Raw genomic sequence first — 40665 nt, 5'->3', positions numbered from 1 at the left:
CCGCCTGCGCCGCATTGATCAGATCCGCCTGATTGCCCAGCACCTGTTGCAAATCCGGCGTCTTGCCGACCGTGCCATTCAGGTTCGACGTATCACGCTCCAGCGTCGCCACATCCTGCTTCTGATTCGCGGGATCCGTAATCGCGATGCTGCCCGCACTAACCGCGCTCTTCGTCGTTGCGCTACTGCTGTCGCTCTCGCTCACATACAGCGGCAACGCACCACCCGTGTTCTTCCCGCTCGTCGGCCCGTGCGTCGCATAGTTGTTACCGCCATTACCGACACCACCGCCCGCACTAACCCCGAAGCTGCTCGCGTCGTATGCCGAGTGATTCTGGATATCCGAGAACGTCAGCGTCCCGGTCGTCAGCTGGTTCTTGTCCCGCGTCGCGGTACTCGCGATATACGCCCCCTTCAGGTCCGTATTGCCCTTGACCGTGATGTCAAAGCCACCGTCTCCCGCCTGAATGCCCGTCTGCTCGTGCACGCCCGCATAGTTACCGCTCGCGCGACCGTTCTGCATGCTGACGCTGGCGCTCGCGCCGCCCATGCTCGCGTTGAACCCGCCGCCCGAACTGCTCTGACGCGCGGCGCTCTGGCTCGTATCCTGCACCGACGCAAGATTCAGGTTCCCGCCGACGTCCGCGATGACCTTGTGCGCATTGACGTTCGCCCCGACGATATTGGTATCGCCGCCGCTGACGATCGTCACGGTATTGGCCGCATTGATATGCGTGTTGTTCTGCGTCGCGGCATCCGAGTTCGCATCGCCATGCGCACGCGACATCGACGCCGACACCCCGAACCCACCCGTTCCATACGAAACACCCACGCCCGCGCTCTTCGACTCGTTCGTGCTGCGCGTGATGTCCGTGTCCGTGCTGTTGATCAGATTGACCTTGTTGGTCGCCTCCAGCAGCACGTTTTTCGCCGTAACGTCCGAACCCTGGATCGTCACATTGCCCTGCCCGGCGTTCTTGTCACCGGTCGCCACGAACGCGGCCGTCCCGCCCGCCTTCACGGTGCTGCCGTTGCTCCGCGTACTGTCCGCGGTGAACGTCGACTTGCTATGCGATGAACCGAAGCTCAGTTCCACCTTCGCGTCGACCTTGCCCTTCGGATCGTTCAGCGCGTTCGTCAGGTTGCCGGTCGCGCCGACCAGATCGGCCATGCCGCCCGCCGCCGCAATCGCGTGGAGCGCCGCTGCGCGTCCGTCCTGGCTGCCGCCCGCGCCCTGCGCCTGCTGGTTCACGTTCTGGACCGCATCGATCACCGGCGACTTCACCGCCAGCGTGAAACCCGAGGTCTTCACTTCGTGGGTTTCTTCGTGATGACGATCCGTCCGCGACGCATCGATCACCACCTCCTTCGCGATGCCGATCACGTCGTTGCGCGCGACGATATCCGAGCCCGTGACATGCAGCTTGTTGCCGGCCTGCATGAAGACACTGCCGTCCGTGCTGCCGATCAGGCTGCCCTGCGAACCCTTCACCGTGTCGCGGCTGCTATCGATCGTCTGGTTCGTGCCATACGAGATCCCGGCGCCCGCACTACCGAGACCGGACTTCTTCACGTCCTTGTAGTGATATTCGCTCGAGGCCGTGTCCGCGGTCGTGACGGTAAGGTCGTGTCCTGCGACGAGGTTCACGTCGTGAGTGGCAGCAATCGTCGCGGCCTTCGCCGTGAGGTCGTTTCCGGCCTGCACGACGACGGCATTGCCCGACAAGGTCGTACCGACCGCCTGGGTATAACTGCTCGAATCGATCGTGTGCGTCGACTTCGACGACAGGAAGCCGTTTTCCTTGCGATAGTGCTCGTCTTTCGCGCTCGCGCTCCGTTCACCGGCGTTCAGGTTGACGTCGTGCCCGGCGCTGATACCGATCGCACCCTGCGCGTTCGCGTACGCAGCCGTCGTGTTCACGTCATGGCCGGCGACGATCGCCAGGTTGCCGCCCGTCGCGATCTGCGTACCCGTGTCGCTCGACGCCGAGTGTTCCGCGTGATTGCGAGCGTCCCACTTCACCGCGTCCTGGCTGCTCTGGCGAATCGCATTCAGATTGACGTCGTTTTCTGCTGCCAGCACCGCATCGCCGGTCGTCGCGATGACGGCCGCGTAGGCGTTCAGGTTCCGACCGGCGACGGCCTGCAACGTGCCCGCATTGACCGTCGATACGCGATCGATACCGGTCGCGCTGCCATTCGCCGCCGTCGCCGAACTGGTCGTGCTCGTCAGGTTGAGGTCGCGGCCGGCCGACAGCGCCACGGTGTTGCCCTGAATCAACCCGCCAAGATTGTTGAGATCCTGGTTCGCACTCGCGAGCACGGTTCCGCCCGACACCGTACCGCTGTTGTCGATCGAATCGGCGTGAATGATCGTGACGTTGCGGCTGGCGACCGTGCCGGTGTTCTTGTACGCGCCGTCCGATTCAATGGTGACGTTCTTGCCGGCGACGATCGTGCCTTCGCCGGTCACGTCGGCCGCGTTCGCGCGCAGATAGACCTGCGGCACCAACACCGTCTGCTGGCTGCCGTCCGTCATGGTCACCGTCTGATTCACGAGCCAGACAATGTCGCTCGTCAGCGCGGCCATTTGCGCATCGGTCAGTGCCGTGCCGACGTTCAGCCCGAACTGCTGCGACACGTTCACACCATTCGCCATCAGCGCTTCGTATTCGCGCTGGTTGTCCGTGTAGTCGCCGATGAAACGCTGGCCCGTCGCATGGATGATCTGTTGCTGAATCAGTTGCTGCTCATAGAAGCCATCCCCGATGCGCTTGAGCACCGCGTTCGGATCGACCTTGAGCGCAGCCAGCATCGTGTCGCTCGACAACCACTTCCGGTAATCGGTAAAGCGCGGGTCCGATTCGATCAGGAAGTGGCTGCCCGGATCGCTCGTCACCCGATACAGCGCATTGTTCGGCAAGCGCGTGTTCGGCGTCACCGTGCGCACGACTACATCGCCGACCTGGGCCTTCACGGCCGATACGGCGCCGACATCCACGCTCGACACGCCGGTATCGACCCGTACTTGGCCGCCCACCTCCTTGCCCGCTACCGGCGTCACGCCGGACCCGCTCGCGCCCTGCGCGGCGGACGTCGCCACCGCCACGCTCTTGACCGGCGTGGACGGCCTGCCCGGATCGGTCAGCACCACCGGCAGATCGATCGTTTGCGACGGGATGGCCGGCGAGTATTTGGTTGCCGAGGTCGCGCGTTCGTCACCACGGAACGCGCCGGCCGACTGGACCCACGTATAAATCGCGTCGCCCGAGCCCGTGAATGTCTCGGTGCCCGTCGCGCCGATGTTCTGCACGTTCTTCGGGTGGTTGCCGTCGCCGGCCACGATCCGGCTCTTGTCGTTGACACCGGACGCGGTATTGATCGTGATATGCCGGCCGGACGTGATCGTGCCGGGTTGTGACGCCGTGACGACGTCCTTGGTCGATTTCACGTCGACCGTATAGACGGTATAGGTCTGCACGAGGCGGCCCGCCACGTCCGCGTTGTACCCGGCAAGCGCCTGGTTCAGGTTCCGGTACGCGGCAACGGTGGCGTTGTACCACTGCTGGAACGGAGCACAGGCAGTATGTGTCGAGGTCAGGCACGATGGGCTCGGCTGACCGAACGGAGGAGGTTTCACACCGGTCACGTCGGCTTCCGTCGGCGGCTTGACGGTGAACCAGTCGTTGCCGACGCCGCGCCTGCCGGACAATATCCCGCCGATCATCGACATGAGGAACGGCCCCTGCGTGGTCCACGCCGGATTCTCGTCCGGCGGCGGTGCGACACCAAACTGCGCCCAGATGTCAGCCGGCACCGTCCGATACGCGCCGGTCTGAGCCGCCTTGTCGCCATTGACGAAGTTCGCCGCGGGATACGCCGTGTCGTCGATCCTGCCCGCGACACCGTTCATCGTGTACTTCGCATACTCGGCGAACGGATACTGCGTCGACGGCAGCAGAATGAACTTCTGGTCGTCGTCCAGTGCCCATCGGTAGTCGATGCCCGGACGAATTTCCTGGCTGTTCTTCTGGTACAGGTAAACCGTCGAAGGATCGATCCTTTCCGTCGAACCCGGCACCTGGAACCACAACACGTTGCCGCTGTCGGTCGTGACCGTCGAGGTCCGGAAGTTCGAATTCAGGTTCTCGAACCGGTTTGCGTCGATCGTGACGTCTCGACCGGCATCGATCTGCGCGCCGTCGTTCGTCACGGTTTGCGCGCTGCCGGTTGCCTGATGGTTCGCATCCAGCGTGCCGCCGACGCGAATGTCGTTGCTCGCGTAAATCAGTGCATCGTTCTGGTTCTTGAGCGTCTGCGCACCGATGTCGACGTCGCCGCGCGATGCGATCACGCCACCTACGCCGTGGTCATTCCGGTCGTTGACGACCGTATTCGCGCGCACCGCGACGGTATCGCCGTAGATTCGACCACCCGCGTTCGTCACGGTGTCGCCCGCGGTCACTGTCGTTGCACCACCATCGATCAGGCCTTCGTTCGTGATCGACTGGTTCGCGTGAACGTTGGTAGCGTTGCCACCGATGATCTCGCCGGTCGCACGGTTCCGGATGGAATGGGCGGCCACGTTGGCGGCATTGCCCGCCGACAGTACGCCGCTGTTGTCGAGCCTGCCGCCGGCCGTGGTCGTCAGATCGTGACCCGCTACGATCTGGCCGGTGTTGGTCAGATCGCCTTGCGTCGTCACGGTGACGTCGCCCATCGACTGGAGCTTGCCGTCGTTGTCGAGCGTGCCTGTCGAGATCGTCAGCCGCTGACTGCCATTGATGTCGCCCTGACTGTTGATCAGCGCATTCGCCGCCGACAGCGTTGCTGTGCCCTTCGACTGGATGCTACCCGACGTATTGTCGATGGTGGGTGCGGCCAGCTGCGCATCCTTGTCGGCACGAATCGCGCCGGCAGTATTGTCGATTGCGTGGTTCGCGCTGAGAGCAACGCTGGCGCCTTCCATCCCTGCGGCCAAACCCGGCACGCCTGCCGTCGCCGGAAGCGTCGAATTGGCGGTCTGCGCGTTGCGAATCGTATCGCCCGTCACCGACAACGTGCTGCTGGCGTGCATCGCGCCGCGCGTGTTGTCGACCGTCGTACCGGACACCGTCACATCGCTGTTGCCGCCGATCTGGCCCGCCACATTCGACACCGTGCCGGCGCTCCGTACGGTCAATGCGCCGTCCGCGACGAGCGAACCCGCATCATTGGTCACGGATGCTGCGTTGACGGTCACCGCACCGCTCGACGAGATTGCACCACCCGCGTTGCTCAGCGCTCCCGTTGTCAACGTTACGCCATTGCCGAGAACCTGACCACCCGTGGATTGCCCTGCGAGTACGCCGTTGTCGAACGCCTGGCCGCGCGTATCGACATCGAGCGCTCCCGTCGCCTGCGCCAGCCCGGACCGGTTGTCGAACGCACCCGAACGGCTCAACAACGACTGACCTGCCGCCACGTTGCCGAGCGTGTTGTCGATGGCATGTTGCCCCGACGCGAGCGTGACGTTCGCGCCCGTGATCGTGCCGCCCGCGTTCAGCAGCCCCGCGTTGGTCAGGCTCGTATCGCCCGACGCCAGCAGCTTGCCGCCTGCGTTATCCGTCGTGCCCGATGTCGTCACCGACAATGCACCCGAGACGGAACCGATGGTGCCACCGTGGTTCGTAACGGTCTGCGCCGCCACGGTCGTTTCATTGGTCGCCGCGATTGTGCCGCCTTCGTTCGCCAATGCGCCCGCTAGGTCGAGCTTCGCCGCATCCGCCGAAACCGTGCCTTGCGAATTGTCGAACGTACCGGCATGCGTATTCAGCATGCCAGCAGCGGCAATCTTGCCCTGGGTATTGTCGAGTGCCTGTGAGACGGTCAGCGTCATGTCGCCGGTGGACGTGCCGATCTGGCCAGCACGGTTGCCTAGCGCGGCGGCCGTTGCCGATAGCCCGGTTGCCCCTATCAACTTGCCGCTGTCGTTCGATACCGTACGCGTGGCGTTCAGCGACAACGCATCCGACGAGGACCCGATCTGGCCGCCCGCATTGACGAGATCCCCCGTCCGGATTTGCGCGCCGCGCTCGGCGGCCAAACTCCCGTTCGAGTTGTCGATCGTGTCGCTTGCAACGACGAGCGCCTGGGCCGAACTCACCGTGCCGCCGGTGTTCGTCAGGGACTGCGTCGCGCGCAACGTCGTATCGCCGGCGGCCGATCCGATCGTGCCCGACGCATTGCCAATGCTGCTTGCCGTCACCGACAGACCATTGCCGCCGACCATCTCACCGGACCGATTCGAGACGGTGTTCGTCGCCGTCACGGTCAACGCGCCCGTGGTGCCGATCCGGCCGCCCGTGTTCACGACATCGTTCGCGGTGATCCGTGCAGCGTCTGCGGCGATCGAGCCGGCCGCGTTGTCGAGATGGGCTGTGTGAATCGACAGGTCGTTACCGGACGCAATCTTCCCGTTCGCGTTGTTCAGCGATAACGTGACGTCGAGCGAGGTATCACCCGCCACGGAGCCGATCTGGCCTTGTGCGTTGGAAACCGTATTCGCCGTCAGCGCGAGACCATTGCCAGCTGCGATCTTCCCGTCGTCGTTCGATACGCTGCCGGTCGCCGTCAGTGCCAACGCACCCGTCGACGTGCCGATCTCGCCTGCGGCATTCGTGAAGTCGGTTGCAGCGACCTGCGCCGTGCGCGCAATCAATTTCCCATGGGAATTGTCAATCACGCCCGCCGATTTCAGCGAAAGCGCATCCGCCACCAACGTACCGGCCCGATTCGAAACCGCTTGCGCCGTCACGTTCGCAAGGTGCTGCGAACCGATGGCGCCCGAGTCGTTGACCAGTTGCCCCGCATCGAGCGTCAGATTCTGGCCGGTCATTGTTCCGCCAACGTTCGACAGCGTGCCGTTCGTGGTCACGTTGATCGCACTGGCCGCGTTGACGGTTCCATGGTCGAGCGTCACATCGTTCGCGAACAGATTGACGTTGTCGCCTGCGGCCAGCGTGCCGCTGCTTGTCATATTCGCCGCGCGCGCCGTGATCGAGCCGCCGCCGACGAGATCGCCTGCGGAATCCGCACCCGCATACGCCTGCCCGCTATTCGTGAACGAGGTTGCCGCCACCAGGTTCGCATTGCCGCCCGACGCAATCGTACCGGCATTCGACAGCGCCTCGGACGCATTCAGATCCGTCGCCTGCGCGCTGACGATCGAGCCTTGCTGCGCGACGTTCGCCCCCTCGATCCGGGTGTTCGCGGCCGACTGAAGACGCGCGGTCGGCGCAATCGTCACATCGCCGTTGTTCGAGACGTGGATATCGCCGGTCAGCGACGTGACGGAACCGGCATCTCGCACGCCCACGCCGGCCTCGGTCCCGATCATCCGGACGCTGTTGGCAAACATGCTGCCCAGCGCCTGCACGTCGATCGCGACGCCCGGCGCCGCACCTGTACCGGACTGTGCGTGCGCGGTGTTGCTCGCATAATCGACGCGGTTCGCGCCTGCCACCGCGTTGATCGAATCCGCCCAGACCTGACCGTTGATCGTCATCGCGCGTGCGATCAGGTCGATCGCACTGCCGTGGGCATCGAGCCCTGCACCGTCGACGCCGATGTGCCCCTGCTTGACGTCGAACCCGGCCAATGTGCCATCGGGATTGAAGGTCGGCATGCCGGTGGTCAGCGTGACACGCGGAGCATTCAGGAAGCCGCAACCCGCACAGGTGATGCCAGCCGGATTCGCGATCACGAGATTCGCACGATTGCCGGCGATCTCGGTCGGGCCGAGCAATCGGCTGGGGTTACCCGATGTGACCTGGTTGACGATCACGCGCGCCGTGTTGTTGCCGAGAAACGGATTCCCCTGAACCCAGCCCGCGAGCTGCGTCTGTGAGTTCCGGCCGCTGTTGACCAGCACCGCGCCCTTCGTCCCGACGTTGTACTGCGTGAAGCTGTTCAGCGAGACGCCGTTCTTCGGTGCGGTAATGTTGACGAGCGGCACGCCTGATGCCGACACGCCGACGACCGGATGCGTCGGCCCGCTGCGATCCGGCGTGATCGGCAGCGTTGCCTGCGCTTCGGCGACCAGCGGTTGCATGCCGAACGTGCACAGCGACGCAAACGCGATCGAACGCGCGGCAAACCAGATCGAGATTCCGGATTCCACAGAATCAGTGCGTACCGTTCGCCGCACACGACCGCGTTCGCCGCCCCCGCGCGCCGATGCATGTTCGTCGACGGCTACTAGCATGCCGCGCACGGCATTGAACACCAAGCGAAAGAGTCCGGAATTCATGATCGATTTCTTCCTGAAAATACGTCGGGCCAGCGACATCGCTCACGCCTTGATGCCGCTGGCCGCGTTCACACGTTACTTGCAGCTCAGCACCGCCAGACCGTTCACACCGCCCACCGTCGGTGCATGAACGCCGTACGACACGACGAGATACGGCGTCGCTTCATTCGGTCCCATGAAGCGGGAAAACAGCGACGATCGTGTCGTAACCGATGTCGACATCGAACCGACCTGCGTGCTGCCGCTGAACGTCTGATTCGTGTCTGCTCCGATCGAGTACTGCAGCGTCAAGGCCGCGTTCGCGTTGAGATCGCCGAAAGCGTCTTTCTTGCTGGTCACGACCGCGGTCGCACCGACAAGCGACCCCGGTGCGGTATTGCCGTCGATCGAGGTAGGACGCGTTGCGGCAGCAAGCTCGCAGCTCAACTGCGTCTGATCGGTCACGCTGACCGTCACCGGGGCGCCAACTGCCCAGGTCTGGCCTTGGTTCCCGGTATACGAGTGGCCGGCGGAGTCGCTACCCGCTGTCCAGCGGCCGATCGCGTAGTCGCCATTGCCGGCGATGTCGGTCACGGTGCCGGTCGACAGACTGAGCACGTCGCTGGTTCGCGGCAGCGTGGTGTACGCGCCCGGTGCTTGCGACTTGAGTTGCGATGCGTCAACGCCATTGCTCGACAGCGTGAACGACCCACCCGGGAACGACCCGTCCGCTTTCCACGATACGGGCGGGGTCATCACACTCACGGTCGCGAGGCTGCTCGACAGCGCCTGCGACTGACCCTCCACGCGAATCGACGACGCAGCACCGCCCGGCACATGACCGCCGGCGGATGCGTCGGTCGATGCCGCGGCGCTTCCGCTGCCACCGTCGTCGCCGCCACCACACCCGCTCAGCCCGAGCGCGGCCACCACCGCAAACGTTGCCGTCGCGGCTTGCAAGATATGACGCTTCTGATACACGAATTGCATGGTTACTCCTTAGTTGTACTTGACGATCAACGAAATGCCGACTCAAGATCCATGACCTCGATCGGCCCACCCCAACTACGCTCAGAACAATGCGCTGACCTGAAACAACAACGTCGGCGAATCGGAGTTGAAGCCTGGCGGTTTCGACAACGGCCAGCCGAGCGAGACGTCGTAGTTCAACGCTGCACCGAGCACGTTTTTCGGTGCGAGATGGCCGCGCACGCCGACGACGGCACCCACGAGCGTCTCGCCGATCAGGTACTGCGCGGCCGGTCCGCGCACGCGTCCGGCATCGACGCCGACATACAGCGCTTGCGTGCCGACCGGCGTCGGCACATACCAGTCGAGTTCGTTGGAAACCGCCCAGCCGCTCTCCGCGGCAAGCGTCAGTTGTTGATCGAAGCCGCGTACGGCATAACGCGTGCCGATCGTGAAATAGTCGGAAGGGGTCAGCGGCGTGCGTGCGTTCTGCATGTTCCACGCGAACTGGTACGAGAACGCCTGACCGCCGAGCTGGAAAGGCACCTGGGCACTGAAGCTCGCCAGCTCGACCTGCGTCTTGCCGTCGAAGTCCGGCGCACCCACCACCGTGCCTGCGTTGCCGGACAAGCCCGGCAATGACGCGCGCCACGCAAGCGAACCGTCGAGCACGACGTTGCCGATGGTTTGCCGATGCGCCAGACCCAGTTCATAGCCGATGACGTCGCGATGCTGCACCGGAACGTCCACGCCATCGATCGCGTTGCGGCTGATCTTGCGGAACAGGTTGCCGCGCAGCTCCGTCCGCGCGTGGGCGTTCCGATGGATCACGCCGGACAGTCCGGCCTGAAGCTGGGACTGAACACCGCTGTATTCGATCGGTTCGCCAAACCCCGCGACGGTCTGCTGGTAGCGGGAGCGACTGGCGTTCAACGTCAGCATCGCGTAACCGATCGGCACGCTGTAGTTGGCTGACACCGACTGGTTGCCGTGGTCGGATGCCCCGAAGTTCGCGTTGGTCGTTCCGGCGATTTGCAGCTGGTCGTAGAGGTGGAACGGCGAATCGAACGTGATCGAGCCCGACAGTTCGTACTTGCCCGTCGAGTCGAGACCCGCGTTGTCCGACCCGATGACGGCGTGCCAGCGCTTGCCGGATCCGGGATGCAGGACGACCTCCGAGTCGCCGGGATTCACACCCGGCGCAATGTCGACGGTGGCATCGGACTGCGATTGAAGGCGGCGCAGGTTCTCCAGCCCTTGATCGATGTCGCGCTGGTTCAACAGCGCGCCGGTCGACGCAGGCAGCGCCGCACGCAACCAGCCGATGGTGGGTTGGTCTGCTCGGACGTCGCTGATGCGCCCCGGGACGACACGCAGCGTCAACGTCCCCGATTGCATCGATTGCGTCGGCACGAGAACGCGGGCCGTGACATAACCTCGCCCGATCAGTGCGTTATTGGCGGCGTCCTGAATCTGCTTGAGCGCGGTCTTGCCGACGCATTGCCCGACGACCGGCTGCAAAAAGCGTGCGAGCCATCCGAACGTGTTGCCTTCCAGCGCGATGGTCGTGACCGGAAAACACGGCGTGTCGAGCGGCAAGCTCGCGACACCGGCCTTCGACGACGTCTCTCCGGTCGGCGTCAGCACATTGGCGCGCGGATTCAGTTCCTTGGCGGCTTCCAGTTGTTGCTGCTGCAAACGCTGAATTTGCGGGCCAGGCGTAATTTCAGACGGCGGAACGGCTTGCGCTAACGTGGAAACACTCGTCAACACCGAAATCAACACGGCCGAAGTTTCTCGATACTTCATGGGTTGGCGGCGTAATGATTGGTCTCGCACGCATCGTAATTCAATGAAACATATTCAGGCAGATTGCCTGAAATACGAATAATCGTTGTCCGATTGTTATTCCGCCTCGCCTTTCAAACTCGTCCTATATTTTTACGGAAACCGCTTGCGCAGCCATCGTCACTCGCACAATGAAGTTGACGATTGGAAAGCTTCTTCGGTGCTGGCATGTTTATATTTTTCGACACCTTGACTACCCGGAACGCCACCTCCCCGGCCTCCTTCGGCTATCTAGCCATGGCAATTCCAATCTTTATTTCCATGGAATCCGCAACAGATATCCTCGCGAACACATCTCCACCAAAGCTCAATTTCTTTTACCGATACTCAATCCATCACAAATCATGATTACGCGAATTATTTATCCCAATAAACCAACCTGAATTTCATTGACTCCAGCTTTATTTATTTACAGTCATCACAATAGGTCGAATACGATCGGTACGAATTTCGTCGTGTCGCACATTCACAACAGATGGCCGACTACGTCGAACCGCGCGTTCCTCACGGCCCGGCATTCCGCCGCCCCTGGCTCGGCGGCGCTCTCATCTCGCCGAATTCTTGGTGCGCCATGCGCGCGCGAGTATGCTTGTAGCTCGAACGACTTCCCACACCGGCAGCGCAGCGAATGCGACCTCGCGCTGGCGTAGCCAACCGCCATCTACCATTCATGGACTTCGACGTAATCGTTCTGGGCGCCGGCATCGTCGGCGTCTCCGCCGCGCTGCACCTGCAGGATCGCGGCCGCAAGGTCGCCCTCGTCGATCGCGGCGCGCCCGGCGAAGGCACGAGCTTCGGCAACGCGGGGCTGATCGAGCGCTCGTCGGTCGAGCCGTATCCGTTCCCGCGCAGCCCGTTCACGCTGATGCGTTATGCGCTGAACCGCTCGACCGATCTTTACTGGCACAGCGCATCGCTGCCCGCGTTCGCGCCGTGGCTCGCGCGTTTCTGGTGGGAATCGGCGCCGCCGCGTCACGCGGCGGCGTCGCGCGACATGCTGCCGCTGATCGAGCGCTGCCTCGTCGAGCACGACGCGCTGATCGCGCGGGCCGGCGCCGGGGAGCTGATCCGTGCGAACGGCTGGCTGGAAGCGTTCCGCACGCCGGCCGCGTTCGAACGCGGCGTGGCCGAAGCCGGCCTCACCGCGCGCCGCCACGGGCTCGGCATCACGCCGCTCGATGCCGCAGCGCTGCTCGCGCACGAACCGAGCCTCGCGCCCGGCTTCTGCGGCGCGCTGCACTGGCTCGATCCGAAAAGCGTCGTCGATCCGTCCGCGCTCGTCAAAGCGTACGCGCAGCTCTTCGTGCAAAACGGCGGCACGCTGCTGACCGGCGACGCCGCGAGCCTCGACGCGTTGTCGCCCGGCTGGCAGGTCCACACGCAAGACGGCACGGCCGCGGCACCGGACGTCGTCGTCGCGCTCGGCCCGTGGTCCGACACGGTGTTCGGCAAGTTCGGCTACAAGATTCCGCTGCGCGAGAAACGCGGTTATCACATGCACTACGCACCGTCCGCGCAGGGCGTGCCGTCGGCGCCGATCGTCGATCGCGAATACGGTTACGTGATCGCGCCGATGCGGCGCGGGCTACGGCTCACGACCGGCGTCGAGATCGCGCGGCGCGGGTTGCCGCCGACCGGCGTGCAGCTCGAACGCGCGGAACGCATCGCGCGCCCCGTGTTCGGTTTCGGCGAACGGCTCGACCCGCAACCGTGGCTCGGCTTCCGGCCGTGCACACCCGACATGCGCCCGGTGATCGGCCCCGCGCCCGCGCATCGCGGGCTGTGGTTCTCGTTCGGGCACAACCATCACGGGCTAACGCTCGGCCCCGTCAGCGGCCGGCTGCTAGCCGAGATGATGACGGGCGAAACACCGTTCACCGATCCGGCGCCGTATCGCGCCGACCGCTTCTGAACGTGTGAGGCGAGAACGCGCGCTCAGTCGAGCGCGCGGCCGAAGATGCGGATCACTTCGTCGAGATGCTCGGCCATCGCGCGGCGCGCGGCTTCCGGGTCGCGCGCGCGGATCGCGTCGAGGATCGCGCGGTGTTCCAGTTCCGACCGGTGCGGCATGTCGTTCGGCATGTAGAGCGATTGCAGCCGCTGGAACATCAGGTCGTACTTGTGCGCGAGCAGCTGCTTGATCATCAGCGCATACGCGGGGTTGTCGCTCGCTTCCGCGATGCGGATATGGAACAGCCGGTCGCCCGGGTGCGTGAGCGAGCCGCTGCGGTTGTCTTCCTGATTGCGCAGGAACGCTTCGTGGATGCCTTCGATCTGCTCGTCCGAGCCGTGCTTCGCGGCGAGCGACGCGGCTTCCGGCTCGATCAGCCGGCGCGCCTGCAACAGCGCGAACGGCGGGATTTCGGTATCGAGGTCGAGCGCGATGCCGAGTTCGGGATCGATCTCGACGATCGTGAACGGCGCGGCCTTCGCGTCGGGTTCGGGCTCGGGTGCGGCGGCCGTTTCGGGATGGCGCACCTTCACGCCGTCGCCGACGCGCACGCTGACGAGCCCGCTCACTTCGAGCGCGATCAGTGCTTCGCGCACCGACGTGCGCGACACGCCGAACTGTTCGGCCAGTTCGCGCTCGGGCGGCAGATAACTGCCCGGCGGAAAATCGCCGGACTCGATCATCGCACTGAGCTTGTCGGCGATCTGCTGGTAGAGGCGGCGGTTCTGAATCGGCTGGATGGACATACGTTGATGCTGGTGATCGGTTTCGTTGCGTACGGTCTGACGAATCGCACAGACCGTTCGCGCCTATTTTATATGCCGCGCTTCACATCGCCCGGCACCGCATAGCATCGCGCGGCCGTTCCGCCCCACAGCGCGTTGCGTTCAGCGGCCGACAGTCGCGATTCGGCCCAGCGTTCGACCAGCGACGCCACTTCGTCATACGACGCGGCGAGCAGGCATACGGGCCAGTCCGACCCGAACATCAGCCGCTGCGGCCCGAACGCGTCGAGTGCCGCATCGAGGCATTGCTCGATGTGCCGGATATCCTGCCCGCGCAACCCGCGCCGCCAGTCGGTCTCGGTCACGAGCCCCGACAACTTGCACGCGACATGCGGCAACGCACCCAGCTCGCGCAACGCGGCACGCCAGCGCGCGAGCGCCGTTTCGTCGCGCTCGAACTCGGCGAGCGCGGGCTTGCCGACATGGTCGAGCACGAGCCAGTGTGCGTCGTGCCGTGCGCAGAACGCATGCACGTCCGGCAACTGGTGCTCGAACACGAGCACGTCGTACACGTAGCCGTGCGCCTGCAGCCACGCAACGCCGCGATTGAAACCGGGATCCGCGACGAACGCACCGACGTCGGCTTCGTCCTGTATCTGGTGACGAAAGCCGCGCAGCTTCGGGCTGGCCCATTCGGCAATACGGTCCGCGAGTTGCGGCGCACCGAGATCCTCCCAGCCGACCACGGCCGCGATACGCGCGTCGTCGCGGGCGAGATCGAGCAGGAACGCCGTCTCGTCGCGCCCCGCGCGTGCCTGCACCGCGATCGATGCGCCGAGCGCCTGCGTATGCATCAGCGGCCACAACGCGTCGGGCAGGTAGTCGTGCGCGAGCACGTCCATTCCAGGCCCGATCCATGGATAGTCGGCCGCGCGATAACGCCAGAAGTGCTGATGGGAATCGATGCGCACTGCGCCCATGGTGTCCTCGTGTTCGGTCGTCGCGGCAGCGGCATGCGCCGCCGCGACGCAACGTTCAGTCGTACAGCACCGCCGCGATCTTCGGATCGTCGATATTGGTCTTGTCATACCAGTAGAAACCGGTATCGATGACCTTCGGCAGCTTCTCGCCCTTGATCGCCTTCACGGCCGCCTCGACCGTCTTGTAGCCGATCCCGATCGGGTTCTGCGTGATCGCGCCGGCCATCAGCCCGCTGCGGATCGCATCCTTCTGCTGCTTGCCCGAATCGTAGCCGACGATCACGACCTTGCGCTTCATTTCGCGCACGCCGTTGACCACGCCGATCGCCGAGCCTTCGTTGGTGCCGAACAGCCCCTTGAGCTTCGGATACGCCTGCAGGATCGACTTCGTCACCTCGGTCGACTTCAGCTGGTCGCCTTCGCCGTACTGCACGGTCACGACCTGCACTTTCGGGTGCGCCGACTTCATCCGTTCGAGAAAACCGTCGCGGCGGTCGATGCCGGTGCGGCTCGTCTGGTCGTGCGCGACCACGGCCACCTCGCCTTCGTCGCCGATCAGCGCGGCGAGCTTGTCGGCGGCGAGCGATGCGGCGGCCTTGTTGTTGGTCGCGGCGGTCGTCACCGGGATGTCGCTGTCGACGCCCGAGTCGAATGCGATCACCGGGATCTTCTCGGCCTGCGCCTTCTTCAGCAGCGGCAGCGCGGCCTTGCTGTCGAGCGCCGCGAAGCCGAGCGCGGCCGGCTTCTTCGCGATCGCGGCCGACAGCATGTCGATCTGCTTGTCGACCATCGCCTCGGTTTCGGGCCCTTCGAACGTCACCTTCACCTTGTAGTCCTTCGCGGCCTGCATCGCGCCCGATTTCACGGCCTGCCAGAACTGATGCTGGAAGCCCTTCGAGATCAGCGGGATATAGGTTTCCTGCGCGTGCGCACCGGCCGTGACGCCCACTGCGAACGTCAGCCCGACGATCGCGTTCAACACCTTGCTCCTGATCACTTCGCGTCTCCTTTTTTCGTATCGAATGGAACGCCGGCCGAAACCGGCGGTGAAGCGCATTCCTGCATCGGTCGCGTCGTTCAGCGGCGGCGCCGGCGCAGGATGTCGACGTAGACGGCCAGGATGATGATCACGCCCGTCACGACCGTCTGCCATTCCTGCGCGACCGACATGATGCGCAGGCCGTTGGTCAGCACGCTCATGATGAACGCGCCGATGATGGTGCCGACGATGCTGCCCGCGCCGCCCGACAGCGACGTGCCGCCGATCACGACGGCCGCGATCGCATCGAGCTCGTAACCCTGCCCGAGCGCGGGCTGCGCGGAATTCAGCCGCGACGCGATCAACAGCCCGGCAATCCCGCACACCGCGCCGCTGAACGTGTAGACGGCGATCTTCCACGCGTCGACGTTCACGCCCGACAGCCGCAACGCTTCCTCGTTGCTGCCGAGCGCGAACGTGTAGCGGCCGAAGATCGTCCGGTTCAGCACGATCGACGCGCCGATCGCGACGAGGAACAGGATCAGCACCGCGTTCGGAATCGGCAGCGCGGGAATCAGGTTGCCGATCAGCGAATCCTGCGCGATCGACGTGAAGCCCGGCGTGTCGTTGAAGTAGATCGGCCGCGTGCCCGAGATCACGAGCGACAGCCCCTTGAGCAGCATCATCATGCCGAGCGTCGCGATGAACGGCGGCACCTTCATCTTCGCGATCACGAAGCCCGACACGCTGCCCGACAGCGCGCCGAACAACAACGCGGCCAGGATCCCGAGCGGCAGCGGCATCCCCCATTTCGTGAGCACGACGCCGGCCATCACCGCGCAGAACGTCATCAGCGTGCCGACCGACAGGTCGATGCCCGACGTGATGATCACGTAGGTACAGGCGACGGCCAGCACGCCGTTCACGGCGGTGGCCTGCAGGATCGTGACGAGGTTGTCGACTTCGAGGAAGTTCGGCGATGCGATGCTGAAGAACACGATCAGCAGCACGAGGCTCGCGAACGCGAGCAGCTTCTGGCGTGCGGCCGGGTTGAAGAAACGGGCGCGGAAGCCGGGTGCGCCGGCCTGCGAATCGCCGGAAGTCATGGGCGGGACGGGATGCGTATCGTTGGGCATGATCGGGTAAGCGTCTGAATCAGGACAATACGGTCGACTCGCGCTGCGTCGCGAGCTGCATGATCTTTTCCTGCGTGGCGTCGGCCGCGCGCAATTCGCCGGTGACGCGGCCTTCGCACATCACGAGAATCCGGTGGCTCATGCGCAGCACCTCGGGCAGTTCCGACGAAATCATCACGATCGCCTTGCCGTCGGCGGCGAGTGCGTCGAGCAGCTTGTAGATCTCGCTTTTCGCGCCGACGTCGATGCCGCGCGTCGGCTCGTCGAAGAACAAGATGTCGCAGTCGCGCAGCAGCCACTTCGCGATCACGATCTTCTGCTGGTTGCCGCCCGACAGCAGCCGCGCGGGCTGCGCGACCGACGGCGTGCGGATCGCGAGCTGCCGCACGTAGGCCTGCGCGGTGTCGCGCATCGCGCGCGCATCGAGGAACACGCCGCGGCGCACGAAGCGGTGCATGCTCGACAGCGCGATGTTGTTCTGCACGTCCATCCCGATCGCGAGCCCGAAGTGCTTGCGATCCTCGGACAGGTAGCCGATCCCGTGCGCGACCGCGTCGGCCGGCGTGCGGATCGTCACGGTCTTGCCGTGCACGCGGATCTCGCCCGCGTCGACCGGATCCGCGCCGAACACCGCGCGCGCGACTTCGGTGCGGCCCGCGCCCATCAGCCCGGCGAAACCGAGAATCTCGCCGCGCCGCAGCGTGAAGCCGACATCGCGGATCGCACGGCCGCGCGACAGCCCGCGCACTTCAAGCGCGACGTCGTTCGCGGATGTATCGGGCGGCGTACGGTATTCGGTATCGAGCTGGCGGCCGACCATCATCGCGATGATCGCGTCCATCGATGTGTCGACCATCGGCACGGTTGCGACGTACTTGCCGTCGCGCATCACGGTCACGCGATCGGCGATCTGGCGCAGCTCGTCCATCTTGTGCGAGATGTAGACGATGCCGACGCCGTGCGCGCGTAAGTCGCCGATGATGCGGAACAGCTCGGCGATCTCCGCGTTGTTGAGCGCGGCGGTCGGCTCGTCCATGATCAGCACGCGCGAGTCGAACGACAGCGCCTTCGCGATCTCGACCATCTGCTGCTTCGCGACCGTCAGCCGGCCGACCGGCGTGCGCGGGTCGAGATCGAGCCGCATTCGCGCGAAGATCGCGGCCGCGTCGCGGTTCAGCTTGTCTTCGTCGACGAACACGCCGAAACGACCGCGCGGCTCGCGGCCGATGAAGATGTTCTGCGCGACGCTCAGGTGGTTCATCAGGTTCAGTTCCTGATGGATGATGCCGATCCCGAGCGCCTGCGCGGCGCGCGGATCCGCGATCTCCACCGCGCGGCCGTCCATCCGGATCTCGCCGTCGTCGCGCTGGTACACGCCCGCGAGGATCTTCATCAGCGTCGACTTGCCGGCGCCGTTCTCGCCCATCAGCGCATGCACTTCGCCGGCACGCAGGTCGAAACGGCAATCGTCGAGCGCCTGCACGCCCGGAAAGCGCTTGCCGATGCCGCTCAACGCAATCAGCGGCGGCGCGGCGTTCGGGTTGAGGTCGGATTGCATGAGTCGCTGCCCTCAGCCGATCGCGCGATCGAGATGCGTATAACCGCCATCGACGAACAGCCACTGGCCCGTCGTGTGCGATGCGCGTTCCGACAGCAGGAACACGGCCGTGTCGGCAATTTCGTCGGCCGTCGTGAAGCGCCTGCCGAGCGGTACCTTGTCGGCGATTCCGGCGAGCTTCGTTTCCGGATCGTCGAAACTATCGAGCCATTTCCGATATAAAGGCGTCATCACCTCGGCCGGGATCACAGCGTTCACGCGCACGCCGTCGTCGCGCAACGCGACGGCCCATTCGCGCGTCAGCGCGAGTTGCGCGCCCTTCGATGCGCAATAGCCGCTCGTGTTGCCCTGCCCGGTGACGGCCGTCTTCGACGAGATGTTGACGATCGCGCCGCGCGTCGCCTTCAGGTGCGGCACGCAGTAGTGCGCCATCACGTAGTAGTGGATCAGGTTGCGTTCGAGCGACGCGACGAACGCATCGCGCCCGGCGTCGAGCCCGATGCTGTCGTTGATGCCCGCGTTGTTGACGAGGCCGTCGATATGGCCGAACTGCGCGATGGTTTGCGCGACCGCGTCGCGGCACTGCGCGTCGTCCTGCAGCTCGACGGACACGCACGCGGCACGCGGCTGCTTCCGCGCAAGCTCGCGCCAGAACGCGTCGTCGGGCGCGTGGCGCGCGAACACCACCGGAATCGCGCCTTCACCGGCGAGCCGCATCGAGATGGCGGCGCCGATGCCCGACGCGCCGCCGGTCACGATCACGACCTTGTCTTGCAGATTCAAATCCACTTCGCGTCTCCGTCGTTCATGTTGTCGCCGCGCACGTCGTGCGGTGTGCCGCGTGCATCGCCGTGCTTCAGCCGCGGAACCGGTATTGCTCCAGCGATTCGGGCTTCATCTCGATCGAGAAACCGGGCGCCGTCGGCGGCATGTAGGCCGCGCCGCGCACGACGCACGGTTCGACGAAATGCTCGTGCAGGTGATCGACGTATTCGGTCACGCGCCCTTCCTTCGTGCCGGAAATGCACACGTAGTCGATCATCGACAGGTGCTGCACGTACTCGCACAGCCCGACACCGCCCGCATGCGGGCACACCGGTAGCCCGTATTTCGCGGCCATCAGCATCACCGCGAGAATCTCGTTCACGCCGCCGAGGCGGCACGCGTCGATCTGCACGACGTCGATCGCGCCGCGCGCGATGAACTGCTTGAACAGCACGCGGTTCTGGCACATCTCGCCGGTCGCGACCTGCACCGGCGCGATCGCCTTGCGGATCTTGCGATGCCCTTCGACGTCGTCGGGGCTCGTCGGCTCCTCGATGAACCAGGGCCGCGCGAATGCCAGCTCGCGCACCCAGTCGATCGCCTCGTCGACTTCCCACACCTGGTTCGCATCGATCATCAGCTTGCGGTCCGGGCCGATCACCTCGCGCGCGATCGTCACGCGGCGGATGTCGTCCTCGAGGTTCGCACCGACCTTCAGTTTCACGTAATCGAACCCGGCGTCCACCGCCTCGCGGCATAGCCGGCGCAGCTTGTCGTCGCTGTAACCGAGCCAGCCCGCCGACGTCGTGTAACACGGGTAGCCGTCGCGTTCGAGAATCGCGATCCGTTCGGCCTTGCCGGGCGCCTGCCGGCGCAGCAGGTCGAGCGCTTCGTCCGGCGTCAGGCAGTCGGTCAGGTAGCGGAAGTCGATCGCACGCACCAGTTCCTCCGGGCTCATGTCGGCAACGAGCCGCCACAGCGGCTTGCCCACCGCCTTCGCCCACAGATCCCACACCGCGTTGACCACCGCGCCGGTCGCCAGGTGGATCGCGCCCTTGTCAGGGCCGATCCAGCGCAACTGGCTGTCCGACGTCACGTGCCGCCAGAAGCGGCCCATGTCCTCGCGGATCCAGTCGAGGTCGAGGCCGACGACGAGGTGACGCATCGCGTCGATCGCCGCGCAGCAGATTTCGTTGCCGCGCCCGATGGTGAACGTGAGCCCGTGACCTTCGAGCCCGTCGCGGTCGGTTTCGAGCACGACGTAGGCGGCCGAATAATCGGGGTCCGGATTCATCGCATCGGAGCCGTCGAGCTGCTGCGAAGTCGGGAAGCGCACGTCGAGGACGCGCATCGATCGAATGATAGGCATGGCGAACCGTCCGTTAAAGGAAATCAGGCCTGCACTGTGCGCTGGCGCTGCTCGCCGAGCCCGTCGATGCCGAGCGTAATCACCTGCCCGGCGCGCAGATACACGGGCGGCTTCTGCCCGAGGCCGACGCCCGGCGGCGTGCCGGTCGAGATCACGTCGCCCGGCTGCAGGCTCATGAAGCGGCTCAGGTAGCTGATCAGGTGTGGCACGCGAAACACCATCGTTGCGGTCGTGCCGTTCTGGTAGCGATGGCCGTCGACGTCGAGCCACAGCCGCAGCGCGTGCGGATCGGGCACTTCGTCGGCCGTCACGAGCCACGGGCCGAGCGGCCCGAACGTGTCGTTGCCCTTGCCCTTGTCCCAGGTACCGCCGCGTTCGAGCTGGTATTCGCGTTCCGACACGTCGTTCACGACGCAATAGCCCGCGACGTGCGACAGCGCGTCGGCTTCCGCGATGTAGCGGCCGCCCTGGCCGATCACCACGCCGAGCTCGACTTCCCAGTCGGTCTTCTCCGAGCCGCGCGGAATCTCGACGTCGTCGTTCGGCCCCGAGATCGCGCTCGTCCACTTGCCGAACACGACGGGCTCCTTCGGCACCTCCATCCCCGATTCGGCCGCGTGATCCGAATAGTTGAGCCCGATGCAGATGAACTTGCCGACCCGGCCGACGCACGGGCCGAGCCGCGGCGTGCCTTCGACGAGCGGCAGCGACGATGGCGGAATGTCGCGCAGCCGCGCGAGTGATGCCGGCGTCAGCACCTCGCCCGCGATGTCGTCGACCACGCCGGACAGGTCGCGGAGGTGGCCCTGCGCATCGAGCAGGCCCGGTTTTTCATGGTGTTTGTCGCCAAATCTCAGCAGTTTCATAGCGTCTGAACGGAATCGGAAAGTGAAGGGGAACGCGCGGTCAGGTCAGTACGGTCAATTCGACCAGCCGCCGTCGATCAGGTGAATCGCGCCGGTCGTGAACGACGCTTCGTCGGAGGCCAGGTACAGCGCCAGCGCGGCCACTTCGTCCGCGCTGCCGATACGTCCGATCGGCTGGCGCTCGACGAACGCCTGGCGCACCTCGTCGGTCGACACGTGGCGCGTGCGCGCCTGGTCGGCAATGCGCTGCTCCAGCGACGGCGACTCGATCGTGCCCGGGCAGATCGCGTTGCAGCGGATGTGCTGCGCGACGAAATCGGCTGCAACCGCCTTGGTCAGCCCGATCACGGCCGCCTTGGTCGTGCCGTACACGAAGCGGTTCGGCACGCCCTTCACGCTCGACGCGGCCGACGCCATGTTGATGATCGACGCGCCGCCGGCTTCGAGCATCGCCGGCAGCAGCGCGCGGATCAGCCGGTACATCGACGTGACGTTCAGGTTCAGCGAGAACGCCCATGCGTCGTCGTCGCAATCGAGGATCGAGCCGTGGTGCACATAACCGGCGCAGTTGAACAGCACGTCGAACGCGCGTTCGTGCGCGGCGAGCGCCGCGATGTCGTTCGCATCGGTGACGTCGAGCCGCCGCGTGGTCAGCCGGCCGCCCGCGCGTTCGGCGTCCGCCTCGAGCCGCACGAGCGCGGCTTCGTTGATGTCGGTCGCCAGCACGTCGGCGCCCTCGCTCGCGAACCGCAGCGCGGTCGCGCGGCCAATGCCCTGCCCGGCCGCCGTGACCAGCGCGCGCTTGCCCTGCAATCTCATGAGGTCTTCTCCCGAAAAAACAGGCCGTCAGCCGGCCGATTGGCACAAAGGACTAAAGGTCCAACCAATCATAGGGAGTGATCGCGCGTTTGTCACGAATTCGCGATTCAGTATTTACCCGGGCAGCTCAATCCGTCAGGCAGGCAATCGTCCGGCGCTCGGCAGGCCCCGGCAGTGCGCCCGCGGATTCGCGCAAACCCAATGCCGGCGGGCCTCTCAGCGGGTTTCCGCACACGCCCGGCGCGGCTGCCGCGCCAAACTGACAAAAACGTCATGTGCGCGTCAGGGTCTCAACGGGAAGCGCGCGCCATCATGGCGTTACCGGACCGCGCTTCCGGTGCATCGCCACCCCGCCCGCGTTCGATCCCTGCGGGCACCTCCGTCCCCCGGCGATGTACTTCCGTGACTGGGCGAGCAGACACGGCGCGCGGGCCGATTTCGCGCCCCGGGCTTTCGGTCCGGGGCGTTTTTGTCTGTGGATTCCAAGAAAGTAAGCATGGATTGTTTCTAAATCGGCAAAAGGTAATTTGAGCCAGACAGGATGTTTTTTCCGGTCACAGACGCTTACATTTAGCGCACCACTCATGGAAACCGCTACGGATTCGCCATCGGGTAGTGACATCCACTGCCAAGGACGATCCGCACGAGCTTTAGGAAACGGCAAATGAAGGCCTCCCAATCCCTGCCTGCGCTCGATCCCGCCGACGTCCACGTCGAAATTCTCGAACGTTCCGATACGCTGCTCGTCGTCCGGTGGGTCGAGCCCGGCCGCTGTCACTACGGTGAACAACGCTGGCGCCGCCGCTTCGCGCAACGCACCGGCACCTGCGCGCTGTCGCGCCAGGTCATCCACCGCGGCGACGAAGTCTTCCGCCCGGCCGAACGCCCGGCGCCCGCGAACGCGGCCGCGATGATCTCCGCCGCCGAAGTGCTCGCGCTGGCCGGAGGCAGGTAAATCCTGCCGGCCGCGCGCCGGGGCCCGCTGCGCCGCACGGCGCGCCAGCCCTAGAATCGCCGGTCTAATTCCCCCGCTTGTCTGCCACGCCCGCGCGCACTATCGTTACACCACTCAATGTAACGATTACGTGTCGCGGCCGACCGGCCGCGCCGATGGAGGCAGACATGCATGCATGGAGCGCGCGCCACGTCCCGGCGCAGGGCGGCAAGGTCGCGGTCGTGACCGGCGCCAACAGCGGTCTCGGCTGGCAGCTCGCGGAAACGCTGGCCGCGAAAGGCGCGACGGTCGTGATGGGCTGCCGCGACGCCGCGCGCGCCGCGCAGGCGGCCGATGCGATCCGCCAACTCCATCCCGATGCACGCGTCGAAGTCGACCCACTCGACCTTGCCGATCTCGCGTCGATCGAACGCTTCGCGGCCGACGTGGCCGAACGCCACGGCCGCGTCGACATCCTCTGCAACAACGCCGGCGTGATGTTCCTGCCGCTGCGGCATACGCACGACGGCTTCGAGATGCAGTTCGGCACCAACCATCTCGGCCATTTCGCGCTGACCGGCCATCTGCTGCCCGCGCTGCGCGCCGCGCGGCGGGCGCGCGTCGTGACGATGTCGAGCGGCTTCAACCGCGGCGGCCGGATTCGCGTCGACGACCTGCGCGCCGAGCACCGCTACAACCGTTACCTCGCCTATTGCGACAGCAAGCTCGCGAACCTCGTGTTCGCGATCGAACTGCAGCGCCGCTTCGAGCGTGCGGCGTTCGCCGGCATCAGCGTGGCCGCGCACCCCGGTTACGCGGCGACCAACCTGCAGTTCGCGGGCCCCGCGATGGACAGCTCGCCTGCCCGCGCGGCGCTGATGCGCGCCGCGAACCGTTATCTCGCGCAGCCGGCCGACCAGGGCGCACTGCCCGCGATCCATGCGGCGACGTCGCCCGATCTCGGGGGCGGTGCGTATATCGGGCCGTCCGGCTGGTTCGAATCGCGCGGGCTGCCGGCGCCCGCGAGCGTGCCGCGTTCGGCGCGCGACGTGGCCTCGGGGGCGCTGCTGTGGGAGGCATCGGAAGCCGCGACCGGCGTGCGCTTCCTCAGCTCGGGTGCGCCGGCCGGGCGCTCGCCGGGCCGGCCGTTCGACACGGCGGCCGAGGTGCGCTGACCTGCGCGCCGCCATCCGCAACATTCCTCATACTTATTACACCAACCGAAAAGAAAGCCGGTTGAAAGACTGGATCGACGCGCCACTGTTACCGAACAGGAAACAATTTATCGTCAAAATCAGCGTTTACCCTCAACCGTCCGATGACTAAGATTTGATCAATCGCTTAAGACATGGTGTCGAGAGCGAACTCAATAAAACACCGGAGGTCATCATGAAATCGCTCATTTCCGCAGTTGTTGCCGCTGCCGCCCTGTCCGCTTCGTTTGGCGCATTCGCGCAAAGCACCGTGACCCGCGCTCAAGTGAAGAACGAACTGGTCCAGCTCGAACAAGCCGGCTACAAGCCGGGCGTGTCGAGCCCGTACTACCCGAACGACATCCAGAGCGCCGAAGCACGCGTTCATGGCGCCGACACCAGCGGCTACGGCGCGCAACCGGCTCCGGCCGTCCACTCGGGCGCCCCGGCTGCAACGTCGTCGAACGCACGCGACTCGGTCTTCTTCGGCCAGTAAGCCGAGACGCCCCCGGCGGGCGCCGCGCATCGCGCGATGAAGGCGTATCAGGACGAGCCCCCTTGCGGGGCTCGTCCTTTTTTATGAAACGCATACCTCCGCCGCCCGGCAGCGGGTGGCTTCGCCCGGGCGCCTTGCGTCCGGGCGCTTTTTCGTTTGCGAGGCGAGCGTGGGGGGATGTGGTCGGGCGCGCCGGTCAGCGCGCCGTGGCTGCAGCAGGCGCCGAACGCGACAACACCCGCCACCGCGACAGCAGTTCGTCGCGATCGACGTAGCAGCCCTGCAGGTGCCGGCGACCCGTCGACGGATCGAACTCGGTGCGCGCATGCAGCACGCGCCGGTTGTCGAACGCCCACATGTCGCCCGCTCGCAGCCGTCGCTGCACGCGAAAGCGCGGCTCGCGCGCGAGCGCGAGGAACCGCCGGTACGCGCGATATACAGCCGCGACCGATCCGGCCGGCGCATCGAGCGGCCCGCGCAGGAAGTTCGCGACGCGCACCTCGGTCACGTTGCCGCGCGCATCGAGCCCGATCACTGGCGCCGAGCAGCGGTAGTCACTGTTCGCGCTCTTGTTCCAGAACTCGAACGGCGTCGACGCAAGTTGCGCGAAATCGGCCGGATGCTCGCGCCGCAGCGCATCCGCGAGCGCGAAACCGTCGAGGAACACGCTGTTGCCGCCCGTCGCGTCGTTCGCAAGGCAATGCAGGAACTGCACGCCCGGCTGCAACTCGCGCGTCGGCAAATCGGTGTGCGGCGGCAGGTTGAGCGACGTATACGCATTGCTGTCGGGGCGCGGCTTCGATTCGACGTCGAACAGCACGCCGAAATTGCTTTCGCGAATCAGGCCGACGCGGCGTGCGATCTCGTCGACGCGGCCGCGCTCGGCCGGCACGCCCTCGACGAGCGTCAACCCGGTGCGCTGCAACGCGTCGAGCCACGCGAGCAATGCGCCGTCGTCCTCCATCACGTCGCGCCAAGCGAACACGCCGATCGCCGTCGCGTCGTCGCCGGCCCACACATGCCGCCCGTGTGCGGCCAGGCGCTCCGCGCGCGAAGCATCGTCATACGCATGCGCGCGCAACCAGCCCGGCGACCACACGCTGCGGTGCCCGTCGTTCCACTCGACATGCAGCGCGCCGTCGGTTTCGACGTGCACCGCGAGCGCCGACAGATCCTCGCGCGCGTCGGCGATCTCGAACACCTGTTCGCGCGTGATCGCATGCACGCACGCGGAACATGCGCAGTTGTCGCGCAGCCAGTCGAAATGAAACGGCGATCGTCGCGTGTCGCTCCACTCGACGTCCACCGCTTCTGCGCCGATCGTTGCCTCCACAATGGCCACGTCGGCGGAAAACGTCCGCCAGTCCTCGATACGGTGTTGCGCTGCCTGCATCGTTGCCTCCTGGATACGCCCGCTACGCGTGTGGTGCGAGCAGAAACCCGCCGACCATCCGGTGCAGCCGCGCCGCCTGCGGACTCGTCCCGAGCGCGCGCCAGCAGCCGTGCACCAGCCCCTCTCCCATCCAGTACTGCGCGGCGCCGCCGGCCGCGCGAATCCGTTCGACGTACACGCGCGCATCGTCGCGCAGCGGATCGTGTTCCGCGCCGATCGCGAGCACGGGCGGCAGGCCGTCGAAACGCGATGCCGCGAGCGGTACCGATGCGCGCAACAGCGGGTCGCCGTCGAACTGACCGTCCAACCGGCCGTCCCAATACAGCGCGCGATAACGATGGACGTCGTCGAGCGTCAGCATCGGCGCATGCGCTTCCGTTTCACGCGCGGGCGATTGCGGTTCAATCCCGAGCATTGGATAAACAAGCGCGATGCCGTCGAGGCCACCTTCGCCCGCATCGCGCAGCGCGGTGGCAACGGCCGCCGCGAGCATGCCGCCCGCGCTGTCGCCCGCGAGCGTCAGCGGACGCACGCACGGCCCGAACGGCCAGCGTGCGTCGCGTGCGGCACGCGTGACGGCCAGGCAATCGTCGAGCGCGGCCGGCGCGCGGTGTTCGGGCGCAAGCCGGTAGTCGACGGCGATCACGTCGAGTCCCGTGTCGGCCGCCAGTTGCGCGGTGATCAGCGCATGACTGTCGAGCGAGCCGACGACGAAACCGCCGCCATGAAAAAACAGCACCGTGCCGCGCGACGTGCCGTGCGCGGCCGCATAGCACCGCAGCGCGATCGCGCGCCCGTCGGGCGCGTGCCATACGGCGTCCTGCTGCACGATGCCGGCCGGCAACGCGGCCGGTGTCCATGCGGCCGCGAAGCGATCGTAGAGACGGCGCTGCTCGTCAGACGAGCGCGCCGCCGCGTCGGCCGGATACCACGCGTCGACGGCGGCGACGAACGCCGCGATTTCCGGTTCGAGCATCGTGTGCGCTCCGTGGTTGATGATCGACGCTAACGACGCGGCGGCAGGCCGATCACGCGGCCCGCATACGCAGGCGCCGCGCAATCGCGCTGCAGCGCATGAAGCTCGGCCACGCGCGCGGCAACGTCGTCGTCAAACGGCGCCGATTTCGCGCCGTCGCGCGTATCGACGTGCAGCAGCATCTGCTCGCTCGCCGATACCGCGTCGTCATGCCCATCCGCGAACAGTTCGAGATACAGGTGCAGCCGCTTCGCGTCGTGCGCGAGCACACGCGCATCGACGCGCACGGGCGTGCCCTCCTTGATCTCGTGCAGATAGTTCACGTGCGCCTCGAGCGTGTAGACCGAGCGGCCCCGCTCGCGACGCGCGGCATCGTCGAGCCCGATGCGATCCAGCAACGCATCGGTCGCGAAGCTGAAGATCAGCAGGTAGAACGCATCGCGCAGGTGGCCGTTGTAGTCGACCCACTCGGGCCGCACCACGTCGCGGTAAATCGTCAGCGGGGTATCGCCCGTCATCGCCTGTCCTTTAGTCCTCGAATCGCATCCCGTGCCGCGCCTTCACCGCGGCGATCGACTTCAGCACCTCGGTGATGCACTCGTCGCGATAGCGTTCGAGCTCCTTGATGCTGCGCGCGCCCTGCTGTTCGGTCGTGCCGTCGACGACGCTGTCGATCAGCGCGTCGGTCAGCGTCGGCGCGACCAGCTTCGTCCACGGCAGTTCGAGCGCGGGGCCGAACTGCTGCATGAAGTGTCGCATGCCCGCGTCGCCACCGGCCAGCGTGTAGGTCAGGAACGTGCCCATGAACGACCAGCGGATGCCCGCGCCGAAGCGGATCGCATCGTCGATCTCACCGGTCGTCGCGACCCCTTCGTTGACCAGATGCAGCGCCTCGCGCCACAGCGCTTCGAGCAGCCGGTCAGCGATGAAGCCCGGCACTTCCTTGCGCACGTGCAGCGGCCGCATGCCGAGCTTGCGATAGATCTCCATCGCGGCTTCGACGGCTTCCGGCGACGTGCGCGCGCCGCCGAGCACCTCGACGAGCGGCAGCAGGTAGACCGGATTGAACGGATGGCCGACGACACAGCGCTCCGGATGCGTCGCACGTGCATAGAAATCCGTCGGCAGCAGCCCCGACGTCGACGACGCGATGATCGCGTCGGGCTTCGCCGCACGGCTGATCTGCTCGTGCAGTTCGAGCTTCAATGCCTCGCGCTCGGGCGCGCTTTCCTGGATGAAATCGGCATCGGCGACGCACGCTTCGATCGTCGACACGAAACGCAGCCGCGCGGGATCGGCGCCCGGCGCGAGGCCGACGCGCTCCAGCGCGGGCCACGCATTCGCGACGTTCGCGCGCAGCCGCTCTTCCGCGCCCGGCGCGGGGTCCCACACGACCACGTCGAGACCGTGCGCGAGCGCGCGGGAGATCCACCCGCTGCCGATCACGCCGGTGCCGATGGCGGCGAACGTCTTGATGTCGGTCTTCACAGCCATGTCAACGCATCCTTCAAATCAGGGGAAATCGGTGGGCGGCCGCGCCGTGCGCGCCGCCCGGTCGTATCGGTCAGCGAAAAAACTCACGCGAACTCGGCGATCGCGCGACGTTCGAGCGCCCGCTCGCCGCGCGCCGGCAATCCGAGCTTGCGGCGGCCTTCGGCCGGCGTCAGCACGCGGGCGCCGAGCCGTTCGATGATCTCGCGGGCGCGCTCGACGAGCGTGCCGTTGGTCGCATGCACGCCGCGATCGAGCCAGATGTTGTCTTCAAGGCCGACGCGGACATGGCCGCCGAGCAGCATCGCCTGCGCGACCATCGGCATCTGCATGCGGCCGATCCCGAAGCCGGCCCAGTGCGCGCCCGGCGGCAGGTTGTCGACCATCGCCTTCATCGTGCCCGTATCGGCCGGCGCGCCCCACGGAATGCCGAGGCAGAGCTGGAACAGCGGCGGATCGTCGAGCAGCCCTTCCTTCAGCAACTGCTTCGCGAACCACAGATGGCCGGTGTCGAAGATCTCCAGTTCCGGCTTCACGCCGAGTTCCTGGATGCGCTTCGCGCCGGCGCGCAATTGCGCGGGCGTCGACACGTAGATGTAGTCGCCGTCACCGAAATTCAGCGTGCCGCAGTCGAGCGTGCAGATCTCCGGCAGCAATTCCTCGACGTGCGCGAGGCGCGTGAGGCCGCCGACGAGATCGGTGCCCTTGCCGAAGCGCATCGGGTCTTCGCCCGGGCCGATCTCGAGATCGCCGCCCATGCCGGCCGTCAGGTTGATGATCACGTCGACGTCGGCCGAGCGGATGCGGTCGACCACTTCGCGGTACAGGTTCGGGTCGCGGCTGCCGCGCCCCGTCTGCGGATCGCGCACGTGGCAATGCGCGACGGTCGCGCCGGCCTTCGCGGCCTCGATCGCGGCGGCCGCGATCTCCTTCGGCGTGACCGGAATCGCCGGATGCCTGCCGACCGTATCGCCCGCGCCGGTGACGGCGCAGGTAATGATGACTTCGTGATTCATGCTGTTTGCCTCGCTTGATTCCGGTTGTTTCGCATTGCTGATGTTTCGTCAGTGCGCGCGTCGTGCGGCGCGCGAGCCATTACAGGCCGAGATACGCCTTGACCGCCGGCAAACCGTCCTTGCCGTCGAACGTCTTCACGCCCGCGAGCCACGGATCGAGCACCTGCGGGTTCTTCTTCAGGTAGGCCTTCGCGGCGTCGGCCGGCTTCGTCTTGTTCATCACCGACTGCATCAGCTGGTTCTCGAGCTGCGTCGAGAAGCGCAGGTTCGTGACGAGCTTGCCCGCATTCGGGCAGCGCGCGATGAAGTCGGGCGCGGTCAGCGTGTACACGCGCGCTTCGCCGTAGTTCGGCCCGAACGACGCGTCGCCGCCGGACAGGTAGTTCATGCTGAGCTGGATGTTCATCGGGTGCGGCTCCCAGCCGAGGAACACGACCCACCTCTTCTCGCGGACCGCGCGCTCGACCGTCACCAGCATCCCGGCTTCGCTCGATTCGACGAGCTTGAATCCGCCGAGCCCGTACTGGTTCGTGTCGATCATCTTCTGGATCGTCGCGTTCGCGCTGCTGCCCGGCTCGATCCCGTAGATCTTGCCGTCGAGTTCCGCACGGTGTTTCGCGATGTCGTCGAAGGTCTTCAGGCCGGCCTGGTATTCGTAGCTCGGCACCGCGAGCGTCGCCTTCGCGCCCGACAGGTTCGGGGTATCGACGACGTTGATCGACTTGCTGTCGAGGAACGGCTGGAGCTGTTTCTGCTGCACGGGCCACCAGTAACCGAGCGACACGTCGAGCTGCTTGCTCTTCAGGCCGGCGAACGAGATCGGCACCGACGCGATCGTCGTCGTCGGCTTGTAGCCGAGCGCCTCGAACACGGTCGACGCGAGCGCCGTGGTCGACGTGATGTCGGTCCAGCCGATATCCGCGAAACGCACGGTGCGGCAGGTCGCGGCTTCCGTTTCCGCAAGCGCCGCATTCGTGAACGCGCCTGTCGCCAGCACGGCCGCGACAAGCGCGGCGATCTTCGTCGACTTCATGGTTCCTCCCGGTTGGACTGGTGCGCGGCCGTTGCACGGGGTGTGCGCCGGCCTGCATCGTGGGAGTAAAAGTAACGAGCCATATTCGCCGCGAGAAGACCCGTGGCGACCTGTTCTTGACTATTTGCGACTATGCGTGGAAACCACTAGGGTTTGGGAAAGGCTTGGCGGGCGGGGGTTTGGGACAGGTTTTGGCGAATGCGCGATTGTCCGGGTGCGTCGTGGATCTTTCAGACTGTCGGGACGCGGGTGTCGAGGGTGCGTTTCAATCGACCTGCCGACATTCGACTCATGCGGCGCCTCCTGCAAACCTTTCGGCCAGCCGCTCCCGCTCGAACGCTTCGACAACGAAGTCGACAAACACGCGCGTTTTCGCCGGCAGAAGCGCTCGCGTCGCGTAATAGATCGAGATCGCCCCAGCGTCCACGTACCAGTGCGGAAGCAACCGCACGAGTTCCCCCCGTTCGATTGACGACAGCACGTCCGACACGGACAGCAGCGCAACGCCCAGCCCGAGAATGGCTGCTTCACGCATGGCCGCCGGGTCGTTGACGACGATGGTCTCGCCGAGCAGTGCAGGCATTTCGCCGCCTGCTGCGTCGCGCATCGTCCGTTGCCGCACGCGGCCGGTGCGGCTCGAGCGCATCACGATGCCGCCGAGTTCCGCAAGATCGCCAGGATCGGTCGGGGACGTGCGGCCGGCCATGTAGGCCGGCGACGCAACCGCCACGAGGTGCGCAGGCGCCAATGGACGAGACACGACGCCCGGGGCGAGATCGAATCCGCCACCCAGCGCCGCATCGTATCCCTCCGCAATCAGGTCGACCGGTCGGTTCTCGAAGTACCAGTCCGGGCGAACCATCGGATAGCGAGCGAGGAACGCCGGCAGCAGCGGCATGACGTACGTCATGCCGAACGTCGGCGCCATGCTGACTTTCAGCACGCCAGCCGGCTCGCTGCGATCGGTCGAGACGGACGCGATCGCGGCCTGGAGCGCGTCCAGATTGCCGCCAATTTCCACGAGAAAGCGCGCACCCGCCTCGGTCAGCGTGAGCTTGCGCGTCGAGCGCTGGAACAGTCGCACGCCGAGATTGCGTTCCAGCAGCGCAACGTTGCGGCTGACCGCAGCGGGCGTCAGCGCAAGACGCCGCGCGGCCGCGGAGAAGCTGCCCGTTTCAGCGCTGCGCACGAACGATTCGAGGTTGGCGAGTGTTTCCATGCGTCAATCTTAAAGCATTGATTGAAAATAATTCAAACAATTACCCGCTAATCATCAAGCAATAAAGGCGGCAACATTCGCTCAACCAGCCTTGGGGAGTGACCATCACAGGTTGCTCTCCTCGCCGACACCGGCATCGGCTGCCACTTGATTCATCCCTCTTCACCAGGAGCATCGTCATGAGCACCATCGGTATCATCGGAGCAGGCGCCATCGGGTCCGCGTTCGCGAAAGCGCTGGCGCGCAAAGGCGTCGAAGCCATCATCTCGAACAGCCGAGGCCCGGAATCGCTCGCGGATCTCGCACGCGAACTCGGTCCCTCAATTACGCCCGGAACGCGCGAACAAGCGGCCGCGCAGGACATCGTCCTCGTCGCCGTGAAATGGGCGAAGCTGCCGTCCGCCCTCTCCGGGTTGCCGGACTTCGGCGGACGCATCGTGATCGATGCGAACAACCCGATCGAGGGACCGACGTTCGAACCCGCCGAATTGCATGGCCGGACGTCGAGCGAAGTATTCGCGGACCTCGTGCCGGGCGCACGCGTCGTGAAGGCGTTCAATCATCTCCCGGCGCACTTCCTTTCCGACGATCCGCAGGCCGAGGGCGGACACCGCGTGTTGTTCCTCGCGGGAGACGACGCGCAGGCGAAATCGGCTGTGAGCGAACTGATCGCGCGGCTCGGCTTCTTCGGCATCGACCTGGGTTTGCTCGTAGGCGGGGGGCGGCTGGTGCAAGTCCCAGGCGGCCCGTTGCCGGTGCTTGATCTCGTCAAATTCGGCTAGCCCGCGGCTTACGAAATCGACGGTCTCAAATGTCGGCTCGCGGCTGATCCGAGTGGGCGCAACCTGCCCCGCAACCGACCATGCCGCGTCCGACCCTCGATTCGGCGTCAAGTCCGAATGAGGTTCCCGGTCAACCAGGTTTGTTAGTTCGATGCGCGCGACTATACTTCGATCGTCTGATGAAATTGGGCCAGTCTTCAGGGCGGAGCTTGATCGCAAAACATGAGCAGCCCGCCATACGGGGTACTTCGGCGAGTCGATATTGACGCATTGAAACCACGTCGCTTCACGCATGGAGCGAACGGAATCGTCAAACTGTCCTAAGCAATCGACTATTCGCGGCCTGCCCCGTCACCATCGCGTATTCGACCGACCTCGCACCGACGGTTGGTTCGATACGCGTGCGATGGGCAGGATCGATGCGCCCCTATACATGTTCGGTGCACTTTTTGTTGGCGAGGCACCCGAGATCGGTTCGTTGCAGCGGCAGCCGTTAGCGGGATTGCGGGGGAGAATCTGGCATGCGTTTTCAATCCAGGCTTCACCACGGACAAGGGGTCGCGCGGTCCTGGCCTCACGCCGGGTTCGACATGAAATCGCACGGGCTGCCATGGGGTGTGCGCGCCGGCAAACACAGCGCGACGACACCTGCCAGGGCGAGATCGTTGCCCTGGCCCCACCACTGGCACAGTGAAGAGCCTCGCGAAAACGCGCAGGGCGATCCGGTCAATCGTCGCGTCCTCGTGATCGACGACAAGGCTGCGACTCACCAGAATTTCCGCAAGATTCTCGCTCGCCCGCTGGACAGCGAAACTGCGCCGGCCACAACCGAGGCGCCTTTTTTCGACGAGGCTCCATCCGATCGCGCAGCGTTTCAAATCGATTCCGCCTATCAGGGCCGGGAAGCGCTGGAGCGGGTCGTGCAAGCGCTGGCGGAGAACAAGCCCTATGCGATAGCCTTTGTCGACACGCACATGCTGCACGGCTGGAACTGCGTTCAGACCATCGAGCGACTCTGGCAAGCGGACCCGACGTTGCAGGTTGCCCTGTGCAGCCTGCCTTCCGATCCCCCTTGGGGCACCCTGGCCCGGCACCTGGGCGCAGACGACCGGCTGCTCATTCTCAAGAAGCCATTGAACAACATCGAGGTCCGTCAGGCGGCCAGCGTGCTGACCGCGAAATGGCAGATGACGAAAGAGGCGGCCGTCAAGCCGAACGACCCGGAATCGCTCGTCGAGGAAAGAATCCATGCGCTGGCTGAAGCCAACATCATCGTCCGGAACAGTCCGGTCATCCTTTACCGTCTGCGTGGCGTGCCGTCGTTTCCGCTCATCTACATCTCGCATGACATAGCCACGTTCGGCCACGACCGCGCTGCGTTGCTCGCGTCGCCAGTCTGGGCCAACGAACTTGTCGCGCCGGAAGACCAGGAAAAAGTCGATGCAGCACTGGCGCGAATACTGGAACAGGGCGCCGAAGGCGTCTCGATCGAGTTCCGCTTGCGCACAGGCGACGGCGCTTACCGTTGGGTCGAGAATCGCTATGTGCCGGTCCGCGACGACGATGGGCGGCTGATCGAAGTCGAAGGGATCATCATCGACATCACCGGGCGCAAGACAGCGGAGGAAAAGGTCGCACGGCTCGCCGGCACGGATGCGCTCACGGGATTGGCGAATCGAGCCCGCTTCGTCGCGCAGGTGCGTCAGGCTTTCGCTGCAGCCCAACATGGCGCGATGCCGTTTGCGATCCTCTTCGTCGCGCTCGACGACTTCACGCTGATCAACGACAGACTGGGTCACCCGATCGGCAACCTGTTGCTTCGGGAGCTGGCTGAACGTCTCAGGCATGCCGCTCACGAGCGCGACCTGGTTGCACGGTTGAGCGGCGATACGTTTGCCGTGCTGCAGGGTGAGATGATCGAGCCGGCCAACGCCGCGGCGCTGGCTGCGAAGCTCCAGGCGGCGCTGGCGGCTCCTTATCTGCTCGATGGAAACGACGTGCGTATCTCGGCGAGTATCGGCATCCGTGCGTACGCCCAGGGTGACCGTGGAGCAGACGCCATGCTGATGCAGACCGATTTGGCGCTGCGCCGTGCGAAGCACAAGGGCGGCAACCGGTATCACTTTCATTCCGACGAACTCGACCAGGCGGCGCGCGATCGTGTTGCACTCGCCGACGAACTGCGCGGCGCGATCGAACGCGGCGAGTTCGAACTCCGGTACCAACCCGAGGTCGAGTTGTCCTCCGGAAACATTCTGGGGATGGAAGCGCTGGCGCGCTGGCACCATCCGACGCGGGGCCTCATTGCTCCCGGTGTGTTCATCCCGATCGCCGAGCGGGACGGCACCATGGCAGCGCTCGGGCGCTGGGTGCTGGATCAGGCGTGCCGGCAAATGAGAGCATGGCGCGACGAGGGGGTGGCCCCGTTGATGATCGCGATCAATCTGACTCAGTTCGAGCTCACGGGTGCGCAAACATTCGTGCGCGATGTCGCCGAAGCAGCCGCGAAGTGGCGTCTCGCCCCGTCGGATCTGGAATTCGACGTGACCGAGGCGACGCTTGCCCGACTGTCGTGGGCACAAAGCGACATCCTCCCGCAGCTGCATGAGCTCGGCGCAAAGATTGCCATTGATGATTTCGGCAGCAGTTACGCGGCATTCGAATATGTGAAGGCTTATCGCGTGAATCATCTCAAGATCGCGCGATCCCTCATCCACCGGTCTACCCGCGACCCGGAGAGTGCGGCGACGATACGCGCCATCGTCACCCTGGCGCACAGTCTCGGGATCGGGGTCATTGCCCAAGGCGTGGAGACCGAGCAACAACGTGCGCTGCTGGCCGCGACGAACCGGGCAACGAGCGCGCAAGGTTTCCGTTTCAGCGAAGCGGTGGGGGCCGATCGAGCCAGCGAGCTTCTGCGCCAAGGCCACATCGCTCCTTCTGCGGCACCTGGTTCGGATGGCTAAGCGCTCGATTGTCGCGGCTGCACGTTCCGCCGTTGAGGTCATGGCGGATTGAATCCGCAGTCGCGAACCGCCATTTTCACCCGACGCTCGAGCCGTCAACCCTCGCGACGCCCCGCCATCACAACCCGCACAAACACCTCCGCCAGCGCCGTCGGCTCGACCGGCAACACCAGCGTACACACCGACTGCGCGTCGTCGTCCGAAAGCCGCACGAACGCGACACCGTCGACACCGAGGCTTGCCATCCGCTTCGGTACGATCGCAATGCCCCGCCCGGCCGCGACGAGATTGAGCATCGACGTCTTCGGCGAAACGATCCTCGCGGCGGTCGGCACGAACCCGCGCTTCAGGCACAGATCGATCACGACGCGCGCCAGACCGCCGCGCTCGCGATGCACGGCCGATACGAACGGCTCCCGTTTCAGTTGCGCGACGGTCGTGCGCCTTCGCGCGGCGAGCCGATGGTCGACCGGCAGCGCGACGCACAGCCGCTCGGCAGCGAGTTCGACGAAGCGCACGCGCGCATCGCGCCGCAACACCGGCAAGCGCACGATGCCGATATCGGCGTGGCCGTTCGCGACTTCCGACACCTGATCCTCCGATGACGCCCGGTCGAGATCGATGCGCGCGTTGGGGCAATCGCGCATGAAGCGGTCGAGATCCGCCATCAGGCTGTTGACGGGAATGGTGCTGGAATGCAGCAGCCTCAGCACGCCGGCTTCGCCGCGCGACAGTTGCGCGCCTTCGTCAGCGGCCGCGACCAGCATTGTCGGCACCGACGCGACGCGATCGCGGTAGACCGCCCCGGCCGGTGTGAGCCGGACGCCCCTCGGTTCCCGTTCGAACAGCCGGAACCCCAGTTCGTCTTCCAGTTGACCGATCTGCCGGCTGAGGGCCGACTGCGCGACATAAAGCGCGGCCGCGGCCGGCGTGAAGCCGCCGAGATCGGCCACGGTCAGGAAGTACTGGATTTGCCGCAGGGATGGCATGCCGAAACGAGATGGGTAGGCGTCTGATTCGATATTTGTCTTATACCGGGGCGCTCGTGAGAATGGAAGCCTTCCGGGCCGCAAGCGCCGCAAAGGCCCGGACATTCTGGAGCATTCGATGTCCGCGACTCCCCTGCTGTCCTACCTGCTCGTCGTTGCCGCCGGCATCAGCGTCGCGTTGCAGCAGGTGCTCAACGCGAACCTCCGCGCACAACTGGGTTCGCCCTGGTGGGCCGGATCGGTGAGTTATCTCGTCGGCCTGATCGTGATGCTCGCCGTCGCGATGCTCGCCCCGCCCTCACGCGTGAGCGCGGCGTTCCCGGCGCCGGGCTCGTGGTTCAGCTGGACAGGTGGATTTTTCGGCGCCGTGTTCGTCGGCGTCGCGGTCCTGATGGTGCCGCGCCTCGGCGCGGCCACGACGCTCGCGCTGATCGTCGTCGGGCAGATGGTCGGCGCACTCGCGTTCGATCATTTCGGCCTGTTCGGCGTCCAGCAGCATTCGGCCAGCCTGATCCGGATTGCCGGCGCGGCCTGCCTCATCGTCGGCGTCGTGCTCGTGCGCGCGTGACGTGCGATCGGTCAGTCCGATGCGCGATGCGGATTGCAGTTCGCCGCGTATTCCGCCTGTTCACCGTTCACTCGCACGACCAGCGTCGCGTGGCAGGTGTCGTCAGGACCGACGCTCAGTTGCAGCGTTCCGAGCGACTTGTCTTCACCATCGGCGAGCCGCGACTGGCCGGAACGCGTCAGCGTGACCGAACCCGCGCCGCCGGCTTTCGTCACATGCAGGCTATAGGACAGATCGAGCGACGCGGCCGCGCGCACATGCGGCACGATGTTCACGCCACCGGCACTGGCGGCAATGTCGAAATAGGCATTCAGCGCGTGAATTCCAACCATGATCGTTTCCTGTCGGACGAGACGGGACCGGCGCGAAACGCGATGCGCCGCTCGCGGATGAAACAAAAAAAGCCGAACGGGCGACCGTCCGGCTTTCCGATTACAACGGCGATGCTCAGTGCTGCTTGACCGTTGCTGTGTTGCCGAAGCCGGCCTGGCTGATGTTCGCGTAGTTGTAGTTGCCTTGCTGCAGCAGCGACGCGTTGTTGTTGTACCCGATCTGCGTCACGTAGCCCTGGTTGCCCGTGCCGGACATCTGCGACGCGGTGACGATGTTGGAACCGCCGGCCTGCGCGAGCGTCAGCGTATCGTCCGCGCCGAACTGCGTCGCGTTGGCCAGGTTGCCGACATCCCCCGACTGAGTCACCGATACCGTCGAGTTCAGCGCCGACTGAGTCACGCTCGCCTGATTGTTCGCCGAATCCTGCTCGATCGAAGCCTTCGAGCCCGACGAACCGCTCTGCCAGATCGTGGCGAGGTTGTTCGCGGCGGTTTGCGTGATGGTCGCGGTATTGCCATAGCCGAACTGTTGCGTGATCGTCGCCGTGTTCGACGCGGCCGACTGGTTGATCGTCGCGGCATCGGCGTAATCCACCGCCTGGTTCACCGTTGCGCTGTTGTTGTCGGCGGTTTGCGTGATCGCAGTCGTATCGTTGTTCGACAAGAACTGATTCACCGCCGCGGTATTGCCAGCCAGGCCACCCGACTGCGTAATCGTCGTCACGTTGCCGCCGCCGAACGACGACGTCACATTGGCCGTCTCGACGCCGTTCTGGTTCGTCGTCACGCTGTCGCCGTATTCCGCGAACTGCGACACGCTTGCATTAGTCGCGCCGCCGGTTTGCGTGATGGACGTCGTGTTGCTGCCGCCCCAGGTCGTCTGGACGGATGCCGTGCCGCCCACGCCCGTCTGCGTGATGCCGACGTTGTTCGAGTAGGTATCGGTCTGCGCCACGGTCGCGGTGTTGAGCGCTGCATACTGGCTCGGCGAGCCCTGGTTGATCGTCACCGTGTTCGAGCCACCACCTTGCTGCGAGATCGACGCGGTGTTCGCCCAGGCGTACTGGTTGATGACGTTGGTATCGTATTGCGCGCCGCCCGTGAAGGCCGAGACCGTCTCCAGCACCTTCGCCGAGAAGTTGCCGCCGCCGACCTGCGTGATGGTGTTCCTTTCGTTCGACGTGCCCGTCTGATTCACCAATACGGTCGAGGCCGGCTGCGCCCAGTTGGACGACTGCGAAATCACGGTCGTGTCACCCGACCCGCCCTGGGTCGTCACCGTGGCGCTGAACGGATACTGCGACGTCGATGACGCCGATTGCGTGATCGACACGTTGTCGCCGGTCGTCGCGTTCTGATCGACGCTCGCCGAATTGAAGCTGCCGAACTGGTTCACGCTCACCGTATTGCCCGACGAATCGGCATGGGCTGCGGCCGATGCGAGCGCGAGCACTGCCATTGCGATTGCAGACTTGGTCACCGTCATTTTTTGCTCCTGATTCGAAAGAAAATTTGCCGGAAAAGACTGGCCCTTCCCGGCGCCCCCGCCAGTTGAGGTTGCCCCCACCTTGTAAAACGCTTCACACCTGCATCAATGCGTGAGCACCGTGGCGCGCGCCCCGTTGCCCGACTGAATCACCTGGATCCCGGTGTTCGATCCGCCCTGCACCAGGTTCACCGCGTTGTTGCTGCCGTTCTGCGTGACGCGCGCCGACAGCGACGTGCCGTTCTGCGTCGCGTCGACCGAATTACCTGCGCCGTTCTGTTGCACCCGCAACGTGTTGCCGCTACCGCGTTGCGCGGCATTCAGCGTGTTGCCGCTGCCGGACTGCGACGCGCCCACCCAGTTCTGCGCGCCCACTTGCCGGGCCGTGATCGTGTTGCCGTCGCCGGTCTGCCAGACCGCTGCCCCGTTCCGGCCGGCCTGGTCGAGCGACGCGGCATTGCCGCTGCCGACTTGCTGGAGCGTCAGGATGTTGCCGCTGTAGTCGAACGCGGGCTCCGGCGGCCCCAGGTCGCTGAGCGGCACCGGCGCACCGGCCGCGGCGTGGGCCGCCGCGACGAGCAAGACGGCTGCCAGCACCCGCCACGCGAAACCCGCGCGTGCGCGTCGATCGAGCTGTCGATTCATCATGTTTTCTCCGAGACCTGATGCCGGTTAATGACTGGATGCGCCCTGACGATCGACCTTCTGCGGGTCATACGCCGTATTGACGTCCTCCATGTCCTGCGCGTACTGCCGGTCCTCCTGCAGGTACCGCTGCATCGTCGGGTCGTACCAGTCCTGGTCGTTCTTCAGCGCCCACGTCTGGTTCTCGACGCCCTGAACGATCAGGTGGGTCAGCGCCGACTCGATCGCTTCGTTCACGCAGATCTGCGCGGGTTCGTTGCGGGTCATCCCGACTTCCGCCTGCAGCAGGTCCTTGAAACCGACGAAGCGATAGACGCCCGTATCGACCTGATACGAATAGACCGTCTTGGTCGTCGATACGCTGTTGAGCACCTGACCGGTGCGGATATCGATCGCGCGCAGGTTGACCGTGACCTGATCGATCCGATACTGGGCGGATCCGCTGATCCCGAGATAGGCAACGCCGGCCCCGCCGGTGCGCACGTTCGTGTCGTAGCCGACGATCCCGCCTTCGAGCACGATGTTCGCGGGCATGAGCGGCGCCATGCCGTCGTTCTGCGCCTTCTTCACGTCCGCGCCGTCGATCGCGCGCATGATCTTGCGTTCGGTCAGGAGATCCTGAAGGTTCTCGCGCTCGACCGGCGTGAACCAGCCGGAGTCGCGCATCGCCTTGACCAGGAACGACGCGCCGCCCTGCGTGACCTGCGACGAGAACGAACTGTCGGGCGACGCCTTGTACTGGCCCGTCAGGTCGCGAAAGCCGTACACGGCGGCGACGATCCTGCCCTTCGGCGGCGGCAGGTGAGTCAGGTCGCGCGTGGTGCGTGTCGGCGGCGTCAGCGTCGCATTGCTCGCGGCCGGCATCGGACGCGTGACGCATCCGACCATCGACAGCACCAGCGTCGCCCCCAA

At 65.4% G+C, this 40665-nt stretch carries 31 protein-coding genes (1 of these 31 cut by a window edge); 7 read left to right on the top strand and 24 right to left on the bottom strand.

What is annotated here, in order from left to right:
* The 3 genes from VL15_RS04605 to VL15_RS04595 all read right to left on the bottom strand — a co-directional run.
* A partial coding sequence (locus VL15_RS04605) for a hemagglutinin repeat-containing protein (protein WP_155420113.1) occupies positions 1–8329 on the bottom strand: 8329 nt, incomplete at its 3' end.
* Between the two features lie 36 nt (positions 8330–8365).
* Positions 8366–9259, bottom strand: coding sequence for a hypothetical protein (locus VL15_RS04600; RefSeq protein WP_053077583.1), 894 nt, complete (start codon positions 9257–9259; stop codon positions 8366–8368).
* Positions 9260–9340: 81 nt separating this feature from the next.
* Positions 9341–11047: a ShlB/FhaC/HecB family hemolysin secretion/activation protein gene (locus VL15_RS04595; RefSeq protein WP_048243399.1), complete on the bottom strand. Its 1707-nt coding sequence runs from the start codon at positions 11045–11047 to the stop codon at positions 9341–9343.
* 709 nt (positions 11048–11756) lie between these two features.
* On the opposite strand from VL15_RS04595, the gene VL15_RS04590 reads away from it, so the two are divergent.
* Positions 11757–12998 carry an NAD(P)/FAD-dependent oxidoreductase gene (locus tag VL15_RS04590; RefSeq protein ID WP_048243397.1) on the top strand — a complete coding sequence of 414 codons (1242 nt, stop codon included), beginning with the start codon at positions 11757–11759 and terminating at the stop codon, positions 12996–12998.
* 23 nt (positions 12999–13021) lie between these two features.
* Here VL15_RS04590 and VL15_RS04585 read toward each other — a convergent pair whose 3' ends face one another.
* From VL15_RS04585 to VL15_RS04545, 9 genes are all read right to left on the bottom strand, one after another.
* Positions 13022–13783 (bottom strand): FadR/GntR family transcriptional regulator, encoded by a 762-nt coding sequence (locus VL15_RS04585; RefSeq protein WP_047902565.1) that lies wholly within the window; start codon positions 13781–13783, stop codon positions 13022–13024.
* 68 nt (positions 13784–13851) lie between these two features.
* Positions 13852–14742 (bottom strand): amidohydrolase family protein, encoded by an 891-nt coding sequence (locus tag VL15_RS04580; protein WP_048243395.1) that lies wholly within the window; start codon positions 14740–14742, stop codon positions 13852–13854.
* Between the two features lie 55 nt (positions 14743–14797).
* Positions 14798–15739 (bottom strand): ABC transporter substrate-binding protein, encoded by a 942-nt coding sequence (locus tag VL15_RS04575; RefSeq protein WP_048243394.1) that lies wholly within the window; start codon positions 15737–15739, stop codon positions 14798–14800.
* Positions 15740–15819: 80 nt separating this feature from the next.
* Positions 15820–16857 (bottom strand): ABC transporter permease, encoded by a 1038-nt coding sequence (locus VL15_RS04570; RefSeq protein WP_048243392.1) that lies wholly within the window; start codon positions 16855–16857, stop codon positions 15820–15822.
* 19 nt (positions 16858–16876) lie between these two features.
* On the bottom strand, positions 16877–18415 hold the full coding sequence (locus VL15_RS04565) for a sugar ABC transporter ATP-binding protein (RefSeq protein ID WP_048243391.1): 1539 nt from the start codon (positions 18413–18415) through the stop codon (positions 16877–16879).
* Between the two features lie 12 nt (positions 18416–18427).
* On the bottom strand, positions 18428–19204 hold the full coding sequence (locus tag VL15_RS04560) for an SDR family oxidoreductase (protein ID WP_048243389.1): 777 nt from the start codon (positions 19202–19204) through the stop codon (positions 18428–18430).
* 67 nt (positions 19205–19271) lie between these two features.
* Positions 19272–20549, bottom strand: coding sequence for an L-fuconate dehydratase (locus VL15_RS04555; protein ID WP_048243387.1), 1278 nt, complete (start codon positions 20547–20549; stop codon positions 19272–19274).
* Between the two features lie 23 nt (positions 20550–20572).
* Entirely contained in the window at positions 20573–21415 is an 843-nt protein-coding gene (locus VL15_RS04550; RefSeq protein ID WP_048243385.1) for an ureidoglycolate lyase, read from the bottom strand.
* Between the two features lie 54 nt (positions 21416–21469).
* Positions 21470–22234, bottom strand: coding sequence for an SDR family oxidoreductase (locus VL15_RS04545; protein ID WP_048243383.1), 765 nt, complete (start codon positions 22232–22234; stop codon positions 21470–21472).
* Between the two features lie 664 nt (positions 22235–22898).
* Between VL15_RS04545 and VL15_RS04540 the strand changes: the two genes are divergently transcribed.
* From VL15_RS04540 to VL15_RS04530, 3 genes are all read left to right on the top strand, one after another.
* Complete coding sequence (locus VL15_RS04540) at positions 22899–23189, top strand: DUF3331 domain-containing protein (protein ID WP_048243381.1); 291 nt, start codon at positions 22899–22901, stop codon at positions 23187–23189.
* Positions 23190–23356: 167 nt separating this feature from the next.
* Positions 23357–24343 carry an oxidoreductase gene (locus VL15_RS04535; RefSeq protein WP_048243379.1) on the top strand — a complete coding sequence of 329 codons (987 nt, stop codon included), beginning with the start codon at positions 23357–23359 and terminating at the stop codon, positions 24341–24343.
* A gap of 214 nt (positions 24344–24557) precedes the next feature.
* Positions 24558–24857 carry a DUF4148 domain-containing protein gene (locus tag VL15_RS04530; protein ID WP_048243377.1) on the top strand — a complete coding sequence of 100 codons (300 nt, stop codon included), beginning with the start codon at positions 24558–24560 and terminating at the stop codon, positions 24855–24857.
* Between the two features lie 196 nt (positions 24858–25053).
* Here the strand turns inward: VL15_RS04530 and VL15_RS04525 are convergent, their stop codons facing one another.
* The 7 genes from VL15_RS04525 to VL15_RS04495 form a co-directional block, all read right to left on the bottom strand.
* On the bottom strand, positions 25054–26250 hold the full coding sequence (locus tag VL15_RS04525) for a TauD/TfdA family dioxygenase (RefSeq protein WP_048243375.1): 1197 nt from the start codon (positions 26248–26250) through the stop codon (positions 25054–25056).
* Between the two features lie 22 nt (positions 26251–26272).
* Positions 26273–27226: an alpha/beta hydrolase gene (locus VL15_RS04520; protein ID WP_048243373.1), complete on the bottom strand. Its 954-nt coding sequence runs from the start codon at positions 27224–27226 to the stop codon at positions 26273–26275.
* A gap of 29 nt (positions 27227–27255) precedes the next feature.
* On the bottom strand, positions 27256–27744 hold the full coding sequence (locus VL15_RS04515; RefSeq protein WP_048243371.1) for a thioesterase family protein: 489 nt from the start codon (positions 27742–27744) through the stop codon (positions 27256–27258).
* A 10-nt stretch (positions 27745–27754) separates the two neighbouring features.
* The gene (locus VL15_RS04510) at positions 27755–28720 is read right to left on the bottom strand and encodes an L-carnitine dehydrogenase (protein WP_048243369.1); all 966 of its coding nucleotides are present in this window, start codon (positions 28718–28720) and stop codon (positions 27755–27757) included.
* A gap of 83 nt (positions 28721–28803) precedes the next feature.
* Entirely contained in the window at positions 28804–29733 is a 930-nt protein-coding gene (locus VL15_RS04505; protein WP_048243367.1) for a 3-keto-5-aminohexanoate cleavage protein, read from the bottom strand.
* Between the two features lie 79 nt (positions 29734–29812).
* Positions 29813–30766, bottom strand: coding sequence for a choline ABC transporter substrate-binding protein (locus tag VL15_RS04500; protein WP_048243365.1), 954 nt, complete (start codon positions 30764–30766; stop codon positions 29813–29815).
* Between the two features lie 289 nt (positions 30767–31055).
* Positions 31056–31985 carry a LysR family transcriptional regulator gene (locus tag VL15_RS04495; protein WP_048243363.1) on the bottom strand — a complete coding sequence of 310 codons (930 nt, stop codon included), beginning with the start codon at positions 31983–31985 and terminating at the stop codon, positions 31056–31058.
* 179 nt (positions 31986–32164) lie between these two features.
* On the opposite strand from VL15_RS04495, the gene VL15_RS04490 reads away from it, so the two are divergent.
* Both VL15_RS04490 and VL15_RS04485 read left to right on the top strand, forming a co-directional pair.
* A complete protein-coding gene (locus VL15_RS04490; protein WP_048243361.1) occupies positions 32165–32767 on the top strand; it encodes an NADPH-dependent F420 reductase in 603 nt (200 codons plus the stop codon).
* 521 nt (positions 32768–33288) lie between these two features.
* Positions 33289–35733 carry a putative bifunctional diguanylate cyclase/phosphodiesterase gene (locus VL15_RS04485; RefSeq protein WP_048243359.1) on the top strand — a complete coding sequence of 815 codons (2445 nt, stop codon included), beginning with the start codon at positions 33289–33291 and terminating at the stop codon, positions 35731–35733.
* 95 nt (positions 35734–35828) lie between these two features.
* Here VL15_RS04485 and VL15_RS04480 read toward each other — a convergent pair whose 3' ends face one another.
* Positions 35829–36722, bottom strand: coding sequence for a LysR family transcriptional regulator (locus VL15_RS04480; protein WP_048243357.1), 894 nt, complete (start codon positions 36720–36722; stop codon positions 35829–35831).
* Positions 36723–36840: 118 nt separating this feature from the next.
* On the opposite strand from VL15_RS04480, the gene VL15_RS04475 reads away from it, so the two are divergent.
* The gene (locus tag VL15_RS04475) at positions 36841–37290 is read left to right on the top strand and encodes a DMT family transporter (protein ID WP_048243356.1); all 450 of its coding nucleotides are present in this window, start codon (positions 36841–36843) and stop codon (positions 37288–37290) included.
* A gap of 11 nt (positions 37291–37301) precedes the next feature.
* Here VL15_RS04475 and csgH read toward each other — a convergent pair whose 3' ends face one another.
* The 4 genes from csgH to VL15_RS04455 form a co-directional block, all read right to left on the bottom strand.
* The gene (gene csgH / locus VL15_RS04470; RefSeq protein ID WP_048243354.1) at positions 37302–37622 is read right to left on the bottom strand and encodes a curli-like amyloid fiber formation chaperone CsgH; all 321 of its coding nucleotides are present in this window, start codon (positions 37620–37622) and stop codon (positions 37302–37304) included.
* Between the two features lie 115 nt (positions 37623–37737).
* Positions 37738–39108: a beta strand repeat-containing protein gene (locus VL15_RS04465; RefSeq protein WP_080970712.1), complete on the bottom strand. Its 1371-nt coding sequence runs from the start codon at positions 39106–39108 to the stop codon at positions 37738–37740.
* Positions 39109–39213: 105 nt separating this feature from the next.
* Positions 39214–39756, bottom strand: coding sequence for a hypothetical protein (locus tag VL15_RS04460; protein ID WP_048243350.1), 543 nt, complete (start codon positions 39754–39756; stop codon positions 39214–39216).
* 24 nt (positions 39757–39780) lie between these two features.
* A protein-coding gene (locus VL15_RS04455; protein ID WP_053077582.1) for a CsgG/HfaB family protein crosses the window boundary here: on the bottom strand, positions 39781–40665 show its 3' portion. 54 nt of this gene lie beyond the right edge of the window; 885 of the gene's 939 nt are visible here — the last part of the coding sequence; the start codon falls outside the window, past its right edge; the stop codon is at positions 39781–39783.

Origin of the sequence: Burkholderia cepacia, assembly GCF_001039005.1 — a bacterium.
GTDB lineage: Bacteria > Pseudomonadota > Gammaproteobacteria > Burkholderiales > Burkholderiaceae > Burkholderia > Burkholderia theae.
This window is presented reverse-complemented; position numbering and strand designations above follow the sequence as displayed.

Excerpts from the sequence above, each read along its gene's own strand:
- VL15_RS04490 (WP_048243361.1), top strand. The coding sequence starts at position 32,165 with ATGAGCACCATCGGTATCATCGGAGCAGGCGCCATCGGGTCCGCGTTC.
- VL15_RS04505 (WP_048243367.1), bottom strand. The coding sequence starts at position 29,733 with ATGAATCACGAAGTCATCATTACCTGCGCCGTCACCGGCGCGGGCGAT.
- VL15_RS04565 (WP_048243391.1), bottom strand. The coding sequence starts at position 18,415 with ATGCAATCCGACCTCAACCCGAACGCCGCGCCGCCGCTGATTGCGTTG.
- VL15_RS04585 (WP_047902565.1), bottom strand. The coding sequence starts at position 13,783 with ATGTCCATCCAGCCGATTCAGAACCGCCGCCTCTACCAGCAGATCGCC.
- VL15_RS04525 (WP_048243375.1), bottom strand. The coding sequence starts at position 26,250 with ATGCAGGCAGCGCAACACCGTATCGAGGACTGGCGGACGTTTTCCGCC.
- VL15_RS04475 (WP_048243356.1), top strand. The coding sequence starts at position 36,841 with ATGTCCGCGACTCCCCTGCTGTCCTACCTGCTCGTCGTTGCCGCCGGC.
- VL15_RS04480 (WP_048243357.1), bottom strand. The coding sequence starts at position 36,722 with ATGCCATCCCTGCGGCAAATCCAGTACTTCCTGACCGTGGCCGATCTC.
- VL15_RS04550 (WP_048243385.1), bottom strand. The coding sequence starts at position 21,415 with ATGAAACTGCTGAGATTTGGCGACAAACACCATGAAAAACCGGGCCTG.
- VL15_RS04465 (WP_080970712.1), bottom strand. The coding sequence starts at position 39,108 with ATGACGGTGACCAAGTCTGCAATCGCAATGGCAGTGCTCGCGCTCGCA.
- VL15_RS04540 (WP_048243381.1), top strand. The coding sequence starts at position 22,899 with ATGAAGGCCTCCCAATCCCTGCCTGCGCTCGATCCCGCCGACGTCCAC.
- VL15_RS04595 (WP_048243399.1), bottom strand. The coding sequence starts at position 11,047 with ATGAAGTATCGAGAAACTTCGGCCGTGTTGATTTCGGTGTTGACGAGT.
- VL15_RS04545 (WP_048243383.1), bottom strand. The coding sequence starts at position 22,234 with ATGAGATTGCAGGGCAAGCGCGCGCTGGTCACGGCGGCCGGGCAGGGC.
- VL15_RS04600 (WP_053077583.1), bottom strand. The coding sequence starts at position 9,259 with ATGCAATTCGTGTATCAGAAGCGTCATATCTTGCAAGCCGCGACGGCA.
- VL15_RS04535 (WP_048243379.1), top strand. The coding sequence starts at position 23,357 with ATGCATGCATGGAGCGCGCGCCACGTCCCGGCGCAGGGCGGCAAGGTC.
- VL15_RS04530 (WP_048243377.1), top strand. The coding sequence starts at position 24,558 with ATGAAATCGCTCATTTCCGCAGTTGTTGCCGCTGCCGCCCTGTCCGCT.
- VL15_RS04555 (WP_048243387.1), bottom strand. The coding sequence starts at position 20,549 with ATGCCTATCATTCGATCGATGCGCGTCCTCGACGTGCGCTTCCCGACT.
- VL15_RS04590 (WP_048243397.1), top strand. The coding sequence starts at position 11,757 with ATGGACTTCGACGTAATCGTTCTGGGCGCCGGCATCGTCGGCGTCTCC.
- VL15_RS04510 (WP_048243369.1), bottom strand. The coding sequence starts at position 28,720 with ATGGCTGTGAAGACCGACATCAAGACGTTCGCCGCCATCGGCACCGGC.
- VL15_RS04485 (WP_048243359.1), top strand. The coding sequence starts at position 33,289 with ATGCGTTTTCAATCCAGGCTTCACCACGGACAAGGGGTCGCGCGGTCC.
- csgH (WP_048243354.1), bottom strand. The coding sequence starts at position 37,622 with ATGGTTGGAATTCACGCGCTGAATGCCTATTTCGACATTGCCGCCAGT.
- VL15_RS04500 (WP_048243365.1), bottom strand. The coding sequence starts at position 30,766 with ATGAAGTCGACGAAGATCGCCGCGCTTGTCGCGGCCGTGCTGGCGACA.
- VL15_RS04495 (WP_048243363.1), bottom strand. The coding sequence starts at position 31,985 with ATGGAAACACTCGCCAACCTCGAATCGTTCGTGCGCAGCGCTGAAACG.
- VL15_RS04570 (WP_048243392.1), bottom strand. The coding sequence starts at position 16,857 with ATGCCCAACGATACGCATCCCGTCCCGCCCATGACTTCCGGCGATTCG.
- VL15_RS04580 (WP_048243395.1), bottom strand. The coding sequence starts at position 14,742 with ATGGGCGCAGTGCGCATCGATTCCCATCAGCACTTCTGGCGTTATCGC.
- VL15_RS04515 (WP_048243371.1), bottom strand. The coding sequence starts at position 27,744 with ATGACGGGCGATACCCCGCTGACGATTTACCGCGACGTGGTGCGGCCC.
- VL15_RS04520 (WP_048243373.1), bottom strand. The coding sequence starts at position 27,226 with ATGCTCGAACCGGAAATCGCGGCGTTCGTCGCCGCCGTCGACGCGTGG.
- VL15_RS04460 (WP_048243350.1), bottom strand. The coding sequence starts at position 39,756 with ATGATGAATCGACAGCTCGATCGACGCGCACGCGCGGGTTTCGCGTGG.